The organism is Microcoleus sp. T3_A4 (genome assembly GCF_036700465.1).
Classification (GTDB): Bacteria; Cyanobacteriota; Cyanobacteriia; order Cyanobacteriales; family Microcoleaceae; genus Microcoleus.
This window is the reverse complement of sequence record NZ_JAUBOY010000024.1, coordinates 1-57671: the sequence shown is the minus strand read 5'-3', so window position 1 is coordinate 57671 and position 57671 is coordinate 1. Positions and strand designations below refer to the sequence as shown.

Sequence of the window (57671 nt, the reverse complement as noted above, 5' to 3'; positions counted from 1 at the left end):
CTTGCCAAACAAACTTGTCTGCTTTCCGAGAACGGCTGACCTTGCAGCAAGGAAACTTTGCCGAAGATGATTTCGGCAGCGGTTACGATTTGGTAGTTTCAGGCTTGGCAATCCACCACCTCGACAGCGCAGGTAAACAACAGCTATTTCACAAACTTTTTCACTCCATGAATCTAGGGGGAATCTTGCTAATTCGAGATATTGTGACAGGTGCTACTCCCCGGCTGACTGAGCAATACGAACAGTTGTGGCGGCAGTACATGAAAGCTAACGGAGAAGACGATGCAGCATGGTTTCAAAAATATCGAGAAGAAGATATTCCCTCCTCTGTTGAAGAGCAGACAAAGTGGCTTGCAGAAGCTGGTTTTGCCGACGTAGGATGTCACTGGCGCTATCTAAATTTTGCTGTTTTTGGCGGAGTTATCCCAAGGTAGAAGGCATTCGACAGAATGCAGAGTTTTTTGATAATTATCAAAAGCTCGTGAAAAGTCGCACACTGAAAAGTTTTTCATTCCCGGACGCAGCACCTAATTTTTTAGGTTCTTAAGGGCAACTTTACCACTATAATTCGCGCGTAAAACCATTCATTTTTTGCGATATGAATAAGTTTCAACAAACCTGTAGAGGCGGGTTCACTCAAGCGCTCTCTGGCAGTGCCAACAGATTCAATAAACCCGCCCCCAGCCCACAATATAACCCGCTAGTGACATTTGGCAAAATGTGATTTAAAAGCTCAATAAATAAAGTAAAATCATGAGCGATTCTCGCTTAGTCAAAATTAGCAAATACCTGAGCAGACATCTGCGCCACGCGCCAGGGCGCATCGGCGTTGAACTCGATCCAGGTGGCTGGCTTCCTGTTAGCGAACTCCTCGATGCCTGCCAAAAAAATAAATTTCCTGTTCAGCTTGCAGAACTCAAAAAAGTAGTCGCGGAAAACGACAAGCAGCGCTTTTCATTTGACTCCACAGGCACTCTAATTCGTGCTAGTCAAGGACACAGCGTAGAGGTTGACTTGCGGTTAGAACCCAGTGTTCCCCCGGATATTTTATATCACGGAACAGGTAGCACAGCCGTCGAGTCTATTTTCAGTCAAGGAATTAGGAAAATGTCGCGGCATCATGTTCATTTGTCCGTGAATATCCAGACGGCGCGCCAAGTAGGTGCAAGACATGGCATCCCGGCAGTCTTTACTGTAGATGCCGCAGCAATGCAACGCGACGGTCATACATTTTACTGCTCGGCAAACAAAGTTTGGCTAGTAGATTTTGTGCCGCCCGCTTATCTCAAAATAAGTTGATAATTTTCACTTTTTTTGTAGAATCTGTACCACAAAAAATGTAAAATAAGAGTAAGTAGGAGTTTGGCAAAATGAGTGCGGAAGATATGGGCGATCGCGAAAACAATTTTAATCAAAACAATTCTCCAAATAGAGGTCTGCTAGGCTCTGGTTGGCGACCTTTTTACCGTCAACTGGATTGGGAACACCTGGTACATTTAGCGTCTAGCGATCCCTTAGAACTAGCTCAAAAAACTTTAGGGGTAGCTAGCGACCTTGCCGACGCAATGGGACGACACCAATATACTTGGTGGGCAAATATGTTAAATGTATTTTCGGAAAATACTCGCTACGAAATAGATGATTTTTGGGATTACATTACTCCGCAGCCAGTTTACCCGGATTACCGCTACAAAGACGTTTTAGTTACCGAAACGCCTGTGGTGCAATTGGTCAGCCGCGCTAGCATTCCCATCGACTACGTTCTCAACAAACTCCAAGAGATTACTGTTTTCAAAGTTCTGGATTTGCTAGGGAAACCGGATGCAATTACCCAGTCTTTTATGGAGCGACATTTTTCTTATCCCCCAGAGCGGTTTGTTAGCTGGGAACGCTTGGAAGTTTTGGGTACTGTTTATGCTTCTTGGGCTCGATTCGGCTGCTGGCTACAAATTGACAGCTACGACAGGGGAAGACGCTGCTACACTCTAATTTGCCAAGATATTGCGCCTCTCGTTAGCAAGGCAACTTACAATTTAGCGGTGATTCTGGGCGGGTACAAAAGCCGCGTCGGACAGGTTCACAGCCAGTTCCCAATTCGCACGTTTTCTGCAGAGGTTCAAAGTTTTACCGATACAGTTCAGCAGGCAATTTTGGATCAAAATCAGTTGGCTGTTTTGGTTAGTGGCGAACCGGGCACGGGCAAAACTGCTTGGACGCAAGCGGTAGCAAAGGAAATTTTAGTGCCGCTGGGTTATGTGATTTTTATCTTAGACCACGATGCTGTGGAAAATTTTGTGCCGCCGAGTTATTTAGAGCGGATTTGTATTATTATCAACGAGGCTGATAATTTGGCTCAAGATCGATCGACTGCCGAGGCCCAACGCACTAACAAAACTGAACATATTTTGAGTTTGCTGGATGGAACTTTGTATCAAAGCGTCATCGACGAACACGGCATTCAATTTCAGCAAAAACTCGTAGTTTTGATGACTTGCAACACGACTGAAAGATTAGATCCTGCAATGTTACGGAAAGGGAGAGTGGATTTTACCAGTGAATTTACGCACAAATTTGTTTGAGCGCTCTCTTGCATTCTCAAGCTATCTGGCGATCGCACTGGCTACACGATCTCATACCATGTTCGATGTGGGATTTGCATTTAAAGAATTGGGAATGACTGAGGAAGCTCATGGTTTGGCTCACGGGCCTACAGTTGCATTCTTTTGGGAACTTGTCTAAAATACCCAACAATCACTAGGAAATCTTCTGACTCTCAAAGTGTGGGGGAAAATTTCTTGAGTACCTATAGACCCATTGGTGTCACCAATCGTCTAAAACCCTTTGCCTCTCTCGTTTTTTGCCTAGTGTCGCTGCCATGTTGCGCCCCGGAATAGTCGGGGCAGGCAAGAGATATCTCCAGTCCCCTCCGACTATTCCGGGGGCGCCGACGTGATCTATGCCTAATGGTCAAACACCAGCAGGGCACTAGCTTTAGCCTTAAGTTGATAGCAATGCCTATAGACATATCCCCATCAAAAATGATATCAATGATGGGTGATACCCTCTAAGGGTATTGTCCGAGAGAGCAAATCAGGGGAAAACAGCATTTTTGGTCTCAAACAGAGTTTTTCAAACTTGACAGCTATGGAGGAAATCCCAAACCGTGCAAACTAAGCCAGTTCAGCAAAAAAGTCAGGGACTGGGAAGGTACGTTGACGGGAATGTCCCTATCGCCCAACAACCCGCAGAGGCAGCAGTGTCGGAGAGTAAAGAGCGATTTCGGCGGTTTGTGGAGCGCTCCGCCGAAGCCGTGGCAATGGTAGATTGTGAAATGCGCTATCTGTCGGTTTCCCGTCGCTGGGAAACAGATTGCGGGTGGGGCGACGGCGAGGCGATCGGCCGCTCTCATTGGGAACTGTTCCCGAATCTCCCGGAATATTGGGAGCAAAATGCCCAGGCTTGTTTGACGGGAGTTTTGGAATATAGCGAGTTTGTGGCAGGGCGATCGATCGCATCTGTATCAGGAAAAACCGCAAGCGGCTCTGTCAGCGAGTCGGTAAGATGGGTATTTCAGCCTTGGAAAAATAACGAAGGTGCGATCGGCGGTTTGATTTTGTTTGCATCTAAGATAGGTGAGGCTCCCGCTCAAACCAATTGCTCTAATAAATTTCAGTCCGAGGTCAAATGCAAGCAGTTAGAAACAATACCACAACTAACTCAAATTGCCCTCGAAAATGCTGCTGATACAATCTTTTTTAGTACCTCAGACGGTCAAATTTGCTACGCGAACAAAGCCGCTTGCCATCTTTTTGGCTACTCGGAATCGGAACTGCTAAACATGAGGGTTAGCGACATCGATTCGCAGTTGCCAGCATCGGATTGGCGAGAACACTGGGATCAACTCAAGCAGCAAACCAACCTCACTTTTGAAACCAGTTACAAAACCAAAGACGGCGCCCGTTTTTCCGTCGAAGTTAAAGTCAATTATTTAGAATACGGCGGCTGCGAATACCGCTGCGCGATCGCCCGCGACATTTCCGCTCGCCTCGCAGCAGAATCAGCGCTCGTAGAGGCAAAAGAGCAACTTCAAGCCGTTTTGGACGCGGTGCCGGGATTAGTTTCTTGGGTAAGTTCCGATTTGCGCTACTTGGGAGTAAACCGACATTTAGCTAGCGCTTACAAAATGCCAGCCGAACTATTTTTCGGTCAAAAAGTAGGTTTTTTAGATACAAGTCCCAAATTTAACGATTTAGTATACGATTTCTTTGCTAACCATAAAAAGAAAACATCTCAAGAAGTAACAGCGAGCATCAGAGGAGAAAATAAAACTTATCTAATTGTCGCTCAAAAATACCATAACAATACGGCGGCGGTATTTGTGGGATTGGATATTACAGAAAGCAAACAGTCTCTTTTAGCTTTGCAAGAATCCGAAGAACGCCTGCGACAACAAGCGGCTAAATTAGAGCAGACGCTGTTAATTTTGCAGCGAACTCAAACTCAACTGATTCAAACAGAAAAGATGTCCTCTCTGGGGCAGTTGGTAGCAGGAATAGCGCACGAAATCAACAATCCAGTTAGTTTTATTTCCGGTAATGTCAGCCATGCTACTGGCTACATTCAAGAACTGCTGCGAACGATAGACTTTTACCAAAAGTATTATCCGCATCCCGTGCCGGAAATTCAAGATTTGATGGAAGAATTAGACTTAGACTTCATCAAAAAAGACTTGCCAAAACTGCTAAATTCAATGAAAGTCGGTTCTGAAAGGATTCGCGATGTGGTGCGATCGCTCCGCTTGTTCTCGCGTACCGACGAAGCTCAAATGAAGCCTGCTGATATCCACGAAGGTTTGGACAGCACTTTGCTGATCTTGCAAAATCGCCTGCAAGCTAAAGGGGGACGGCCGGGGATTTCTCTAGTTAAAGAGTACGGGGATTTGCCGCGAGTTCACTGCTATGCGGGACACTTAAACCAAGTGTTCATGCACTTGTTGACAAATGCGATCGACGCTTTGGAAGAAGGGGGGAGAAATGCCGAAAAGTATGGTAAAATTCAAAATCAGTCTTACTTGTCTTCAGGCAGGTCGAGAGCTGAAGTATTCAATCCCGAAATTCGGATTCGGACTTCTGTGGTAGGGGAAAACGAAGTTGCGATCGCCATTAGTGACAACGGCCCTGGCATGACTGAAGAAGTCCTCGACTGCATCTTTGACCCTTTGTTTACTACTAAATGTCCAGACACGAGCACTGGTTTGGGTCTAGCCATATCCCAGCATTTAGTAGTAGAAAAGCACGGCGGTAAGTTGCACTGTGTTTCGCGTCCGGGAGAGGGAACTGAGTTGATAATTAAAATTGCTATCGGCAACGATTAATTAGCTCTTTACAAATAGGAAATAATATGGTAATTGAGTGGCTCAAATTTAAAGTACCTCAAGAAAAGTGGGAGCAGTTTATTCAGCGAGATCAGGAAGTTTGGACTGAGGGACTAAAAAATTGGGACGGTTTTTTAGGCAAAGAAATTTGGGTAGATCCGGTGGAAAATGAGGTGGTGATGTTGATTCGCTGGGAAACTAGGGAGAAGTGGAAGTCGGTTCCGCAAAGCACAATAGATGAGTTGGATGCCCAAATGGGCGATTTGCAAATTGCGATCGCCGAAAGTCGCGAATATCAAGTTCGCAAGTTTTTGCATTAGTTAGTCAGCAGTCATCAGTCATCAGCCATTAGTCATCAGCCATTAGTCAGCATTTAGGAGCTTAAGGATTGTGGGATTCTCTACCGGCAGTTCCAGAGTCAATGTGCTTGTTTTTTCACCGACTTTTGGAGTGCTTATCAGAGAGTGTTTCCAAAAAAGAGACACCAATCAGTAGTCAAGGAAAGTGGGCAAACTTCCTATATAGAAAGATTTAACAATAAGATGAGACAAAGAATATCTCGTTTAGTCAAAAAAACTCTTTCCTTTTATAAAAAAATCTCCAATCATATTGGAGCAATCTGGTCTTTTATTCATGAGTATAACGCCTGTTTATTTATAGAGTGAAAGCCTTGTTTTTCATGACTATGCAGGACTACCCACTTCCGAACTATAAAAACAAGTTATCTCATTGTTGGCGACAGAAAACCAACCTGTCAACTGCGCCAAATTGCTACAAAACGGACAACTATTATCATCAGATTTGCTAAACGCATTGCAATCTCTATGGCGGTGCTTGATAGAAAAACAGGAAAGTCTTTACACTTTGCCACCTGTACTGAAGCAGTATATCAAAGGATTGTAACTGATATCTTGGACGATTCTCAATCAGTCTTTTACGGGCGGGCAGGATGCCCACCCACAAAAAAATTAATTATTTGTGGGTGGGCATCTTGCCTGTTTTTGAGAATAGTACAAGATGTGAGTTGTAACCCAAATCCCAAATCCCAAATCCCAAATCCAACTGTGCTATCATAGAATACAAAACTTATTGAGTCGAATTATATGACCACAATAACTACAGTCACAACAGCCTCAAAACTCGCTGATTACTACATCTGGTTCGCGAATGACGTAGGTTCCTATCTCAGCAACCACAAGCTACAAAAACTATTGTACTACGCCCAAGCATGGTATTTAGCTTTTGAAGATAAACCGCTTTTTGATGAAGATTTTGAAGCTTGGGTGCACGGGCCGACTATCCCGGCTTTATTTTATGAATACAAAAAACAATTTGACTGGAAGCCAATTCTCAAAGAAGTCGAAAAACCCGAGTTTCCAGAAGAAGTACAAGAGTTTTTAGACGAGTTATCCGATGATTACTTCTTTCGGGATGCCTATGAGTTAGAATTGATGGTGCGACGCGAAGATCCTTGGATTAATGCTAGAGGTGAGTTGCCAAGAGATGAACCTTCTCATGCTACTATTACGAAGGAATCAATGAGAAAGTTTTACAAAACCCGTGTCATCGAAGAAGCATAAAAAAAGACAAGATACAGAGATTCGCAGTCAACCATCTTCGGCAAGGAGAGAGGTTGTCAATATCCAAATCCCAGAAGGAATTAGTTTTTCCTTCCGGTACTATCAGGATGATAAAGAGAAATTCTCCATTGGTGGTAGAGATGCTAAGTATCTAGCGTCTTTACTGAGAAGGCTGCGCGATTTGTCACAATTGAAAGCTCAAGAAATTATTAATAGCCAGAGTAAAAGCCTGCGCTGTCATGGAATAGTATGGCTAGATACAACTGAGCCTAATGGCTTCGGGATTCCCAATGAAGCTGCGCTAGTAAATGTTCCCTACCAGTTCCAAATATCTGCTAATGAATACGGCAGGGTGCATGGATTTTTTAGTGAAAATGTTTTTTATATTGTCTGGTTAGACCCAGACCACAATCTTTATAGTTGAAATTATAGCCGAAGGAAGAACGAAGAAGGAAGAAGGAGAATGCAATCCAAACAAATGATCTCGTGCTTAAGATTCGAGATTTCTTCAAGAAGTTGGGAATTTCAAACAGTCTGGGACTCACTCCGACTAAAGAAACCGGGTTGTTTACCGATTATGCGGACTGCGACGAACTATTATCTTAAAAAAAACGGTTTCTCCAACCTATGCGTCTAGGACTAATTTTAAGAAAATTTTGCATAGAGAGCTGAAAGAAAATTAACGCTTAAAAAGCCTACTGCGAGTACGAGAATGATAAAGATTGCGATACTGAAAATAGACTTTAGCCGATCGCCCATTCCGGGTTTTTCTGAGTTCATTGGTCAATTTTGGCAGTAAACTTGATCCGGGCAATTGAGAAAGAGTAAATTATACCAATGCGCGAACAAAAAGGCAACTCCAGACAAGCTCCAAATCCCGAGCTCCATCCGTAGGTCGCATTTTTTTAACTTTTAATCTCAAATCTAAAATCTAAAATCGTCTTAGGCATTGTTCGGTTAGCCTGGGCAGCTATTGTCGATCGCCCGAACCCGATGACCCTAACTCCTGTAAAATAGAGGGCGCGTTGGGGCGAACCTTTTAACAGCCGGAATTGGGCGCGATCGCCACAGGCTCCCAAATACATAATAATATGGCAGTCATCCTTAACTTACTCACAAAGGTAAAAATAGAAGAGTGCCAAGAAATAATCTAAAACATATAACTGAAAAAAGGATAGAAATCGATGCTCCACCCAATCTCGCAACCTTACCAACAACGAGTAAATACTATGACCCAAAGAGCCGTGCGGAAGCCAAAACCCTCTGTTGCAAACCACTTGAGACCAAGTTTTCCTCAAAGACACTGGCTGGAGATGGCAGAGTACGCCTCTCTGGCGGCCTCTGGTGTGGGTTCCCTGGCGGTGGCAGTGTCGGGTCAAGCTTTTTACGGGGTGGCTCCCCTAACTTTGGCTTTGTCGCTGAATGTTGCTAACCGGTATCGGTTCGAGCAGCAAGTGCGGGTGCATCAAAATTCGGAAATGGCCCAAGTCCAAAAGTCTGTTAATAAAGTCGAAAAAACGGCGGTGACGGTAATTGTTAAATTACGCAAGCAGTTGTCTGCAGATATTGCAGCGCTGCGCCAGCAAATGGCTGCCATGCCTAGGGCTGAGGGCTTTGAGGAGTCAATGGACATCCACCGGCAGTTGGTGAGTTTAGGAGAGTCTGTAGCTTCTTTGCAAGAAATCGTGGCCTCTGCTGTGCTCGATGTCCGCCAGCAGGTGAGCGCACAACTGCAAGATTTATCGGTTGGCCAACGGGCGAATCTCCAAGCTGTGGAACAGGCTATAGAGCAACTGCAAAGTGCGACGCAAGGCTTGGCAGAAACTTCTATCACCAGAGACGACTGGGAAGTAGTAAATACTCGATTTTTGGAAATCCAGAAAGTCATGGCCAATTTGCAAAGCCAACTGCAAGCTCCCGCACAGCAATCGACTGCGGATTTGTCTATTGTCCAAGCTCAAATCCACCGTTTGGAACACGAGCAGCAAGAAGTTGTCAAACCTCACCTCAAGCGCTTAATCTCAGTTGTCAAGGAGTTGCAGCACACACCAGAGAATCGTCAGTAGTCATTAGTCAGCAGTCATTAGTCATCAGTCAGAAGGAAGATTTTTAGACTCAGACATTCTGCGACTCACGCCCGATCGAGTCCAAATTTTTCGACAATTGTGTTACAAAATGAAAAGCTAATCTGTCTAGTTCACCTGTTTTCAACCTGTTACAAGAAAAATCAATGACTGCAACCGTAACTATTGCTGATAACCCGTTACTAATCGGTCAAGGATTGCCTCCATTTGACGCGATCAAACCAGAACACGTAGTCCCCGCTGTTACCCAACTGCTGACCGAACTAGAAGCCTCGCTAGCTGACTTAGAATCGTCTGTAGAACCGACTTGGAGCGGCTTAGTAGAACCATTGCAGCGACTCGGAGAGCGTTTAAATTGGAGCTGGAGCATTGTCGGACATTTGATGGGTGTGAAAAATAGCCCGGAACTGCGATTGGCTCACGAAACAGTGCAGCCGGAAGTAGTAAAATTTTGGAGCAAGCTCAGTCAAAGCAAACCGCTTTATGAAGCTTTTAAAGCACTGCGGGCTAGTGAAAATTGGGACAGCTTAGAGTCAGCTCAAAAGCGAATTGTCGAAGCCGCTCTCCGAGACGCCCAACTCTCCGGCGTCGGTTTAGAAGGCGAGCAAAAAGAGCGTTTTAATGCCATTCAATTAGAATTGGCCGAAATTACTACCCAATTTTCTAATCACGTCCTCGACGCTACCAAAGCATTCAGCATCACCCTCACAAACAAAGACGAAATTGACGGTTTGCCGCCGAGTTTGTTGAGTTTAGCAGCTCAAGCCGCTCGCAGCGCTGGCGAAGAAAATGCGGATGCCGAAAACGGCCCTTGGCGGATTACTTTAGACTTTCCGAGTTACGGCCCTTTCATGCAGCACAGCACCCGCGGCGACTTGCGCGAAAAGTTGTACAAAGCTTTTATCGGCAGAGCAAGTAGCGGAGAATTGAATAACTGGCCGTTGACCGATCGCATTTTAGCTTTGCGCCAGGAAAAAGCTGCTTTGCTCGGGTTTAGCAGTTATGCCGAATTGAGCTTGGCGAGCAAAATGGCTCCCGACGTGACAGCAGTGGAAGCTTTGTTAGAAGAATTGCGTCAGGCTAGTTATGATGCTGCTGTCAAAGATTTAGAAGAATTGAAAGCTTTTGCTGCCGAAAAAGGCGCGGCGGAAGCTGGGGATTTGAAGCACTGGGATGTGGGTTTTTGGTCGGAACGGCGCAGGGAAGAAAAGTTTGCTTTTAGTGCCGAAGAATTGCGCCCTTACTTTGCTTTGCCACAGGTATTAGAGGGGTTATTTGGATTAGTCAAGCGGCTGTTCGGCGTGACAGTAACTGCGGCGGACGGTCAAACTCCTGTGTGGCACAAAGATGTGCGCTATTTCCAAATAAATGACGAAGAAGGAAATACGATCGCCAATTTCTATTTAGACCCCTACAGCCGCCCCGAGGAAAAGCGCGGCGGTGCTTGGATGGACGAGTGCGTGGTGCGCGCTAAATTTGTGGAAGCGGGAAAAACAACCACGCGGTTGCCGGTGGCTTATTTGGTGTGCAACCAAAGTCCTCCTGTTGACGGCAAACCGAGTTTAATGACTTTCTTGGAAGTCGAAACTTTGTTTCACGAATTCGGTCACGGTTTGCAGCATATGCTGACAACGGTAGACTATCCGGGGGCTTCGGGCATCAATAATGTTGAGTGGGATGCAGTGGAATTGCCCAGTCAATTTATGGAAAATTGGTGTTACGATCGCGCGACTTTGTTCGGGATGGCAAAGCATTACGAAACCGGGGAAACTTTGCCGGAACACTACTACCAAAAACTGTTAGCAGCGCGCCACTACATGAGTGGCACCGTCATGCTCAGGCAAGTACATTTTAGCAGCGTTGACATTGAATTGCACCACCGCTATCGATCGGGCGGCAGCGAAACTGTGGCAGATGTCCGCAACCGCATCGCTAAAACTACCACTGTTTTGCCTCCTCTGGAAGAAGACGCATTTTTGTGCGCTTTCGGACACATTTTTGCGGGTGGCTATGCGGCGGGGTATTACAGTTATAAATGGGCGGAAGTGCTCAGCGCTGATGCTTTTGCGGCGTTTGAGGAAGCGGGTTTGGAAGATGAAAGTGCGATCGCATCTACAGGCAAGCGCTTCCGAGATACAGTGTTAGGATTGGGCGGCAGTTTGCACCCGATGGAAGTGTTTAAAACTTTCCGGGGACGCGAACCGAGCACTAAAGCTTTGTTGAGACACAGCGGTTTAGTTGCAGCTTAATTTAAGTGTGGAATAACTGGGGATTAATGCGGGTGAATTTATCGGCATTAATCCCTATTTTTTGTTGAATAATATTTATACATCTCCTGTATGTGTAGGGTGCGGTGTGGATGAAGTCTTACCGCTATAATTTATATCAAATCAGGTAGCATCGGAATTATTTATCTCTCCGTTCTCTGACTCTGTGTCCTCTGCGGTTTAATCATTCCAATTCAACCGGAATTCATCTCATGGTAAAACCCCTTTCTGCCTAACTTTTGCTGAATTCAAAATGTTTGTAGTAAAAACTAAAGTGCTCAGATTTTTATACTAATTCCCACAATTATTGCTACATATAATCCTGCGACCATCTGTAGGGAAACGGCAGTGCCGTTTCCGGCGCGAGACTCTGCAAGTTTTCAGATTTGTTATAAAATTGATAATTGTAGCCACACTTTTTTATTGGTATTAATAAAACTCAAATTTTCACTACAAACCCATTTTATTGTAGAACATCATGCAATAAAAATCTGTAGTTTGGCACATCATCCCCCATCTTTTGGTAAAAAATCGGGCAAAAAGTGCGTTTGCGAAGCCCTCGAAGAGGATCGCCAGCGGCTTTTAGTTGAGCTTGGAAAGCTCATAAAACCAGCATTTGCGAATATTTACTGTTATTGATCACTGATTATACTTAAGTTTCCCTCTCCCGGAAATAAAGTTTATATTTCGCAACATTTATCGGCTTTGGTCTTGATACAGGTAATGCTTTTATTAGCAACTAAAAATCGAGGAGTTTACCGAATCTTTAAGATAGAGCGGCAACAGCGAGTCTTTTTTAAATTTTTGATAAAGAACCGGGGACTCGGCGTCAAAAGGGTAAAAATTTTAGGTAGAAACTAAAAAACTTAGTTGGGATTAATTTGAGGATTGTCATAAAAAATCTTTGTATATTATATGATCAAAAGTAAGGATTGATAGTTAGCCGTTCACCCATAGATTAAGATTTTCATGGATATTCAATTAATTAATATCGGTTTTGGTAACATTGTGTCTGCTAATCGAGTGATTGCCATTGTCAGTCCAGAGTCAGCGCCAATTAAGCGGATTATTACTGATGCGCGGGAGCGGGGACAACTGGTTGACGCAACTTACGGCCGTCGCACGAGAGCAGTAATTATTACAGATTCGAGTCACGTCATCCTCTCGGCGATTCAGCCGGAAACGGTTGCTAATCGTTTTGTGGTGAGCAAAGACGGTCAAGGTCGGGATGATTGAGGTTTGTCAGTTGCAATTTGAGCGTTTACAGTCTAAAGTAAGCAGAAACTTAAATTGTTACACGTTTCTATTCTAAAGATGAAATCTGGTAAATTAATTGTTCTGACGGGGCCTAGCGGTGTGGGGAAAGGCACCTTAGTACGATCGCTCCTCAATCGCCATTCCGAATTGTATCTTTCGGTATCCGTGACAACTCGTGAGCCCCGTGAGGGAGAAATTGAGGGACAGCACTACTATTTTGTCAGCCGCAGCCACTTTGAAAAAATGGTTGAGGCTGGAGAGTTGGCGGAATGGGCCCAGTTTGCCGGTAATTTTTACGGTACTCCTTATTTTGGTCTCAAGCAAGGAATTGGTGAGGGAAAATGGGTAATCCTGGAAATTGAGTTGGAAGGGGCTAGGCAAATTAGGAATAATTTTCCAGAGGCGCTGCGAATTTTTATTTTACCTCCTTCTTGGGAAGAATTGGAGCGGCGGCTGCGGAGTCGGGGTCAAGATTCCGAAACTGCGATCGCCCGTCGGTTGGTGCGGGCTAAAGAGGAAATTGAAGCGGCGGGGGAATTTGATTTCCAAGTTGTTAATGATGATTTGGAAGTTGCTTTGAAAAAGCTAGAATCAATACTTAATGTGGTTGAGCTTTCAGGTAACTAATGACTAATTACCCATTTCTCCGTCCTGGCTAAAACTTCGCTACTTTGTTTGATAGCAACACAAACTTTTAAATTCAATTCCAGAATATTTAAGGAAGGCGGGAATTTCCGTATCGGTTCGATTTCGCGAGGAGAACAGCCCAACATTTCCATATAAGCTAGCGTCCAGCCAATAGCTGCAATGTCCCCTACATTGCCTTCTCCGGCGCAAAGGTAACAGCCCAATTCGCCCTCCGGCCCACACTCAGGACAAACCCAATTGCCCAGTTGTGAATGGGGCAGATTGGTGCGGGAGGCGGACGCAATTGTTAATGCTTTAATATGATTTTGAACTACTTGTTGAAAACCTCGGTTTTGGTTGCTGTGGGGGTCGGAATTACCGTGCGATCGCCCGATTGCTACTGCTTGCTGTTGTGGCGAAGCAAGAGAGGCTGTTTGGTTGTCCCTGGTTACTCTAGATTCGCCTAGGTTCGCAGTTAGCTGAATACCATAGTCTTTAGACTCTTCAGTCTGAGAGTGGTTGAGTGCGCTGGAGGAATCGGGTTCGGAAGTTGTGAAGGATTGTTCTATGCGATCGGCAAAATCTTGCATTGAGAGGTGATGTTCGATCGCCAAAGACCAAGTTCTTTTATGTCGGAGGTCGCCATATTTTCTGGCTTCTTCCTCAGTAATGCCGATCGCCGCAGCCTCTTGGCGCAGCACATTCATCGAAGTCATTGTATCTGATATCATTAGTTTGTTTGCAGTTAAAATTACGATCGCCCGCTCAGCCTACAAATAAATTACCTTAGATATACTACAATAGTCCGGACTATTTTGAGATCCTAGTGGGAAACCCTTGATTTTCCGTTATGAAAGAGATTGTACAATCGCCCTGACACCCTTATTTTACGCTTGGCAATCACACACTGTCCGAAGCATTGATAGTAGCCTAAATCTAAAATCTACAATCTAAAATCTAAAATTGGATGACTTCAATTCTTCCCGATACAGCTTTATCTGTGGCCGGACTAACATCATACCTGCAAGAGTTGTTGGAGGGCGATCGCAACCTGCAATCAGTTTGGCTGACAGGCGAGGTGTCGAACGTTTCGCACCACCCCAGCGGCTGCTTTTTCACTCTGTGCGACACCGACAAAAGCGCTGCTATTCGCTGCGTGGTGTGGAATTCTCAGCGGCAAAAATTGGTGCAAATCCCGGAAAAAGGAGAACAGTTGCTGGTTTTGGGAAGCATCCGGGTTTACAAAAATCGCGGCGAGTACCAGTTGACTGTGGTGCAATCGCTACCGGCTGGGGAAGGATTGCAGGCTTTGCGGTTGCAGCAATTGCGATCGCGCTTGGATGCTGAGGGTTTCTTCGATCCCGCCAGAAAGCGCCCGATTCCCGCCCACCCGCAAATTGTGGCCGTGGTGACATCCGATACTGGCGCTGCTTGGGGAGACATTCAGCGGACTCTAGCCCAAAGATATCCGGGTTTGCGGGTGTTGCTGTCGCCGACAGGAGTGCAAGGAGAATTGGCTGCTGCTGCGATCGCCCGCGCGATCGCCCGTGTAGAATTGGACGGTAGGGCGGATGTGATCATTTTAGGGCGGGGCGGCGGTTCTGCGGAAGATTTGGCTTGTTTTAATGATGAGAGAGTTGTCAGGGCGATCGCGAATTGTGCGATTCCAATTATCACTGGTATCGGGCATGAAAGAGACGAATCTCTCGCCGATTTAGTAGCAGATAAACGAGCCCATACTCCGACTGCGGCGGCCGCTCAAGCTGTACCAATTTTGGCAGATATTTACTTTGAACACAAGCAAAGAATGGTCAATTTAGCAAGTGCTGTGCGGGGAAGATTTCAGACAGAAGAAGAGCATTTGCAACTGTTACAAAATCGATTAAAACGTTTGCCTGCGACCTCCCGAACTTTGCGGCAAGCAACTGGTAAACTGGAGGTATTGCAAGAAAAGTTATCCGCACTGAATCCGGCAGCGGTTTTGCAAAGGGGTTATGCGGCGGTAATCCAAAGTGACGGTACGATCGTCCGCACAACTGACGGTTTGGAATTGGGAGAGGAATTGACTGTGAGGTTGAGTCGGGGCCTGCTGAAAGTTAAGATTGTAGAAGTATTGGATGCAGAAGAAAAGTTATGATTGATTCGCAGTTGCGCCAGTCTGACTGGAATTATGAGGAAACGGTCGATCGAATTGAAGCGATTATCGATCGGGTGGAATCGGGAGAGTTGCCTCTAGAAGAGGTTTTCGAGCAGTTTGGGGTGGCTGTGGAGTGTTTGCAAGAGTGCGAAAGATTTTTGGCGCGGGGGAAGGAACAGATGGATTTGTCGATCGAGCTTTTGGCTGCGGAACCCGATTTTTAAGCGCAGGTGAACGGGGATTAAGGCGGATAAATGTAGGTGAAATAGCAGGTGAAACCGAAAGTCCGACAGGGAATTAATTCCCTGTCTCATAGCGAAAGTCCTCGCTATGAGGACTGTTAAATTCATTAGTCCTCTTTAGAGGACTTGCGCTATGAGGCGGGGATTTCAATCCTCGCCGGAATGTGTGTCAGACGTGTTTGTTAACACCATCAAACACCACAAATCAATGCAAACCCTGACAAATAAATCCCGACCAATAACTCAAATCATCAAAAGGATTTGACAGAGTGTAAATATTTTCTTTCAAACTTTCATATCCTTTCTTCTGTTTCTGAATCTGATTCTCCCGCTTCGTTATTTTCTTCAACTCCGCCCCCAAATTATTAAACTTATCCGTCTCCTTGTGGTAGGATTTCTGCCGCAATTTTAACTTGTGTTTTTCCTTTTGAACCACAGCCAATTTTGCCTTTAAATCCCCAATAATTCTCTGAAGCAACGGATCGATTTGCGGGTGATAAAGCTCTTTCAACTCCGCACCAGAAATTGTCCGCAACCGCACCTGCGCCCGCCGCAAAGCCTCTGGACGGCTCAAACCTTCTCGACGATACTGATAGTAAAAAATCGCAAACAGCGAAGTAGCAAAATCATCCACAGCCCACAAAGTGCTGACCACACTGCGCGCCCCCGCACACAAAAACCCCGTACCCAAACTAAGCAGATTATCGGTAATTTCCGTCCCTCCTAAATTAGTTTCGCAGCAGGACATAAACACATCGGATAACTGCGGCAAGCGCCAACCAGGTGTCATCAATTCCCCTAATGTGATACTCCCGTCTCCTAAAAACAAGCGCGATTCTAAAGGATTGTCCAAACGCGAGACAGCGTGGTGACTGGAGTGGATTACATTCACATTTTGGGCGAGGTTTCGATAGGCTGCGACTGTTGCTTCTTGACTTCCTTTTAAGCGCTCAGGTTTGGTCACAATTTCGGCAATTTGTTCGCACTCAAAAGGAGTGAAGTACAAGTCATCAGTGGCATTTTCCACAATCCCGTATTTCGGCGATTCGATGGTTGGGCGTTGATGGCAATACTCCAAGATTCGGCAACTGGGCACGTAACGAATTAGGAATTTGTCACCAAGGAACACCCTTCGTAGGGGCGGTGCCCCCGTGCCCGCCCTCGGTTGGGGAGGTTCTACCGGCAATGCCGCCAGCGGAATCTGATGCAAAAACAAATGCGGAATCACAATCAATTCCTCAATTCCCTCCAAACAATTACCAATCAACTCATCAACTTTCAACCGCTGCGACAACTGAGACAAAAACTCACCCATCCCCTGTTGCCAAATTTTCCGATCCTGCAAATAAGGCGACAACCAACTCTGACCAATCCAATTCTGAAAAGTTGCCAAACCCTCTCCCTGACAAGTGTGAATCTGCGGCGCTTTATCCTTGTAAATCACAAAAATATGAGTGTCATCATCCGTCGTGTAAAAACAGAGAATCGCCGTCTGCGAATTGTCAATGAGTTGCTGCATCTTCGCAAACTCCATCGGATCGACTTGAACTTGTCCAGCTAAAACTGGATCTAAACTGCGAATGTTTTCCCAGATTTGCTGTTTCTCCCGTTCCAATTCTTGAATCTTCTCCGTGTAAGCAGACAAATCTGCCCGACTGCGCGACTGACTCCCCACACCGACTAATTCTTTATTGCCTTCAGAAGGTTTGCGGAGTTGTTCAACTTCTGCGTCAATTTCCCGCTGCTTCGCTTCAAATTCCTGCAAATATTTTTGCACTGCGGGCGGAATTTCGCTGCTAGCATACAAATCATTGCTGTGCATTAAATCGACTAACCGCTGAGCACGGGTTCTGTCGCAGTATTCTATGGCTTTTTCCAGTTGATTGCTGTTGACGCAAGCTTGAATTGCCTTTTCGTAAACACCTATAGATTCCGCTAAAATCTGCTGGCGGATATCGTCGGAAGTTGCCCAACTTCTGCTTTTTTCTACTGCTTGAATTGCTTTCTCGAATCCTTCCAGGGCGATATCCCAGAAACCAGCAGTGAAAGCGGTATTGCCGAGGCTTCTTCCGGTTGTGAGACAGTTTAAAGGAAAAGCAGCAGCAGTGCGAATTTCTAATGCTAAGCGAAAACAGGCGATCGCCTCTTCTATATTCGCCGCCCTGACTCCTTCTCTTCTCTCACTATAGGCATTCCCCAAATTATTTTGAGTCCCTGCCCAATCTTCGGGATAATTCTCAGGGGTATACACTTTTAAAGCTTCCCGAAAACAGGCGATCGCCTCTTCTATATTCGCCGCCCTGACTCCTTCTCTTCTCTCACCATAGGCAGTACCCAAATTGTTTTGAGTCAATGCCCATTTTTCGGGATAATCCTCGCGGGTATAGACATCTAAAGCTAGCCGATAACAAGCGATCGCCTCTTCTATATTCGCCGCCCTGGCTCCTTCTCTTCTCTCACTATAGGCAGCCCCCAAATTGTTTTGAGTCGCTGCCCATTGTTCGGGATAATTCTCGGGGGTACGGACTTTTAATGCTTCCCGATAACAGGCGATCGCATCTTCTATATTCTTTGCCCTGACTCCTTCTTTGTCACCATAGGCAGTACCCAAGTTGTTTTGAGTCAATGCCCATTTTTCTGGATAATCCTCGCGGGTATAGACATCTAAAGCTAGCCGATAACAGGCGATCGCCTCTTCTATATTCGCCGCCCTGACTCCTTCTATTCTGTCACTATAGGCAATCCCCAAATTGTTTTGAGTCATTGCCCAATCTTCGGGATAATCCTCGCGGGTATAGACATCTAAAGCTAGCCGATAACAGGCGATCGCCTCTTCTATATTCTTTGCCCTGACTCCTTCTATTCTGTCACTATAGGCAATCCCCAAATTGTTTTGAGTCATTGCCCAATCTTCGGGATAATTCTCGCGGGTATAGACATCTAAAGCTAGCAGATAACAGGCAATCGCCTCTTCAATATTCTCTGCCCTGACTCCTTCTATTCTGTCACGATAGGCAATCCCCAAATTGTTTTGAAGCATTGCCCAATCTTCGAGATAATCATCGGGGGTACGTACTTTTAATGCTTCCCGATAACAGGCGATCGCCTCTTCAATATTCGTCGCCCTGACTCCTTCTATTCTGTCCCTATAGGCATTGCCCAAATTGTTTTGAACCGTTGCCCATAGTTCGGGATAATTCTCGCGGGTATAGACTTTTGATGCTGCGCTATAACAAGCAATACCTATTTCTAAATTCCATGTCCGCCGCCCCAGGGGAAACTGCTGAATTAAGTTGCCCAACTCGCCAATAACTGCTGCGATGGATGCAGCTTGTTCTGAGGCAACTTCTGTGAATTTTGATGTAGTCCAAGCTTGTAATATTTGAGCAAATTGCAAATCCAATTTATCGAAATTTTGTTGTAAAATAGGATAGACAAATTGAGGATTCCCACCAGTTTTTATCATTGCCAGCAACACCTCCATCAAGAAAGAAAAATACTCTTCAGGAGTTGCTGTACTGCCGACAAAGTTTGCCAATTGTGCCGCTAGATTCTGCAACCAAGCTGCCTTGGAGTTGTCCTCTGCTGCCATCTTCTCCGCTTCCGCTGCCATGACTTGCACAAAATTGGCATCAACTAAGTCTCGATTGGCGTTGATAATATCATTTACTGTACCGCTAGGGCACTCAACCAGGGCTTGAATTAGTTGGATATAGGCGGCGAGGCGTTGTTCGTCCATTAGAGTTTCCCTTTATTCTGTATATATATTGATCGGCAATTTGGGGGAGAATTATGCAGATTCATGAAAAATTATAGATATTTGTCTTGGGAATGTTGTAGATACCCCTTGACAGGTCAAGACAGTATCTACAAGTCATGGAAATTTATCCAAATTTCTGGGACATGGTAGATTTAGGACAAGGCAAAATCATCACCATCTCCCCAAATTTCAGCTAACTTCTCCAACAAATCTTCAGCAATCAGATTCAGTTCCGCTTTCACATCCTCCTCAATATCTGAAGCTTTCTCAACAGGTGAAGATTTATCACCAGAGAAAGATATATCTCTATTTCCCAAACCTCCACTGCTAGAACCACTTCCCGCTAAAGCCTTCCCTCCTTCATATCCCCAGTCAGATTTCTCACTACTGTGCAAAACTTTATTCAAAATTGCCACAATTTCAGAAATAGATTTGTTTTGCAATTTCTCCCGAACTTGTGCTTGTACGGGGTCATCTTCTCCCAAATCAGATAGCAACTCTTCAATTTCATTTTGCAACAGCGGAATTGCCAACTCAATCCGATCCAAATAATCCCACAATTCCTCAACTGGTTTGAGATTAGTTAGAGAAATCTCTTGAATTTCATCATGAATTTCCACAGCCGGAATAAAGCCCAAAAGTTTCACCTTATCGAAAGGTTCGGCAAACTGAACGACGATATATGCAATGCGGTTTCCTCGCACTTCCGGCAGAGAAATCGCCGATTCTCCAAGCTGAACCGGACAGCATTCTATCTTGCCAATCCCCGGCAAAACCAAATCGCCGACATCCAAAACCGCCCGCATTGCTGGATTCCAACTATCACCACCATCAATATCAGTTTCCATTTCCATCCATTCCAAAAAATAGTTAACCGCCCAAACCGCCAGGGTATTGAAATAAACCCGCTTGCCTTTTTGCGGATTAGCTTGCTCTGAAGCAAATTGCAGAGCAAAATTGCGGGCACTTTGCTCCAGAGGAATTTGTAACAAATAAGTATCCATGCTATTCACCATTATTCCTCCGGTTGATATCCACATTCTTTAGCAATTCTATTGCCAATCTCTTTAACGAGTTCAAAACCTGTTCTTTTCCAGTGAGAGTTGAGAGTTTGATAGTCAATATTTAACTCTCTGGCAATTACCGATAATTTATCAGGAGGGTCTTTCAGCAGCAATCGCACTGCCAGTATGTGACAATTGGCATCCGGTCGAGGGCGACGATTTTCGGGAGTGTTTGGCTGAGTCTTATCTATTTTTTCATTGGGATAACTGTTTCGCAGTTCTCCCGTCGGATCGTCTTCAATACACTGCCATAGTTTGCGGCCGATGCGCTGCTTATTGTGAGCTTGTTCTCTCTCGATGAGTTGCTCAATCCCATTTTTTGTGGTATCGTCTATCGGTTGTTGAGCCTCAAATTCTTCACCGGGGTTGCTCGTAATCGGAGTATCAAAACTAACAGTAAAAATCTGTTGCTGCATCCGGCGATATTGGTCATAGACTTTGTTCTTGAGAGTTTTATTGAACCGCTGAACCACTCGGGTTCGCAAAACATCAGCAGCGAGATTGTCGAGGTCAATTCCCCGCAAAAATGCCGAAAGCGTTTTGATAAAACCGCAAGAAGCTTCCTGCATCATTTCCTCTAAATCAATATTAGGATAAGGATGCTTGCGAATTCCGGGCAAATGGGGAATGAGTTGGCACAATTGATTTTTGAGTCTTTCTTTTTCCTTACTACCCTCTTGCGAGTCTTTCAAGAGTTGTAGAAGTTGGCGTAACTGTTCGTCGGTGTTCACAGGCACGTTCGGATGACATCGAGATAATTCGATTATCCCAGGGAAAATAGCGCTGTAACGTGCCAGCAATAACAAACTCAAGGAAATCGGTTTGAGTTCCCAACCCGTGGGTGGAAGCAACAAGTTGAAACTTGCCGCTACAGGAACTAAACCTGCTAAGGCTTCGACGGGGGTATCATGTCTCGTCATAGTCCAGTTTTTGCGTGTTGATACTCTGATATCGCAGGTTTTGGCGGCTTTATGCAGAATAGAGCAAAAATTTTTCGTAAAGGCAATGCGATAAGGAGTTCAGTCCTTACTACGAAATTAATCCGGTGTAAAATTAACAATTATAGGGACTTCTCCATTGCGCTTTTGAAGAGATATCGCAGGAGTCACTCAGTTTATGCACATTCCAAAAATAAATCATATCAAACCCTATTGATAGCAAAGGATTTGATATGAAGCGAATTCTATTAGCCAGGATTGGGTATAGCGCGGTTTCTACAATTTGTCGATCGACCTTTTCGCTTTATCTGCCAGATTTTTCACGGCATTTTTAGCATCTTCTGCTGCGTGGCGGGCGGCAGCTTCGGCTTGTTTGGCTTTGCCTTCAACCTGGTCTTTTCTGTTGCCCGTAATATTACCGAAAATTTCCTGAGCTTTGCCTTCTAAATTTTTGCCGATCGCCTTCGCTCTGTCTTCTGTACTCATGATAAGCTCCGTTTGGCAAGTTGCTATACTAAAATTGTAAAATCAACTCGCCTGCAATTACCTTTAACTTCATATTAATTTATATTCTGCTTGACCTCGGTCTTCTGCTGATGATTTACTTGCGGCAAACTCGTCACTAAAAAAGCCAAGGATTTTTTTTGACAACTGTATAAGTCGGCAAAATTCGTCCTAAAAAACTATTTCAAACTCGCCGCAGCAACCTTAATCGGTTCCAGTAATTCTAACGGCAAATGCAGCATATTCAATTGGGTGCTATCTGCTGCTTTCCTTTCAGGATCTGGGCCGTGATAATCGCTGCCACCAGTTGCCAGCAAACCGTAATGAAGACACAAATCTTTCAACTTTTGGATTTGGCTGGAACTGTGGCTGGGATGGTATACTTCAACTCCCATTAAACCCGCATCTACTAATTCTTTTAAGACTTCCTCAACAGCGCCACCGCGAAATAAATAAGGGTGAGCCCAAACTGGTACTGCGCCGCAACTTTTCAGTAAATCAATGCCTTCGACGATCGAGAATTTCTCGTAATGAACATAAGCCGGGCCGTCATCTCCCAGCCAGCGATCGAATGCTTCCCGCGATGATTTCGCGTGACCGGCTTTTACAAGTGCAGAGGCAATGTGAGGCCGTCCCGGTGCCATTCCTGGGGATGTTTTTGGCAGTTCGATCGCGTATCCCATTGCTGCTAATTTTTCGACCATTTCCTGCGATCGGCGAAACCTTCCTTCCAGGCGATCGTTCAAAGGAACGCGCAACTTATTTGCATCGGGATAAAAACCTAAAATATGCAGGGAACGGGCGTTGTGAACTGTACTGAGTTCGAGTCCGGGGACTATTTCGATATCGTACAAAGCAGCGGCGGCGAAGGCTTCATCCCACCCCGACATCGTATCGTGATCCGTGACGGCCAAAGCGCGAACCCCCGAAGACGCGGCGGCGGCTACGAGTTCGGCAGGGGTGAGAGTGCCGTCGGAATAAGTGGTGTGACAGTGGAGCTCTAGCATTTTTTCTGGTTAGTTAAAGTCTGCGAAATCTGCAATTATTCCCCTCACTCACGCGACATATATCGTCATACTATTTTAGATTTTAGATTTTAGATTTTAGATTGGGAATGAGTGATGATATAAGGGTTGAGAGTTTGTCTACTGTTGCATTTTTTTTCAGAACTGGTTTCACGGCCAGCAACATTTTTTTTATTTTTATCGTTATTTGTAATAAATAGTTGCGCCTTTAATTTGTACACTTATGCTTATTCAAATTCTGGATGACATGGGTATTCAGCCCGCCTTTTCCGTTGAATTTGGATGGAGAACAGCTTAGCTATTTCTTGATTTCTCGCATTGGGTAAAGGACACCCTCTGGCAATTTGGGAGGAACCGGCGATATTTCAATACTTTGTATGTTGTGAACTGGGATAACTACCAGTTTATCTGCCAATTCGAGAATTATCGGGTCTGCCGTCAACATTTTGTGCAGGCGAGTGCCTAAAGTGGCTTGCTCTCCTACTGTTCCCTCTGGCGCAATGAACTGGAAGTGTTGCTGTTTGCCGTTGGTATAGTGGATTGTCAGATTGATAATTCCTTCTTGGTTGGTTGCTTCCATAATTTTTTTCCCCTAATAGTCGATCGGGACTTGGCAAAATTAACAATAAATCAAAACTGGCGATCGCACCACGTTTGGAAAGCTCGTGGCAAAGCTTTTGACCAAACCGGGCTGTCGGTATGAAAGTTCGCTTGCTGCTAATTTTATCACAAAAACTGTACGGAAACTCGCCAACTTACCCAGTATACAATTGGCAGTCGCGCTGTCTTTGCTCCTCAATGCGCGAGAGCCTTCGCCAACAATATTTGGTCGATCGGGCTTTCTTCTATGCCAGTTGGCAAAGTGGCTCAATTTAGCCTCTGTAGCGACTTGACTCAAAGCGGTCTCAAGTCTTACAGCAGAGGCATTTGAGCGCTTGGGGTGTCAAAGTTTTTCGAGGTGGGAACTGTGGAGGTTGAGATAGCGGCATTCTGCTGTCACCGCCGTAGAGGATTTTTTTATAAATTAATAACATAACATTCAGGTACAGCTTATGAAATCCACACTTTGTTTTCCCGAAACTTCTCTTCACTCTAACGCAGTCACTGTTAATAATAATGCTATTGACTCTTGTATCCTTACAGCTTGGATTGACTTAGTAGGAGGAGATTTTGAGAGCTTGGGAGGAGATGATTGGCTGCCCTTGTGCGGCGACATTGATGACGGCGAAATTTACCGGGAATGGTTTTTGTGGCAAGACAGCGAAGTAACTCAAGAATGGGAAGCTTACGATCCCATTACTAATTATCGAGTTGTGGCACCTAGCCGAGAAATGATGATTTCTCAAATCGACCAAATAGAAGATGCCAGAAAAATTTAGTCGATCGGGAGAAGCTTAAATCTTGATTTTCACCTTTAATAAAAATTTTGTAAACAAACCCGGTTTCTCCCAACCACACTCAAGAAACCGGGTTTTTCCGACCAAAACTCTAGGTTTGGGTTGAGTTACACTGGCCCAACATAATAATTTATGTCGCTACTGCTTTTTGTTTTTCTCGTTCTAATTTGCGCTGCTTCAAGGCTGCCAGATTTTGTTTAATCGTGTCGATCGCAAATCCAGCCCCCTGCTGTTGGTATAATTCGCTGGCACGGATCAAGTCTGCAACGGCCTCCTCATCCGATCGCAAATTTGCAAAAGCCAATGCACGATTGTGGTAAGCTTCTGCTAAAGTTGAAACTTGTTCTACAGCGCAGGTAAATTTATCTTTTGCTTTGCGGTACTTTCCTGACTGATAAGCCTCAATTCCTTGTTGAAAATAAACGGAAGCTTTACTGCCGCTGTCGGTATCTGGAAATTCTGGGTAAGTTAAAATTGGTTCTTTAAAGAGTACAGAAATGCTGCCATTGCCGAAGTAAGCCCAAGTCATTGTTCCAAACCCAATCCCCAGCACGAGGGCAATAATGACAGACAGAGCAATAAAATTGGTGAGTTCCATAGAGCAATATTTGTTGTATTATAATATGATAAGTTAATTCCTAACTTCTGCAACAATGGCTGCACGGATTTACCTTAACTGGAAATGGTTTTTCCGGTCGCTAGCTTTAGTATTGTCGATCTGCTTAATTACTGCAACTGCAAGTTCTGACGCAGCAACCAACGCGCAAACTCAAGCAGGGTGGCAATTGTTGCAGCGGGATGAGACGGGGTTGGTGGTAGCAATGCGACACGCGATCGCCCCAGGTACGGGAGATCCTGCTAACTTTAAGTTAGGCGACTGTTCCACCCAGCGCAATTTATCAGCACAAGGAAGAACCCAAGCCCAGCAAATTGGAGCCGAATTTCGCAATCGCAACATCAAAGTTGCCAGAGTTTTATCGAGTCAGTGGTGTCGGTGTTTGGAAACAGCAAAACTGATAAATATAGGCCAAGTCGAACCGTTCCCAGCACTGAACTCGTTCTTTAGCGACAGCAGCAAAGAAGCCAGACAAACAGCCATACTCCGCAAATTAATTGTTGACAATCGAAACACGAAAGGCGCGATTGTTATGGTAACTCATCAAGTAAATATTACCGCGATTACTGATATTGTACCGCAAAGCGGCGAAGCTGTGATTCTCAAAGGATCTCCACAAGGTAAAATCCAAATAGTCGGACGAATTGAAGGATTTTAAATAGATAGAAAGTTATAATATTATCAATATCCCGTTACCAATTACCAATTACCAATTTATATGAGTTTCCAATACAGCGCCGCCCTAGTGACTTTAGCAGACCTTGATAAGGAAGTTCTCGTTAAATTTTACACAAAATTTCTCGACATAGAACCAAACTCTTACATTCCCAATACTTATGCTGAATTTCAACTCCCCGGCTTAAGACTCGGCATATTCAAACCCAAAGATTCCCACAAATCGGAATTTGCAAATCGAGCAAAAACAGGCATGAGTCTGTGTTTGGAAGTCAGCGATATCGAAACTGCGATCGCCCGAATTTGGGCTTTAGGATATCCGCCCGCAGGAGAAATTATCAAAGCTTCTCACGGTCTAGAAATCTATGCCTTCGATCCTGCCGGGAACCGCATAATTTTGCATCAATCCCATTAGAATGTAGGATGATGGCTAATAATTTGTGAACTCTCGATCTTCTCTTCTCTTCCTTCGCGTCCTAGCGCTTACGCGCGGCTTCGCCTAACACGTCTTCACGGTTCGTTCAAAAAAACATCCAGTTCACAACCCGCTAATGACATTGTAAAACCCGCCTCTACAAATCCCAACTCCCTTAACTATCTAATCAGTTCAGCAAAACTATAAAAACTGATAATTAATAACAGCAAGGCTGTCAGGTGAGTTAGCTGAAATTGAGGCCGCGGGCCGAGGTATTCCCGCACCAAAATTGAAAAAGACGAACCAATTATATAACTCAAAGACAGCGTTAAATATTGCCACTGCAATGTTACACTCCACAGCCCGAGCAAAATCATCGCCAAAGTCAACATCACCAACTCAACAAAGCGAGGCGGATTGTGCTGAGTAGACAGAATCAAAGTGTCCAACCAATATTGCCAAGGTCTCATGTTTTAGCGATCGAGCTTTTGGATTTAGCCTTCTAGCTTAACCTACGATCGCCATTCAGTTTGTTGCTGCAAACACCTTAAGGCCTCCGCCGTCTCAACCTGCGGAAATTGCCCATAAAAGCGACTGACACTGTAAAAAGGGTGAGGAGTCTCCAAAACGATCAACTTATCGGCCATCGGGGCCAAAAATCCCATCAAATCTGCCGGAGCGACAGGCGCGCAAATCCACAAAGCCAGCGGTTGCTGCGACTCCAAAGCCTTAGCGGCCACAGCCATCGTCATCCCCGTAGCAATGCCGTCATCTACCAAAATCGCCAAAGCCCCAGCCGCGCTGATATTTGGGCGTCCAGGAGACAAATCTGCCAGCAGAGATTGAGCATTATTTTGAGCCAGGGGCAATGCTGATTTTTGCAAGCGTAAATTGTGCTGCTTTTGCTTTTCCCAGAGGACGTGACCATCAGCAGTTGCAGCCCCGATCGCCAATTCTAAATTATCTGGGCGAGTAATTTTCTTGGCAACAACCACATCCAAAGGACAGCCCAAGCGACGCGCAATCGGCACAGCAACGGGCAAACCCCCGCGTGGCAAGGCGTAAACAATCGGTTTCAGCGCCTTCTGTGTCATTAAACTCAACTTGCCGAACTCGTCCACAACTGCCTCGGCCAGTTTTTCGCCAGCATCGGCGCGATCGTCAAAAAACGGGTTAGAGAACATATTTTTGCCTGTACGAGCTCAACCAAACAATTGGAGATTGTGCCAGTGTTAATTGGAGATTGTACGCGCGAGTGTAGCTATCCCGTAGGGAATCGACAGCATCGCACACAAGCTTTTAGCCAATCTCAAATCACCAAACCCGATCTAAACTATAAACTCTAGACTCGAAAATATCTCCCTAATTGTAAAATTTATGTCCAGCGACTTGCAACTCAGCCTTTTTGACAACAATCAAAGTGCCACTTTCCAAACAGACTCAATACCAGCAAATGCCAAAATTCCCATTCCTCCCGGCACTTATCAAAATATGGAACAAATCGGCGAGCACTGCAACCGCTGTCACCGCTGCGAATTAGGCAATACGCGCACTCACGCCGTCATCGGGCGCGGCAATCCTCAAGCCTCAATTTTGATTGTGGGAGAAGCGCCCGGACAAAACGAAGATGAAACCGGATTGCCCTTCGTCGGGCGATCGGGCAAACTGTTAGATAAGATTTTAGAATCCGTGGGATTGAGTGCAGAAACCGACGTATTCATTGCCAACGTCATCAAATGTCGCCCTCCCAACAACCGCCCTCCGACAGCAAAAGAAATCGAAGCTTGCAAACCTTACTTGCTCGAACAAATCCGCATCTTAGACCCCAAAATTATTTTATTAACCGGTGCAACAGCCCTCAAAGGTTTGCTAAGCGACAAGCGGCCGATAAGTAAAATCCGAGGTCAATGGATTGAATGGGAAAATCGTTTGTGTATGCCGATTTTTCACCCATCATACTTGTTGCGAAATCCCTCCCGTGAACCGGAAACTCCGAAATGGTTTATGTGGCAAGATATGCAACTAATCAAGGCTAAATTAGACGAATTCAACGAGCAATTATAATATTTTTTGTTTGTGCTTTGTATGGGCGGGTTTCACCAACAATAATTGCCTAAAACAGATAATCTCTCTCGTAAACCCGCCCCCCACGGTAAATCCCTCAACCGAAAATTCGTGGATTTTCTGATACCTCTTTCAGGAACAGGCATTTTGCCTGTTCCACAATAAAATTATTTTCTGTCAGGAACAGGCATCTTGCCTGTTCCACAATAAAAATTATTTCATGTGGGGAGTAGGGGTTGGGCGTCTCACCCGCCCGCAAGATGGGGAGCGTGTCATTTTTGCGATGAGTATAAATACTGGTTAACCCCACCATGACTTTTTTGCCGATCATCAGTATCAATAGTCGGGACAGTTTTTATATGGCCCAATGGCTTATGCTCGCTTGACTTTGAGCCACTGTGGATAATTAAATCAATGTCAGCTCCACCCCTGACTTACATTTAATTCGACTTTTTTACGATCCTTGCCCCGCGTAAGCTTGTAGTATCGTTCCAAGAACTGTCCGGAGTATTGCAGTATTATAGGGAATAATTATCATCTCTTCCCACTTGATATATAATCATGAAAAACTTTATTGAAGCTATTGGTGGACTAATAGGAATCCTAGCTTTTGTGAAAGGCATTCTTGAGTTCGTAGAGCTCAATAGGATAAGTAGATATGAGAAGTTTCATGAGATGAGCAAAAGATTCGATGAGAACGAGTCAATCCAGAAAGTCTGTGAGCTTTTGCATGATAGCTCTAGCAGCATATCAGTCACAAAACAGGAAAAAGAGGTATTTATCTGCTTTTTGGAAGAGATTTACTTTATGATTATGTCTGGTATAATGAAAAAGGAAATTGCACTGTACACATTTGGCTATTATGCAAGAGAAGCAATGCACAGCCAAAGATTTTGGCACGATCTTGATAGGGGGGAAGAGTATTACACAGTATTCCATAAATTCTGTCGAATGGTCTCTATCTTTGAGCCAAGCAAACTCGGAGTCAAGAAAACGCTGAAATACTGAGCACCATGAAGATAAATTCTTAGGTCACAATGTACTTTTGAGGGGTTATCCTTTGATTTAGAATTGAGTATTTCCTAATTGAGAAGGTCAAACATCTTCGGAATTTCCAACTTATCTATTTCCACCTCGTGATTTATTAATAGCGGAAATTATACTAGATTTTATAAAAAAAGGTGTTATTAAAAAAAGAGGTACCAGTAATGACACAGGTATAAGTCGTACAACCATCGGCACTCCAACCCAAGGGCTAGAACTAACAAAAGACATGAAGCCGCTCCAATCCAGACTGTTAATTAGACCCCAACCCACAACCAACCGCAAGATGCCTGTTCCACAATAAAATTATTTTCTGTCCGGAACGGGCAAGATGCCTGTTCTACAATAAAAATTATTTCATGTGGGGTGGGCATCTCGCCCACACAAAAATATAATTTAGTTGCCGGACAACTTATTTTTTGCATGACAATCGCGCAACCACAAACGAATAGCCTCAGCAATTTCGCTGGCACTATCTTGACTTAATAAAGGACGAATATTCGCCGCAGTACCAAACCGAGAAACGATTTTTGCCAACTCCCAGCCGTTCTCCGTTTTAGCGAAAAATAACCAATGATATTGCTGAATTTCAACTCGTTGTCCCCCGCGATACTGCCGTTCCAAAGTAGTAATGAAAACTTGACTGGCATTTTCAGGAAGCGCATCTTCCAAATTTAAAGGTAGCGGTTCAAACTCCGGGCGACCCGCTAAAATTATTTGAGGCAGCGCGTAACCGGACGGTGTGTTTTTGTTAGAAGAAAAGTGCGATCGCACAATAACGCGATTAGCATAACTCGGCAAATCTTGCAACAGGCGATCGACCAAAGTTTCTAAATCAGCCGGACAGGGCGATCGCACTAACAAATCATACCGACTGGCATTGATACTGTTAGTATGATTTGTCATAAAAATAACTGCAAAAGTCGGAGTGGCAACCGCAGATATCAGCAGATAAACACAGATGAACACAGATAAAATTTTATTGGCGTTCATCGGCGTTTATAGGCGGTAAAAAACACATTCCTATTTTTATCCCAACTCTTCACAAATCCGCGCAAAAGCCGCCGCCGGATCATCCGCAGCAGTAATCGGGCGCCCAATCACCAGATAATCCGCACCAGCTTTCAAAGCAGCCTTTGGAGTCATCGATCGCTTTTGATCGCCTCCATCGGCCCATTTCGGACGCACACCGGGACAAACTAACAGAAAATCATCCCCGCAACTCATTCTTAACTGTTCCACTTCTTGGGGAGAACAAACAGCACCAGCTAAACCCGTTTCCTTAGCCAACAATGCCATGTGCAAAGCATATTCCGGCAACTCCAAAGGTATTTTCAACTCAAAAGCCAACTGTCGCGAATTCAAACTCGTTAATAGAGTAATTGCAATCAACTTAGGACTCGGTTTATCCACAGCCGCCGCCCCTTCAGTCACAGCCAACTGTGCCGCTTTCAAAGCATCTTTACCACAAGTAGAATGGATAGTCAATAAATCCACATTGTACTTAGCAGCAGCCCGACAAGCACCAGCCACAGTATTCGGGATATCGTGAAACTTCAAATCGAGAAAAATCCGCTTTTCCCGCTGTTTTAAAATTTCCAAAATCCCCGGCCCGGAACTCACAAACAGTTCCAAACCCACTTTCCAGAAAGATACTTGCGGCAGTTTGTCCAGAAGTGCGATCGCCTCTTCTTGACTCGAAACATCCAAAGCAACAATAATTCGGTTATCAGCGTTCATCAGCGTTCATCTTCAGTATTCATCTGCGGTTAAAAAAGAGATTCAAGACACCAATCGCACAAACTTATTCTTCCCAACCTGCAAAACCTTACCGCATAAATCAGCAGGTGATTCAAAAGTAAGATTAACATCAGAAACCCGATCGCCCTCCAACTTCACCCCACCGCCCTGCATCAACTTCCGCGCATCACCGCTGCTTTTACAAAGCCCGCTAGCACTCAGAATATAAAACAACTTAGCCGGAAACTGCACACTTGCCAAAGAAAACTCCGCCACAGCATCAGCTTGTCCCGCAGCACCTTTAACCAGGGCAATTGCATCTTGTTGTGCGCGTTCCGCCACTTCCGAACCGCGATACTGGCGCACCACATCCACAGCCAAAAGTTTCTGTTTTTCTCGCGGATTTTCGGGCAATTCATCAAGTGGCAAATCTGTCAATAGTTCAAAATATTGGGCGATCGAAGTATCGGCAATTTTCTCCAACTTAGAATACATCGTCAGCGGATCTTCCGACAAACCCACATAATTATTCAAAGACTTCGACATCTTCTGCACGCCGTCAGTCCCGATTAAAATCGGCATCAGCAAACCAAACTGCGGTTTCATCCCAAAATGCCGCTGCAAATCTCTTCCCACCGCAATATTAAACTTTTGGTCGGTTCCGCCCAACTCCACATCAGCTTGCAAGACTACTGAATCGTAACCCTGCATGACTGGATACAGAAACTCGTGCAGGAAAATCGCATTTTCCTGCTGCATCCTGTTATCAAATCCCTCTTTAGCGAGCATCTGCTGCACCGTCATCGTGCCTAGCAGTTCCAAAATCTTCGCCATGTCCAATTTTGACAACCACTCGGAGTTATAGCGAATTTCCAAACGTCCGGGCGTGTCAAAATCTAGAATCGGACGCACTTGGTCTAAATAAGTCTTGGCATTTTCCGCCACTTGTTCGGCCGTCAACTGGCTTCGCATCTCGGACTTTCCTGTCGGATCGCCAATTCTCGCGGTAAAATCTCCGATGACCAGTACCGCTGTGTGACCGGCATCTTGAAAAGCCCGCAGCTTGCGGAAGCAAATGCTGTGTCCCAAGTGAATGTCCGCCCCTGTGGCGTCAATTCCCAGTTTGACGCGCAAAGGTCGATCGACTTTTGCCAGCAGTTGGGCTAAATTTTCGTCAGGGTTGCTAGAATCAGGTCGATCTGGAAAAATCTCGCTGACGCCGCGGTAAAGCGCTGAAAGGTTAGGAGTTATCATCGGGGAGCGATCGTCCATCATATTATTTTGCCAAAGTGCAGCAGAATTAGTTACACTCACTGGTTGACGCATAAAAACATAACTATCAAGCTACTATAATCCCAAAGCTGACCGGCTTTCATTAGCTGACCCCGCCCAAAAACGGATACCAGCCCCCGACAACAGTCGTGGAGATCCCCAAATTTTAGACTCTTGTTCAAACTCCCAGATTCATCTGTGGAATCAATCTAAAATCTAAAATCTAAAATCTAGAATCGACTGACAGTCTCTAGGGTTCGCATCTAAAATTAAAAGTCTTAAACCCCAAATCGAGTGAGGAAGTGAAATCCACGTGTCAACCAACGCAGTCCGCAATAACACGGAAAACTCAGCCCCCGTATTTGAGTTTGTTCAGTCAGTCAGTAAAGTGACCGCCGGAACCATACTCAGCATGACAATGCTTGCCAGTTCCGTAGTCGCTGGTGGACTGGTTGGCTTAGCGATCAGCTTCCGCAATTTGCCAGATGTTCGGATCTTGCAAACCTACTCTCCCACAGAAACTACCCACATTTACGACATCAACGGCAAGCCGCTAGCCAGCATCCACGACGAAGCCAACCGGGATGTCGTACCCCTTGACCAAATCTCGCCGAACCTGAAACGAGCTGTTCTGGCGATCGAAGATAGCAACTTCTTCACCCACAAAGGCATCAACCCCGGCGGTATAGCCCGAGCTCTCCTAGTAAACCTAGAGAAAGGTAGAACCGTGGAAGGGGGTTCAACTATGACTATGCAGCTAGTCAAGAACCTGTTTCTTTCTCCCCAGTCAAAATTTAGTCGCAAGGTAGCTGAAGCGGTAATGTCTATCCGCTTGGAGCAAATTCTCAACAAAGACCAAATTCTGCAACTATACCTGAATCAAATCTACTTAGGTCACAACTTGTATGGCGTAGAGACAGCCTCTCGAAGCTATTTCAACAAATCAGCAAGTAATTTGACTCTTTCAGAAGCCGCGATGCTGGCCGGCTTAATTTCTGCTCCCGAAGAATACAGTCCTTTCGTCAATTACAAGTTGGCAAAAGAGCGGCAAACCCTCGTTTTAGGCCGCATGAAGGATCTTAAATGGATTACGCCGGCCCAAGAGACTGCTGCCCGCCAGGAAAAAATTAAGCTAGGCAAAATTACCTCTTTTGGTGGCTCTCAAGTTCCTTACGTAACACAAGCCGTAGTCCAGGAACTGACGAGGCGTTTTGGGCGAGATGCCGTGGTTAAGGGAGGAATGCGCGTTCAAACGACGATCGACCTCAAAATGCAGCGCATAGCCGAAGAAACAGTCAAAGCGTGGCACAATCGGCTTTACTACCAAGGCCTGTTTTACGATCGCGAGGAAGGTCAAATTGCCCTAGCCGCCGTCGATCCCCGCACCCACTTCGTCAAAGCAATGGTGGGCGGCGTCGATTACGAAAAGAGCCAGTTCAACCGCGCCATTCAAGCACGCCGCCAGCCCGGATCTTCTTTTAAGCCTTTTATCTACTACGCTGCCTTTGCTAGTGGCAAATACAGCCCCGATTCAGTTGTATACGACTCCCCTGTCGGCTACCGCGACGGCGACGGCTACTACTACCCTCAAAACTACGGTGGCGGCTTCTCCGGTGCCGTCAGCATCCGCAGAGCTTTGGAAGTATCTCTCAACATTCCCGCCGTCAAGCTTGGCCAAGAAGTCGGATTGAATAAAGTGATTGAGATTTGCCGCGTGCTAGGCATCAGAAGTCCGATGGAACCGGTGATTTCTTTGCCCTTGGGTGCCGTTGACCTCACTCCTTTAGAAATGGCCGGAGCTTTTGCTACCTTCGCTAACAACGGCTGGCATTCTGACACCACGTTTATCGTGCAAGTTACTGACAGCAGCGGCAACGTCTTGCTCGACAATACCCCCAAACCCAAATTAGTTCTCAATTCCTGGGCGGCCGCATCTGTCAACAGCGCTCTGCAAGGGGTAATTAGCAGCGGAACGGCAAGGGCTGCTCAACTTGGGCGACCGGCTGCTGGGAAAACTGGTACAACTTCCTCAGAACGGGATATCTGGTTTGTGGGTTACGTGCCGCAGTTGTCGGTGGCTGTTTGGATGGGCAACGACAATTACAGACCGATGAGCTACGGTGCTACTGGTGGTACTATTGTCGCCCCTGTTTGGCGTGATTTTATGAGCCAAGCTTTGCAGGGAGTTCCCGCAGAAAGTTTCAAACCTGCTTCATCTTTTGAGCGGCCTTAACTATCAGTCATTAGTCATTAATCATTAGGGATTAGGCATGGGGCATGGGGCAGGGAGAATACTTTCTTTTTCTTCCTTCTTCCTTCTTCCTTCTTCCGACTTCCATCGGACTGACATCCGTTACATCCGTTACATCCGTCGAGCGAATCCGTTGCCGAACTTCCTTCTTCCTTCTTCCTTCTTCCTTCTTCCGACTTCCATCGGACTGACATCCGTTACATCCGTTACATCCGTCGAGCGAATCCGTTGCCGAACTTCCTTCTTCCTTCTTCCTTCTGACACTAGGATTGTTTTTCCAGCTCAGATTTCATCCGCTCCAGCGTTGAGTTCATTTGCTCAAACATCTGCTGGGGCGTGATACCAAATTGATTGAGCTGTGTTTTTAACTGCTCTACAGTCATCTGAGCCATGAAGTCCTCAGACAGCTCAAAGCGCTTCATAAAAATACGGTAGCGCTCCATCATTGATTCCATCTGAGCGATGAACATTTTCTTGCCTTCGCGATCGAATTTTCCGTAATTGCCGCCTAGTTTGATGAGAGATTGATAGTCTTCAAACAACAGTTTGGCTTCTTGCTGAACAATTTCTGAATCAAAAAATCCCATAGCTTTCCTAATTTTTTAATATTCTACTAATTTTGCTCTAAGCGAGAAATCCCGCTGCTTTTTCTACTATTTTATCAGTTGCCGGAGGAAGTCCCTACCCCTCAAGGTACAAGAATAAGTAGAAATTTCCGTACAGGAGAGGCATCGGGCATCGGACATCGGGCTTGCGATGACAACAGTCAACAGTCAACAGTCAACTGTCAACTGTCAACTGACTTCAAACTTCCCCGATTCGTTCTAGAGGCCAAAACCGCACTACAGCGCGGCCGATGATATTCTGCTTAGGTAAAAATCCCCACCTGCTGGAGTCGTTGCTGTTGTTGCGGTTGTCTCCCATCACAAAGTATTCATTTTCTGGAACGCGATAAGGCCCCCACTGGTATTTAGGAGGTTCGGCAATATATTTTTCGACGAGGGGTTTGTCGTTGAGATAAACTAAACCTTTTTTAACGGCGACGGTTTGACCCGGTAAGCCAATTACCCGCTTGATAAATGCTTGGTCTTGGGTAAAGCCTTGTTCTTGCAACTTTTCGGGCGGGGCAAATACTACGATGTCCCCAGTTTTGGGCGGTTCGAGGTAGTAGGAGATTTTTTCGACTACGACGCGATCGCCCACGTGCAAAGTGGGTACCATAGAATCTGAGGGTATGTAGCGCGGTTCGGCGACAAAGGCTCGAATCACTATTGCTAAGCTCAAAGCAATAATCACTATCTGAAGATTTTCTCGCTGCGACTTCCACGCTTTTTGCCACCAGCTTTCAGGCGGATTGTCTGCTACTTCTGTACCCAAATTCTTTTTTTCAGATGTCATGAAAGTCCTCGCTATATAGTTGCCACTAATTATCTGATTAAGCTCGCTCAGCATTTAAATTGCATCTCAAGAAATAATCAAACCCTGAGCGAGCTGGGCACACGATCCCGCCCAAAATATACAATTTAAATGCTGTCCAGCTTACCATTGAAGTATGTCGCTGTTAATTACTAGACGTGAAGTGCAGGCATTCGCAAACAATCTTGAAAAGCATCTGCGGTTTCCCTATCAATCAAAGATTTATGCCATAACTCTCCTCTTGAGATTAACTCATAAAAAAGGCAGAGAATTTAAATTCTCTACCTTTTTTATTTGAGGATTTTGAGTTGTTTGCGATTACGTGATTGGTTATTTCCAAACTTAACTCGTGATCGCACACAACTCAAACTTACTCAGCGCCTTGGGGCAGCAATTCCCGCTTTTGACCTTGCAGCACCTTAACAATCCCGTCCTCGCCCACATCCACAACAGCGGTGTCACCGTCTTTGATGCGGCCAGAAAGGATTTCCTCAGCCAAGCTGTCTTCCAGCAAACGCATGATGGCGCGGCGCAGGGGTCGGGCTCCGTAGCTGGGGTTGTAGCCTTCTTCTACCAGCCGTTCTTTGAATTTTTCGGTCACTTCCAGGGTGATGCCCTGTTCTGTCAAACGACCGAACACTTCTTTGAGCATGATGACCGCAATTTCCTTGACTTCTTCCTTGTTCAACTGGCGGAAGACGATAATTTCGTCGAGTCGGTTGAGGAATTCGGGGCGGAAGTAGTTTTTGAGTTCTTCGTTAACCAAAGAACGAATGCGGTTGTAATTAGCATCGGCTTGGTTGTCGCTGAACTCGAAACCGAGACCGCCGCCGCCTTTTTCAATCACCTTAGAACCGATGTTTGAGGTCATAATTAGCAGCGTGTTTTTGAAGTCCACGGTGCGACCTTTGGCATCGGTTAAGCGGCCGTCTTCCAATATTTGCAAAAGCATATTGAAGACATCGGGGTGGGCTTTTTCGATTTCGTCGAACAGCACGACGGTGTAAGGACGGCGGCGGACTGCTTCTGTGAGTTGGCCGCCTTCGTTGTAGCCGACGTACCCAGGCGGAGAACCGATGAGTTTGGAGACGGTGTGCCGTTCCATGTATTCGGACATATCCAGCCGAATCATCGCGTCTTCGGAACCGAAGAAGTAGCCGGCTAAAGCTTTCGTCAGTTCGGTTTTACCGACGCCTGTGGGGCCAGAGAAGATGAAACTGGCGATCGGGCGATTCGGATTTTTCAAACCAACGCGAGCGCGACGGATGGCGCGGGAAACGGCTTTCACTGCTTCTTCCTGGCCGATCAAGCGCTGGTGCAAGGTATCTTCCATGTGCAGCAGCTTTTCGGATTCGGATTCGGTCAGTTTGTTTACCGGGACTCCCGTCCAGCTTGCCACGATTTGAGCAATGTCTTCTTCGGTGACTACTGGCGATGGGTCGGTTTCGCCGGTGCGGGCCGAGTCGGTTTTTTTGGCTTGGGAAATAGCCCGAATTTCGGCTTTGATCGTCATTTCTCGATCGCGCAATTCCCCTGCTTTATCAAAGTCTTGAGAACGCACCGCTTCGTCTTTATCTTTGAGGACTTGGCGGAGTTCTTTGTCAAGTTCTTTGGCTGCGGGGGGCAGTTGGGAGTTGATCAAGCGAACTCTAGAACCAGCTTCGTCTACCAAGTCAATTGCTTTGTCTGGGAGGAAGCGATCGGAGATGTATCGGTGAGAGAGTTTGGCTGCAGCTTCTAGGGCTGTATCCAAGATTTTCAGCTTGTGGTGCTGTTCGTAGCGTTCTCGCAGACCGAAGAGAATTTCGATCGTCTCGTCAACGGTGGGTTCGCCGACCATGACGGGCTGGAAGCGCCGTTCTAGGGCTGCGTCGCGCTCGATGTGCTTGCGGTACTCGTCTAGGGTGGTAGCACCGATACACTGGAGCTCGCCTCTTGCCAAGGCTGGCTTGAGAATGTTGGCTGCGTCGATCGCCCCTTCCGCCGCACCTGCACCGATCAAAGTATGCACTTCGTCAATCACCAAAATCACGTTACCCGCAGTGCGGATTTCGTCCATGATTTTTTTGAGGCGTTCTTCAAATTCGCCCCGGTATTTCGTACCGGCAACCAGCAAGCCGATGTCGAGGGTGACGACGCGCTTGTCTTCGAGGATATCTGGGATGTCGTTGTTAGCGATGCGCTGGGCCAGGCCTTCGGCGATAGCTGTTTTACCGACTCCGGGTTCGCCGATGAGCACCGGGTTATTTTTGGTGCGGCGACCGAGGATTTGGATTACCCGTTCGATTTCTTTTTGGCGTCCGACTACTGGGTCTAGTTTCCCATCCACCGCCATTTGAGTCAGGTTGGCACCGAATTCATCCAGGGTTGGGGTTTTGGTGCGAGCGCCGCCGCCAGTGGCTGCGACTTCTGCGGTTTCTCCCAGCATCCGAATCACTTGGGTGCGGACTTTCGACAAGTCTACTCCCAGGTTTTCTAAGACTCTGGCCGCTACTCCTTCACCTTCGCGGATCAGGCCCAGCAGCAGGTGTTCAGTACCTATATAGTTGTGTCCGAGTTGGCGAGCTTCTTCTAGGGATAGTTCTAGAACCCGCTTGGCGCGGGGGGTGAACGGTATTTCTACTGCTACGAAGCCGGAACCGCGCCCGATGATTTTTTCCACTTCAATCCGAGCGTCTTTGAGGTTGACCCCCATTGATTTGAGGACTTTAGCTGCAACCCCGGTTCCTTCACCAATCAGACCCAGGAGGATCTGTTCTGTCCCTACGAAGTTGTGACCCAGGCGGCGAGCTTCTTCCTGGGCCAACATGATTACTTTTATTGCTTTTTCTGTGAAGCGTTCAAACATGATTTATTCCCATCACCTGCTGCTATGTGCCCGTTTCGAGGTCACGCTCGCACAACGAGCGTTTGTGTTCGAGTGTTAACTCGTACTGCTTATTCTAGCGCGACACTCCCAACCTATCTGCCGCACTCGGCTGCGGTTGCAGATTCCAGGCTCATGTTGCAGGGTGGCTTTCAACTGGGAAGACCCAAATGGTGGCTGACCTACAACCTCCCCTAGACTGCAAGAAGATTGCTCTTCTCGGCCCGTGCCCAACCTACGACTGCGTATTGATGGATTCTAGCATAATCTTTTTGGCTGTCATGCAGGTGCAAAAGTGATAATTCTCGAAGTACAGGGCGGGTTTTGTACAAAAGTTATTGGTTAGATGGGCGATCGATCCCCTAAACTCATCCTTAAGCTGCTGTCCCTCTCAAGAATCTTTGGGTTTGCGAGGGAAAGAGTGAGCTGGGCTTTTTTTATCTAAAATTTTGTCTCAGATCCTTTGAAGATTTGGGTGTTCTTCATGTTGTCAGTTGTGCGCTCGCTCCCGATCAATTAGTAAGTGTTGCTACACTCCGAGGGGTTTGGCTCAGACTATACTCTGCACGGTTCAAACGAGCGCGAAGCAAAGCGGTAAGTATGATCGTGCAGGCAGAGGTTTCTTCCCATGCTGAAGTTGATTGCCTATGAGGATTTTGAACTAAATTTATATCGAGTAACCCATTATTTCTCAATGCAAGTTAAAGACTCAATAAATTACATTTAAAACTCAAAACTATCGATCGCCCAATGCCAATTTTTCTGATGCAGCCGATCGCACATCTGCACTTTCTCAACCGCCAAATATTGCTGAAATTCCGGTTTTTCCAGACCGCTGCGCCACATTACCAGAGCATCTTCTCCTGTGTCTTCGTAGTATCGCTTGCGCCGTCCAGCCTCTTTAAAACCAAACTTTTTGTACAGGTAAACTGCCGCTAAATTAGAATCCCGCACTTCTAAAGTTGCGCGCTCTAATTGTCTGTCACAAGCCGATTTTAGCAAAGCCAAAAGCAGAGCTTGTCCCAAACCATGACGTTGAAACTGAGGATGAATTGCCAGCATTATAATGTGAGCTTCTTCTAAAATCGCCCACAAACAACCGATACCAATGAGAGTTGGCGGAATCTGTAGGGGCGGTGCCCCCGTGCCCGCCGGAATCTGTAGGGGCGGTGTCCCCGTGCCCGCCCGGTTTGGATCTGATTCACAGTCCTCAGTTTCCCACGTCCACAAACCTAATAAATCGCTGTTAGGACTCTCTAACTCGCGCTTGTAGCCTTCTAAAGTCCACAGTCCCCCAAAACAAAGTCGATCGAGCTCTACCGCGCTAGGCAGGTGTTCTGGGGCGAGATGTTTAATTTCTATAAAACGCACAGGGGATTTTAGATTTTAGATTTTAGATTTTAAAATTACTCAAAAGCATCAATCTGGGCCCTTATGACCCAATTGCTTGCGGTCAATTGTACACTGAGAAAGACCGTAAGGATAGTTATTGCGAGATGGTATCAACTCAATCGATCGGGGTAGAATCGGGACTTAAGTATCTGTCTGAGTCTCAACAAGCCCTGCAAAATCGATCGCCCAATCAAGAACTTTTACCGCTGACAGCCAGTGTTAACAGTCGCGATCGGTTGGAAATCGGAGGCTGCGAGGTGACAGCTTTGGTGGAGCAATTTGGCTCGCCACTGTACATTTTAGATGAAGAAACGCTGCGGGCCACAAGCAGCCAGTACCGAGATGCTTTTAAACGGTACTATCCGGGCGAATCTCAAGTGCTATATGCTTCTAAAGCTTGGAGTTGTTTGGCAGTTTGCGCGATCGCCGCTTCGGAAGGTTTAGGGATAGATGTGGTATCTGCAGGAGAAATCCACACAGCACTACAAGCTGGTGTGAATCCCGACAAAATCTACTTCCACGGGAACAACAAATCCCGCGAGGAAATCCAGCTCGCTGTCGAAAGCGGCTGCGTTACCGTAGCCGACAATTGGCTTGATTTGGAGACTCTAGCAGAGTTGGGAAAATTGGGTGTCAGCAGCAAGACAGGCGGGCCGACACGAGTTATGGTGCGGTTTACTCCTGGAATTGAGTGTCACACCCACGAGTACATTCAAACGGGTCAAATCGACAGTAAATTTGGCTTCGATCCCAATTCCCTCGATCGAGTTTTTGAATTCATCAGCCAACAATCGTCGTTATTTTGCGTGGGAGTACACGCTCACATCGGCTCTCAGATTTTTGAACTGCAACCCCATGACGATTTAGCTGAAGTCATAATTCAGGCCTTGACAAAAGCACAGAGTTATGGTTTACCAGCGACAGAAATTAATATTGGCGGCGGGTTGGGCATTCGCTATACTGAAGCGGACGATCCTCCCAGCATAGAAGATTGGGCTCGTACAATTTGCTCCGCAGTGGTAGCAGCTTGCGAGCGGCAGCAATTGCCATTACCAAAATTGCTTTGCGAACCGGGTCGATCGCTCGTCGGTACAGCCTGTGTCACTGCTTATACTGTTGGCTCTCAAAAAGTCATTCCGGAAATGCGGACGTATCTAGCTGTGGATGGAGGTATGTCGGACAATCCGCGTCCCATTACCTACCAATCAGTTTATCGAGTTCTCGCAGCCAACCAAATGTCTGCTCCCTTAACGGAAACAGTGACAGTTGCTGGCAAACACTGCGAATCAGGCGATATTCTGATTAAAGATGCTAAGTTGCCAGAGTGTAAGCCTAGAGATGTCCTCGTGGTGACGGCTACGGGAGCATACAATTACAGCATGGCTTCTAACTATAACCGAGTACCCAGACCGGCAGCGGTTTTAGTGAGAAATGGGGAAGTTAACACGATTATACAGCGGGAAACTTACCAGGATTTGCTAAGGCTTGACCGCCTTCCTGAACGACTCGGAGCTCAAAAGTAAAAACTTAGAAGTTAAAAGTTAAAAGTTAAAAGAAAGATAATCCATGTTTACTTAGTGATGATTGCCTTTTCACTTTTAACTTTTGCCTTGTTCAGTCACACGATTGGATTGACACTCCCCGGTCTAAAAACACGGGGATTTTCAGCGTATTCCTTATAACAACTGTTCATGGTTCACGGGTTCGAGTGCATCACGGTTCGCGGTTCACAGGCGGTAGCGTTCGATGAACCATGAACAATCAACAATTTGGCTTTGACTTGGCCCTGGTTCAGTCCTTATTGATTCAAGGGATCGATATTGGACTGGTTTTTGCCCTTGCGTATTTGGTGCTCGTCATTGTTGGCGAGCGCAGAACGCTGTGGATGGTACGGGGATTTATTATTTTGATGCTGGCGGCGGCGGTGAGCAACTGGGCTGGATTGAGGCTGTTGCACGTTGCCCTCAACAGCTTGGTGACGGGTTCTGCTGTGGCAATGGCGGTAATATTGCAGTCGGAGTTTCGCCGATTTCTGGAACAATTGGGTCGGGGGGAATTTCGGCAACTGTTTGGACGCGATCGCCGACCCAATCCCGAACCGGACAGCGTAATAGATGAAATTGTGGACGCAGTAAAAGAACTTTCGCAAAACCGCACGGGCGCTTTACTAATTATAGAAACAGATTCTCCGATCGACGATCGAGATTTTTCTGTGCCGGGATTAAAGCTAAATGCTGAAGTTTCTAAAGAATTGTTGCAGACTATCTTTCAGCCGCAAACTTTGCTGCATGACGGAGCTGTTTTGATTCGAGGTTCGCGGATCGTGTCGGCGGGGGTAATTTTGCCTTTGTCCGATCGCACTGCGTCGCGGCAGTTGGGAACCCGCCACCGGGCGGCAATGGGGATTACGGAACGGGTGCAAGCTTGCCTGTGCGTGGTGGTGTCCGAGGAAACGGGTTCTATTTCTTTAGCCCAGATGGGACTTTTAAATCGACCTTTGACTAGCAACAAACTTAAGGAATTGCTGGAAGCAAAGCTGTTTCCGTCCGAGGGAGAAAGAGCTGTGGCTCCAATTCCGATCGGCAATCTCGGACGCCAGATAGGATTGAAGGGAGTGACGCTATTAAAACGGATACTGCGCCGTTAGTCGGGTAATCGGGAGAAACCATGAGTCAAGGAATTTGCTTGGAAAAGTTGCCGGAGGATCTGCAACAGGAACTACTGCCTAAGCACATAGCAGTGATTATGGACGGGAACGGGCGCTGGGCTCAGAAGAAGGGGTTGCCGCGGATTGCGGGGCACCGCCGAGGAGCTAGCACTCTGAAGGAACTGCTGCGCTGCTGCAAAGATTGGGGGATTCCAGCTTTAACGGCCTATGCTTTTTCGACGGAGAATTGGGGGCGGCCGGCCGGGGAAGTGGATTTTTTAATGAGTTTGTTTGAGGGTAAGCTGCGGCAAGAATTGCGGGAGATGGTGGACGAGGACGTGCAAATTCAATTTATGGGGAATTTGCAGGCTTTGCCGAAGTCTTTGCAGGCGCAAATCGAGCGTTCTGTGACGGCAACTCAGCACAATCAGGGGATTTTGTTTACTGTGGCGACGAATTACGGGGGGCGTCAGGAGATTGTACAAGCTTGTCGGGCGATCGCCACTCAGGTGCAAGAGGGCAAGTTGCAGCCGGAGGAGATTGATGAGGTTTTATTTAAACGCTATTTGTATACTGCTGATGTTTGTGACCCGGATTTACTAATCCGGACGAGTGGGGAAATGCGGTTGAGCAACTTTTTACTATGGCAAATGGCTTATTCGGAAATTTACATTACTGAGACGCTGTGGCCGGATTTTGATCGATCGGAGTTTCACCGCGCTTTGTCTGATTATCAGAAGCGCAGCCGCCGATTTGGCAAAGTGTAACGATTTTGGATTTTGGATTTTAGATTTTAGATTTTTTGGTTGATTTTTCAGTTTCCAAGTAGGTGTGGATTCTGAGGGAGCATCTCCATAAAAGTAAAAAACGTTTTTACGCCACCTGCGAGCGTCCTGCACAGCACAATAGAGCGACCGGGACGATCGCAATCCCATGTAAATGCTTGCACGGTTGATGCTTTTTACCTGGATTCCCCATCTAAAATCTCATACCAATTTCACTCATCTCCTGCTCCACATAACGATTTTAGATGTGAGATTGGAGGACAAATCTAAAATCTAAAATCTAAAATCTAAAATCTAAAATCAAATTAGGGGCCGGAGAAAACGGCCGCTTCAATGTCCTGACGTGAGAGCGAGTATTTGAATGCTCGCTGAATATCTTGGCCGTCGGCTCCAGCATCGATGTAGCGGACGGTGAGTTGGTCGATATCGAGGGAGAGTTCTGCTTTCCATGTAAGTTGCTCGATCTGCCAGCAGTGGAGTTCTCGCCGATCTTGCTGGCAGCCACGGCTTTTTAGCCACTGCTCGATTTCCGGGAGTGGATGGTTGTACAAAGGAGTGTCAGCGGAAGGAAGAGTCATGGGATTTTAGATTTGAGATTTTAGATTGGGGATTTCGGATTGAGGATTTCCGATTTGAGATTAGAGATTTGGGATTTGAGGCTTTAATTGCCACGAATTAAGCCGATCGCGATCGCCAGTACCAAACATCCGATTAAGCTAGCTCCCATGATAAACAGAGCGAACATTTCTCCGGGGGAAAGGGGTCGATCCGTGGGATCTAGGTAAGCGGAGTTGGAAGTTTTTTTGCCCGATCCCGAAACCGGAGTATTGAAGCCTGGGGGCGACTGAATCACGTTCAGACGAGAATAGCCTATTTTGAGGTCGTAGGCGAGGCGACGTTCTGGGTTGCTGAGGGTGGCGTAGGCGTTATTTAGCTGCTGAAATTTGGCTGTGGCGACGGAGGGCGGCAGCTCGGTGGTATCGGGATGGTAGAGTTTGCTCAGTTCCCGGTACGATCGCCGAATTTCGATCGGCGATGCGGAAGGATGCAGCCCTAACAAGCTGTAGTAACTAGAACCCAAGGGGGTTTTGCCGGGTATTTTCTGACTTTTGCTGTTTGCCGTTCCCTCGTTAGGAGTCACCTCAGCGCCTCTGGGCTTGTTGTTTATAATTTTTGATTATTTTAGAGCAGATTTGAGGGTAGCGCCACTGTCTGCGATGTCGAGGGGTTGAGGTTGGGCGATCGGCTCAAGGTACGATCGCCGACTTTAAACTATGAATTGGTCGAGCGCAAATTCTGCACATCCTCAACGCTAAGCCCCGTAACTTGACCGATCGTGGCATTATCTAGCTGTGAGAGTAATTGTCGGGCGATCGCCAGCTTTTCTTCTCGCTTTCTTTCCTCTCTTGCTTCCTGTATTCCTGCCTGTCTTGCTTCTTCAAAAGCTTTAATAATTGCCCCCTGTTGGTCGTGAATAAACTGTTCCCTGCGTTCCAAAACTTCTACTTCTTCCCGACTTAACCGGGCTTGATTGGCAAGATCGAATGCTTTGTGGATTTCCGGTACGCTATCGATTGTTTCGGGAACTTCTGAGAGAATTCTGGCATATTTCATGAAATATATCCATTTATCTGTCAAAGTTTCTAGTTGACTTGCTTCTTTATGGAATTTAGGTAATTCTATAAACACTAAATTCATGGCATCTTCGGGATAGTTTAAATTGCTTTTAACTTCTTTATACACAAATCTCGAAATTAAGTTAGGGCTGTTGCGAAACATTTCAAAATCTGTAATGGTTAAAGCTATTAATGGCTTGAGCATTCGATAGCCTTCTCCTCTTTGCAATTGAAATGCGTAGGTTGTGGCTGCATTGTACAACACCCGATTGCCAGAATATTGAACGTTGAGAACTAGAATTTCAATAATGACTAAGGTGCCATCGTCTAGTTTGGCTGTGACATCGAGGTAAGTATCTTTTAAACTTTCAAGTTGCCTCGGCAGATTCTGGTTGATAATTTCTAAGTCTTGGATGGTGGGATTGCCTTCATAAATTAGAGCGTTGAGAAAGCTAATTAGAATATCTTTGCTTTCTGAGGAACCGAAGATTTTTTTAAAGGCGTAATCGGTTTTCGGGTTGATAAATATCATGGTTGTCAGATTTAGCTTTAAGGCGATCGGTTTGCTGGCGAAACAACGGGATTTGAGAGCAGTCAAACTGCTGATTTTGTTTCAGGTAATGGTTTGACATTTTCCGGCAAATGTGCATTGGCGATCGCCAGCACAGGCTCATCGTCCCTGTGTTCGCCCTCGGTGGGGAGTTGGCAAGAAATCAGTTCTGTGACGATGCGATCGCCCAGAACATCTTCCCAATCTTGCAACTGTTCTCTAGCTTTGATCGGTGTATTGAGAGCCACGTCTACGCCCATTTGCTGAAGGTTGAGGCTGTGGGCTGTCGATCGGCGGTTTACCCACTCCACCAGCCAAACGCTCAATCCGACTGCTGCCATCAAAGGCAAGACAATCCGATAATCGCGGGTTAATTCAAACATCAATAGGATGGCTGTCAGCGGTGCTCTGGCGCTGCCGGCGAGGACGGCGGCCATTCCCACCATTGCGTAGGCGGCAGGGCCAGCGACTCGATCGCTCATTGCGGGCAGCATTTCCAAAAAGAGGCCGTAAGCCGAACCCAGGGAAGCTCCCAAAAACATCGCCGGAGCGAAGATACCGCCCACTAAACCGCTGCCGAGGCTGATTGCTGTCATCGCCAGTTTGACAAACAGCAGCAGCAGCAGCAAAGGCAAGGAAAATTTAACATCTTGGAGCATTGCTTGGACTGTTTCGTAGCCGACACCCAAAATTTGAGGCAATTGTAGGGCGACTAAGCCGACTCCGGCCCCGCCGATGATCGGGTGAAGCGGCCGGGGCAGTCGTCCGAGCCAAGCAAATCCTCGGACTTTTCCTTGAAAACAGCCCTCGGCTAATTGAATTGCTTCTGTGTAGGCTAGAGACACTCCGCTCGCCAAAAGTCCCAATCCCATATACAGAGGCAGTTCCAGGGGGCTGCGGACATCGTAGATCGGCAAAGAAAAAGCCGGCTGAGCTCCCAAGCAGATTTGAGCGATGAGCGCGGAAACTACGGCGGAGAGCAAGACAACGCTGACTGAGGAAGTGGCGAAGGTGCTGCCGAGCACGACTTCTAAAGCAAAGAACACTCCCGCGATGGGAGAGTTAAACCCGGCGGATAAACCAGCAGCAGCTCCGGCGCCGAGGAGCAAGCGCTGCCGTTCTGGGGAAAGCTGCAAAACTTGAGCCAGCAGCATTCCGAAGTTAGCGCCGATTTCGACGCTGGGGGCTTCCGGGCCGAGGGAGGCGCCGGTGCCGAGGGAAACTGAGGCTGCCACCATTTTGGTGATGGGTTTGAGGGGGGAGAGTTCTTGCAGGCCGCGGGTGGCTGCAATTAAGGAAGACATATTCGGGCCAAAGTCCCGAAATCGCCACCGCATCAGCCCGATGATGACTCCGCCGATGGTGGGAATGCAGGCTAGAGTCCAAGAGCCTTTCGACGCGATCGCCCCCATGAAGTCTTCCAGCATCAGGCTGTGGATGAAGTGGATGAGATAGTGAAATGTGACGACGCCTGCACCCGTAACTCCCCCGATGACTAGGGAGAGGATGAGCAAGAGGGTTTCTGGGCTGGGGTGCAGGCGGTTGAATACCGGGCTTAGTCGGGAGGCTTGGGGAGTTGCTGCGGTTGGCCCAGGTGGCGGCAGATCCACAGGAGGGATGGCTCTCATTTAGCGGTTAATTCTTCGGTGAGAAGTTATATAATATTACAATTTATTTCTTATTTTCATTTTGAGTGATTTTAGGGGAATTGACAACTTAATTAAGGCGTATTTTAGGGTAATTTTTTGGGGCTGGCTGCTGGGCTGGAATGACTGATTCTGAGGAGCGGCGGATTTGGCGTGATTGTATGCTCAGTTACATTCAAACTTAGATATACTCTGGCGATAATGCTAATTAACTATATTTACCGTGTGGGTGGTTATGCCGATCGCATCTGTGAAATCGCAATATCATATAACTCAGTAAAAAACAACTTTCCAATTAAAGAATTGGCGATTGGAGATTTTACCTTACAACCACAAATCTCAAATCTCCAATTTTAAATCTCCAATTTTAAATCCCTCGCTCGCGCATACTATCACATTGGTTGTTGACTGGGCGGGATTCTTGGTCTGGGTTTGGCGATCGACATTAGCGGATCGCCGATGGTGGCGACTTTCCAGGGTGGGGATTCTAGCTGGCGTGCTGCGATTAAAAAGGGTGCTCCTCGCTTTAGGCGATCGACCATTAATTTAGGTGGAATAAATGCAGATAAAAGAGGTTCGTTGACGCTGCCAATATATGCGTAAGCACCATTCTCTAGCCACCTTCCGGCAACGGTGTTTGTGTCATCTGGCGCTGCTGCTGACCAACTGTGGATCATGTGGATTGCTGCGGGGAATTGGAGTTTTGGTAGGTCTTCAACTGAAGCGTCGCCGTTGCCGACTTGGAAGGATTTTGGATAGCCTTTGGAGTTCATTAATATTAAGTCAAATGTCCACGGTTTTGAAGCTAAACTCCGCCACTTTTCCAGGCTAGATTCTGGTTTCTGCACTAATTCAACATTCAAACCTATGGTTTTTAGTCCGCTAGCTGCTTCCTCCATTTCATATTTTCCCCAATTTCCTTCCTTGGGGTAACTGTCATAAAGCATGGCTGTTTGGCTGTCGAGAAATATGGCACACATGGCTTGATAGATCGATCGCACTTCCGAGCCGTAAATCCAGCCGACAGCCGCCCAGCGTTCGCCGTTGGGGTGTCTTCCCAAACCGTCGGTAACAGCTAGTTGTTCGTCGGGTTTTTCAGGAGATTGATATTTGACTGCTAGTTGGCGTACAATGGTTATTGTGTCGATCGGGTCTGCGAGTTGAGAATAAAAATATCCGGTTGATTCGACGGCTTTTGTAACTGCTAGTTGCAGAGTTTTCCACTGTGTGTTATTGAGGGTATCGTTGGGTTTTCCCAAGTTGCCTTCTAGAAATACTAAAGGTTGACCGTGAGCGGCTGCTAAGGCAACTGCTGCTGAGCGTGCGGGGTCGTTTTCTGATGTGATTACTACTCCTGGGGGTTCCCAGCCGAGTTGCTTCCATTTTGCTTTTAAGGTTTGAGTATCGGTGGCATTCCAAGCTGCTGCTGCGCTGTTGAGCATTAATTGTTGGAGTTTTTGATTTTGTGGCAGTTGCTGTTTGATGCTTGGCAAACGGACTATTTCTTCGGGTTGAAAGCGCTGCAAAAACATGGGCGCATATTTTTTGTCTTCGATGAGAATAGGCCAGTTTCCTTTGAGGTTCCATTTTTGGATTGCTGCTAAGAAGGTGGCTTCGTCTGGTACTAAAACTACGCGGTTGACTGTTGGTATGTTGTCGCGGACGATGGCTGTTCGGAGGCCTGTTTGAATGGGCCAGGGTTCTTGTTTGGCTGAGGCGGGAAGTTGAAAGGGTTTTTTGAAAAGGCGATCGCATCCGACACCGATTATTGCTAAGCTTACAATAAGTGCGATCGTCAGGAATTTAAATTTTAACTTTTTTTTCATAAGGGGAAGGGGAAGGAAGGAACTAGGTTATAAATACGAACAATTATCGAAAAATTTTTAGGGGCTGCAAGCGGATGTTTCGAGGCGCGGGACAAAGGAAGATTGTAAGTGCGATCGGGCTGGCAACTTTTAGTATTATTGCCTTAGCAACTACAGGTTTAATAATTTTCGCAGCGAACCGTTCGTCAGTCAAGCATCAAGTCGGGCAATTGCTGACAGCGAGGGAATGTCAAGGTTGCAATCTTTCCGGGGCGAATTTGAGCGAAGTTTTTCTAGAAGGCGTCAATTTAGAAAAAGCCAACCTGAAAGATGCCAATTTGTGGAGCGCACATTTGGTAAACGCTAACTTGAAACAGGCAAATTTGGCTGGGGTTTACCTGATAAGCAGCAATTTGGTAGGGGCGAATTTGGAAGCAAGCAATTTAGAAAATGCGTTTTTAGAGGATGCTTATTTGGGAGGGAGTAATTTAAAAAAGGCTAACTTAAAAGGTGCTTTTATGAAAGGTAGTTTTCTGGTAAATGCTGACTTGGAGGGGGCTAATTTGGAGGGTGCTAATCTGTGGATGGCTAATCTGGAAAGTGCTAATTTGAAGGGTGCTAATCTGAGAAATGCTTGGCTGTTGGATAGTAATTTAGAAGGGGCGGATTTAAAGGGTGCGGTGATGCCTGATGGTACGCGGCATGAATGAAAGTCAGTTGATAGTTGTCAGTTGATAGTTGTCAGTTGTCATTAATCAGAGCAGAGGGCGATCGCACCTGCAACCTTCATTTCTGGTTATTTGGTGAGGAGATGAAGGGGTGAGGTGCGATCGCTACTCTAATAGCGAGTGGCTATCGGGCTGATGGAGCAAATAAGGTCGTTGAGAGAGATGAGAGGTTAAAAATACAGAGTTTCGAGCATTAGCAACAACAAATTTTACCATCACGTCGGCTGCTTTCATCATCCATCTAACTCAACTTGATTTACATACGTTCTGCAAATCTTTGAACAGCTTTTGGCGCGAAAGCAGCAACTAAAAAAGCAGTTGTAATGTATTTGCCCTCAGAATCATTGCTAGTTATTGTTATTGCACCAAACACAATCGCTGCAATCAGCGCAATAAAACTCATGGCTCGCATTGTCGAGTATTTTCCATTATCCTCTTGCAAAACTTGTGCAAAATCTTTTCCGCGATCGGCATCGTTTGCTTGAGTCTCAACCATAGAAGAATTTGTCATTTGATTAACCTCATAAATATACATAGAAATGGTAAGTAACCATCGGGCAGGCAGAATGCCTACTTGTTGAATTTTTAGGTGGAAGTTCCCCCACGGAGGGGGCAACTTCTGTTTAGGCTATGGCGTTGAAATAAGACTGGGCGAACTCCGCGATGAGGTCGGCTTTGTCCAGTCGATTCACTATTTTTCGGGCGTTATAGAAATCGCGATCGGCGCCAACAATAAAATTACTCAAACCTACACCCGTAAAGCTACCATCGCGCATTCCCCGAACTATAATCATCGCAGCAATTTCAGGAAGAGCCGCTTTTTCAGGATTATCTACCAAATTAATTCCCAGTTTTTCACTCCAGCTTTCATAGTTGCGACGACCTGTAATTTGGACAAAACCTCTGCCTTTAAAGCGAGGGCCATCACCGGGTTCAGTATTTCCTAAATCTTCGCGACCTTCATAATCCGACCCATCAGCTAATTCCATCATGAACCGTCCCAAAAGGGATTCATGTTGGGCCGTTGCAAAAACATAGGCAATTTGCCCTAGATCGACAACTCCATCGTTGAGACATCGATCGAGAATAAGAGGCAAATTTTTCTTAGCAAAGGGACGAATTTCCGACGGGGATTGAGCGATATCTAAAATACGATCGACGCCAGGAAAGCCACCGGGCATATCCCACATCTTAGCTGTGCGACTAACTATTGCGATTTCTTCTGGCTTCACCTTCAGCAACTCGGCCCAGGTATTGCGATCGACTTTTCCAGTAACTTGTAGTCCGCCGGGGACAAATTGGCTTTTATTAGCAGGGCGCATCCGTTGAAATTGTTCGACTGCTGCTTTTGTGACAGACCCAAAAAGTCCGTCAATTTTGGCATCTTTGGGTAATAATCCCCAATCTTTCAAGCGCCTTTGCAGGATTTCTACCTCGTCAATCAGGTGAGGGCTATCAATAATCCCGTCATTGATTTGTAACTCGACTTTTTTAATGGTCATATTCAGTTCTCCAAGTAGTAATGATGTTTGTAGTAAGCACTTCAGTCTTTTGTTGCAGGTTTGGGAAAAACGCGGACTAAAGTCCTCACTACAAACTTTTTTTATTCAGGGGCTTTACCGGACGCAATTTTAATTGCAAACGCAGTAAGTTTTTCGGCTATTTAGAAATTCGATGCAGCCACATTGTTGCAGTAGATTCGATCGTGCTACTGTCCCAATTGTCATAAAAAGATAAAGCTTCACGCAAACTAGAGGCATTGCCCGCGGAGGATATCAATTTACCGCTGTATAACTTGTTTTCGCCCTTGTTATCTGGTGAAAATCGGGAATTTTTCCGATAGCCTGAGTGGAACCATTCTCCTGCTGGGTCATTCACAAAAAAGTCACCACTGGCGTTATAACCGCGAATAACTAGAATGTGACCTGAATTCGTCCAAAAACCGTGCAATATACAGATCTCGCCAGAATCGAGAGAGCGAGTGATGTCTGAAAGACTTCCCTTTAATGTCAACTTATCTCTCAACCCTAAACCCTCTAACAATCTTTTGATGCCATCGGGAGAACCGTGATCTATTCCCAGCCGATCGAAACGTTTTTTAACATCATCCTCGTACTGTGCAAAGGGGCCTAAATCTGCAGCTTGAAAGTATTTCAGACACATTGCCGAACTTGTAGCACCGCAAGTGCGCCAGGGTTCAATCTCGTTATCTTCTTGACTGAAATACGGAACGTTATGATTAATAGACATAATTTAACTCAAGGTAAGTGTTGTAAATGATTGATTTGGCTTCAGCTCGTTTGTTTTAGCTGATATTTATACAGTAGCGAGTTGTTATTGTACGGTCTATATAGATAACCTAAGTTGTTAAAGTTCAATACAAAAATAAAAATAATGAGGCAAGCTGAGTTTAAATAAGTAAACCTCAGTAAACTTCAGGTTATACTCAAGATCCAATTAAAATTTTTTAACCTTATGAATTTTGAAGAAGCGCTGAAACTCGCAGATACAGCCGTATTTACCAAAACAAACAGACACTTAAAAGATATAGAAGTAATAATTCTGACAGGATCTTGGAACGGTCATGAGTATCATAAGATTGCAGAGACTTACGGATATGCTGCCGAATACCTGATGCAAGATGTGGGCCCCAAGTTATGGAAGCTGCTTTCTGAAGCTTTGGGGGAAAGGGTCAGTAAAAAAAACTTTCAAGCGGCATTGGAAAGGCGATCGCTCTTGCAGTCAGAGACAGTCGCACAGCCAATTGCAGTTACAAGCACTCCTTTATGCCAAGATTGGGGTGAAGCGCCGGATGCCTCATTTTTTTTCGGTCGCAGTCTAGAACTAAACACTCTCAGTCAATGGATACTCCACGATCGCTGTCGCTTGGTGGCGCTGTTGGGTATGGGAGGTATTGGTAAAACGGCTCTGACTGCTAAACTGGGAGAACAAATTCAGGGTGGTTTTGAATACCTAATTTGGCGCAGTCTCCGCCATGCACCTCCCTTACTCACAATCTTGACTGAGTTGAATTCATTTGCAAGCAGTTCCCAAGACACGCAACTTCCAACCACTGTAGACGAGCAAATTTCTTCCCTGCTCAAGAGTTTGCGCGATCGCCGTTGTTTGCTAATCCTAGATGATTGGGAAATGATTTTGCGAAGTGGAGACATTGCTGGGTACTACCGAGACGGTTATCAAGGGTACGGTCAACTACTGCGGCGAATCGGAGAAGAGCGGCATCAAAGCTGCTTGTTACTCCTATCGCGAGAAAAACCTGTAGAGATATCCTCTTTAGCAGGCGAAACCTTACCTGTGCGTACATTACAAGTTAAAGGCTTAAAACAAACAGAGGCAAAAATGCTTTTGGCGGCCATTGGGTTTTCTGCCTCAGAAAACGGCTTAGATGAACTGATACAAATATACCGAGGTCATCCTGCTGCACTGAAATTTACTGGTACCACAATTCAAGAGTTGTTTAATGGCAATATTAGTCAATTTATCGCTCAAAGCTCCTTAGTTATTGGCGATATTTTTGGCAATCTACTTAACGAACATTTTCAGCGGTTATCAGATGTAGGAAAAGCTGTGATGTACTGGCTGGTAATTGAACAGCAGCCGATTTCCTTGAACCAATTGAAAGCAAAATTATCAGCCGACGTTTCTAGTTCAGAATTACTAACAGTATTAGAATCCTTGGTAAGACGTTCCTTAATCGAAAAAGAGCTTTCCCCTTCGAGTGCTGAATCCAAATTCACTCTCGAACCTGTGATGATGAAATATGTTACTCATAAACTTGCTGAACAAATATGTCAAAATCTTCGAGAAGCAATGCAAGCGGAATCTCTCGAACACCTAGGTTTAATCGGAAGTCATGGTTTAGATGAAAACCCGGAAATAGACGGTGCTAAAACTACTCAGCAAAACCCGATGTTCAATATAATTAGAGAGCGTTTGAACTTGACACTGGGGAGTCCTTTTCAAAAGCCGCTAGAAGAACTTTTATTAAAATTGCGTAAATCTCCTTCTCAAGCTGGTAACTACGCTGAAAAAAATATTTTAAAACTGCTGGGAGAAACAGAAAGATGACTTCAAGTAGCTTAATTTATCCAGGGTTTTTACTTCAAGGTCGCTATCAAGTGATCGATCGCATTGGCGGCGGTGGCTTTGGCGATATTTTTGAAGTAGATGATGGTGGTATTATCAAAGTATTAAAAGTTTTGAATTTGGATAACTTTAATAACCCAGATATTAAGCAAAAAGCCACCATTTTATTTCAGCGAGAAGCAGAGTTCTTAATGAGCCAAAGGCATCCTGGCATTCCTCGTGTAGAAACAGACGGCTATTTTACTTGGCCTGAAGGTAGTAGCAAACCGTTACCATGTCTGGTAATGGAGAAAATACCAGGCCAAAATTTACAAGAGTGGATGTTAGCAAGAGCTAATCAACCAATAACTACAGAAACAGCCATTGAGTGGTTAACTCAACTAACAAAAATTCTCAATTTACTGCACGACCAGCAGTATTTTCACCGAGATATTAAACCGTCCAATATCATGTTAAAACCCGATGGAGACTTGGTATTAGTAGATTTTGGTGCGGTGCGAGAAGTAACAGAAACTTACCTGCGACAGCAAAAAGAAAATTATACTGGAACTGCGATTATTTCCGCTGGTTATACGCCCAGCGAACAAGCAGAGGGTCATGCAGTACCGCAATCTGATTTCTTTGCTCTAGGACGTACTTTTGTTTATTTACTGACAGGAAAAGTGCCCATCGATTTACCTAAAAATCCTGACAATGGTGAATTGATATGGCGAGATAAAGCAACGCAAGTTTCACCGCATCTGGCAGATTCGCTCGACCGAATGATGGCGATTTTTCCCGGAAAGCGACCGCAAACTTGCCAGGAAATATTGCAAATTTTGGCAGGGGTAAACTCGCGATCGCCCTTGGAGAGCTTGGCGCAACCAGTGCCAGAAATTAATCATTCGATAGAACCCAGTAAAACGCATCCTATCAAGGAGTGGCTAAATTTTAACTGGGTAAGTAAACTAGCTCTAGGTAGCTTATTTTTCCTAGGCGGTTTGTGGACGCTATCACCCCAAATAGTATTTTATCTTAACAAAGAAGGTTTTTTAACTTACAAAGACAAACGTTTAAATACTGCGGAGTTATATTATAAAACCGCTCTCTTATTTCAACCTAATTACGGCAAGACTAACTATAATTTAGGCGTGCTTTATGAAGACAAACACGAGTATGGAAAGGCTCGCGCTGCCTATCAAATTGCTGTAAATGCTGGATTTAATCAAGCTTTGAATAATTTGGCACGGTTAGAAATTTTAGACAAACAATATGCAAAAGCTCTACCGCTGTTAGAAAAAGCTTTGCCACTTGCTAAAGATGACAAAATTAAGTATGCCGTCTACAAAAATTTAGGTTGGGCGCAGTTGGAGTTAGGGCGATATGAAGAGGCTAACAATAATCTGAAGAAAGCGATTAATATTTCTAGCGATCGCTCTGTTGCTTACTGTCTGGAAGCTGTTCTTTTAGAACGTCAAGGAAATCAACAAAAATCTCGATTTAATTGGAAAAAATGCTATAATAATTTGTCCTCTGAATTTCCTGAAGAACAGAGATGGGTGCTGCAAGAATTTAGCAAAAATTTTGAAAAATTACAGTTATAGCGTATCCCCGATAGTCCGGCAGGGGTTTAAACCCCTGCCTCAAAGCACAAGTCCTCTAAAAGAGGACTAATAAACACTTTCACAGTCTATTCGATTGTGAAGCGGGCGCCAACAATGACAAATAAAGGAAATATCAAACCCGGATTTTATACCAGTCCTCTTTTAGAGGACTTTGGCTATTAGCCAGGAGTTTAAACCCCAGGCCGTATTTGAGGCCCGATCGATATTCCCGATCGAGTTAACACGACGAAAGGCACTGCCTAAGTCCCTATAGGGATATATCGCTCCGGGATGTACTTGATAAATGTGGAATGTGCTGTAACTCCTGTTATAGATAATTTAGGTAATGAAAAATAATCCTCCATCCAAGTTGACACTAATCAGTCTCAAAAGCAAAACATTTACTTACTTTGTTATTTTTGGGCTAACACCTTTAATTTCGATCGCAACAGCCTCAAAGGTTTATCCTGTAATTAATAGATTGACTCCCCAAGTTTCCGATCTCTCTCAACAAGAAATGCTAGCGATCGACTGTGACGATTATACTGCCGATCCTCGCGGGCCTCTGGATGTCTTAATTCCTTATATTATCAGTCCTCGGCGCACTTTATTGCTGAACGATCGACCGAAATTGCGTTGGAATAAAGTTCCCGGTGTTAATAATTATATTGTTAGTTTAGTGAAGGGCGATCGGGCAATTTGGGAAACAAAAGTTAATGGAAATGAAGTAGTGTATCCGGGAACACCACAACTGGAACCGGGATTTGTGTATTTACTGGTGGTAAAAGCTGAGAACGGCAGGACATCGGACGAGGAAAAACTGCCCGATCGCAGCTTCCGAATGCTACCAACGACCCAAAAGCAACTGGTGAAAGGGGCGATCGAGCAAATTAACAGTCAAAAAATTGCCGAGAAAACCAAAGCTTTGCAACGTGCTTATTTTTACATCGGTTCCGATTTGAAATCTGAGGCGATCGAGACATTGGAAGCATTGGTAGCAACGGGTTTTCAAGAAGCTATTGCCTATCGCAAGCTCGGCGATTTATTCTGGGAAGAAGGGGTGACATTGCTGGCAGAGAGCAATTATCTAAAAGCACAGGAATTAGCTAGTGCAGCCAAAGACATCGGGGAGCAAGCGCAGTTAGAGGAGGCTTTGGGGGAGTTGTACGGGGCGATCGGTGAGAAGCAAGAAGCACTTCGCTGGTTGACGCAAGCCATAAACAGTCACAAAGCTTTAGGAAATACGGCAAGAGTCAAGGAAATTGAAACGCAGATTGCCAAACTCAAGGTAAGTTTGGCAAAACCGCAACGCTTTGCCGGAGGATTGGGGAGTTAATTTAGAGAAAATTTTGATTTTTTCCGGAGAACTGTTTTTAGAGGGAGTATGAAATTGGAAATCATGAGGTGAGAGGCAAGAACGAAAATGAGTAATGAAAAATCTGCGAGTCAGGTAGCTGAGGAATTAGTTTCTGTACCAAACGGGTTGAGGCCTGGTGCTGGAGAAACTATTTTAATTTCTGGTGTAGCAGCTAGCACTCCGGACACACCACCAATGAAAGATCCTCCTAGTGTCAGACCAGACCACCCAGGTAATATAGCCGCTCGTAAGCTGTTACGCATTTAAATTGGAAAATCGGGACAGGCTAGAAGCCCGTTCCACAAGAGTTTTATTGATTTTTGACACACAGTTTAAATATAGAACAGCTTACAGGTTAGGAATTTCTTGTTCTTAAGGCAAATGACCTATTGAGGTAAACTTGTTTGGGGTTAGCTAAAAGTGAGGGAATTATCTTTGATATCAACTTTTATTTTTTGCTACCTGCTTTTGCTCGGCTCCCCCCTGTTACAAAGATCGAATGCTTTAGCGCTGGAAGTGCCAGAACAAGCACAAAATGCCCAAAATACTAAAACTGAAGCAGATAGACTGTTTCAACAGGGGAACGAGCAATTAAATAGCGGCGAGCTACAAAAATCACTGGAAACCTACCAACAAGTTTTGGAGATTAGGAGAAAAATCGGCGATCGCCCAGGTGAGGGGGAAGTTCTTCACAAAATAGGCGTTGTTTACCACTATCTCAATCAATATCATCAAGCAGTAGAGTTTTATCAAAAAGCATTAGAACAATACTCCGGACAGTTTTTAAAGAGGAATGCGATCGCAATAAAATAGAGAAGTGAAAAAAGTGAGTGCAATCTC

Annotated in this window: 57 protein-coding genes and 1 pseudogene (1 of these 58 running past the window's edge); 30 read left to right on the top strand and 28 right to left on the bottom strand. The window is 45.6% G+C overall.

What is annotated here, in order from left to right:
• The 13 genes and pseudogenes from QUA07_RS15150 to gmk all read left to right on the top strand — a co-directional run.
• Window positions 1-434: the 3' portion of a methyltransferase domain-containing protein gene (locus tag QUA07_RS15150; RefSeq protein ID WP_333326428.1), read on the top strand. Its footprint begins 250 nt before the window's first position; 434 of the gene's 684 nt are visible here — the last part of the coding sequence; the start codon falls outside the window, past its left edge; its stop codon occupies window positions 432-434.
• A gap of 319 nt (window positions 435-753) precedes the next feature.
• Window positions 754-1299, top strand: coding sequence for an RNA 2'-phosphotransferase (locus QUA07_RS15145; RefSeq protein WP_333326426.1), 546 nt, complete (start codon window positions 754-756; stop codon window positions 1297-1299).
• Between the two features lie 71 nt (window positions 1300-1370).
• Window positions 1371-2579 carry an AAA family ATPase gene (locus QUA07_RS15140; protein WP_333326424.1) on the top strand — a complete coding sequence of 403 codons (1209 nt, stop codon included), beginning with the start codon at window positions 1371-1373 and terminating at the stop codon, window positions 2577-2579.
• The gene (locus tag QUA07_RS15135) at window positions 2554-2739 is read left to right on the top strand and encodes a hypothetical protein (protein WP_333326422.1); all 186 of its coding nucleotides are present in this window, start codon (window positions 2554-2556) and stop codon (window positions 2737-2739) included. The genes QUA07_RS15140 and QUA07_RS15135 overlap by 26 nt, the downstream gene beginning before the upstream one ends.
• A gap of 424 nt (window positions 2740-3163) precedes the next feature.
• Entirely contained in the window at window positions 3164-5374 is a 2211-nt protein-coding gene (locus QUA07_RS15130) for a PAS domain S-box protein (protein WP_333326420.1), read from the top strand.
• A 26-nt stretch (window positions 5375-5400) separates the two neighbouring features.
• The gene (locus QUA07_RS15125; protein ID WP_333326418.1) at window positions 5401-5694 is read left to right on the top strand and encodes a TIGR03792 family protein; all 294 of its coding nucleotides are present in this window, start codon (window positions 5401-5403) and stop codon (window positions 5692-5694) included.
• Between the two features lie 68 nt (window positions 5695-5762).
• Window positions 5763-6039: pseudogene (locus QUA07_RS15120) on the top strand (IS1 family transposase); the annotation flags it as partial.
• Between the two features lie 438 nt (window positions 6040-6477).
• On the top strand, window positions 6478-6954 hold the full coding sequence (locus tag QUA07_RS15115; protein ID WP_333326416.1) for a type II toxin-antitoxin system antitoxin SocA domain-containing protein: 477 nt from the start codon (window positions 6478-6480) through the stop codon (window positions 6952-6954).
• The gene (locus tag QUA07_RS15110; protein WP_333326414.1) at window positions 6935-7378 is read left to right on the top strand and encodes a hypothetical protein; all 444 of its coding nucleotides are present in this window, start codon (window positions 6935-6937) and stop codon (window positions 7376-7378) included. Before QUA07_RS15115 ends, QUA07_RS15110 begins: the two co-directional genes overlap by 20 nt.
• Window positions 7379-8183: 805 nt before the next feature.
• Window positions 8184-9020 carry a hypothetical protein gene (locus QUA07_RS15105; RefSeq protein WP_333326412.1) on the top strand — a complete coding sequence of 279 codons (837 nt, stop codon included), beginning with the start codon at window positions 8184-8186 and terminating at the stop codon, window positions 9018-9020.
• 164 nt (window positions 9021-9184) lie between these two features.
• Window positions 9185-11287: a M3 family metallopeptidase gene (locus QUA07_RS15100; RefSeq protein ID WP_333326411.1), complete on the top strand. Its 2103-nt coding sequence runs from the start codon at window positions 9185-9187 to the stop codon at window positions 11285-11287.
• A 987-nt stretch (window positions 11288-12274) separates the two neighbouring features.
• Entirely contained in the window at window positions 12275-12541 is a 267-nt protein-coding gene (remA, locus tag QUA07_RS15095) for an extracellular matrix/biofilm regulator RemA (protein WP_333046047.1), read from the top strand.
• A 78-nt stretch (window positions 12542-12619) separates the two neighbouring features.
• Window positions 12620-13189 carry a guanylate kinase gene (gmk, locus tag QUA07_RS15090; RefSeq protein ID WP_333326409.1) on the top strand — a complete coding sequence of 190 codons (570 nt, stop codon included), beginning with the start codon at window positions 12620-12622 and terminating at the stop codon, window positions 13187-13189.
• On the opposite strand, the gene QUA07_RS15085 is transcribed toward gmk, so the two are convergent.
• The gene (locus tag QUA07_RS15085) at window positions 13186-13920 is read right to left on the bottom strand and encodes a hypothetical protein (protein ID WP_333326407.1); all 735 of its coding nucleotides are present in this window, start codon (window positions 13918-13920) and stop codon (window positions 13186-13188) included. The genes gmk and QUA07_RS15085 overlap by 4 nt on opposite strands.
• 236 nt (window positions 13921-14156) lie before the next feature.
• Between QUA07_RS15085 and xseA the strand changes: the two genes are divergently transcribed.
• Together xseA and xseB are read left to right on the top strand one after the other, a co-directional pair.
• Window positions 14157-15326, top strand: a complete 1170-nt coding sequence (gene xseA / locus QUA07_RS15080) for an exodeoxyribonuclease VII large subunit (RefSeq protein WP_333326405.1) — start codon at window positions 14157-14159, stop codon at window positions 15324-15326.
• The gene (gene xseB / locus QUA07_RS15075) at window positions 15323-15550 is read left to right on the top strand and encodes an exodeoxyribonuclease VII small subunit (protein ID WP_333326403.1); all 228 of its coding nucleotides are present in this window, start codon (window positions 15323-15325) and stop codon (window positions 15548-15550) included. Before xseA ends, xseB begins: the two co-directional genes overlap by 4 nt.
• A 223-nt stretch (window positions 15551-15773) precedes the next feature.
• Here the strand turns inward: xseB and QUA07_RS15070 are convergent, their stop codons facing one another.
• The 7 genes from QUA07_RS15070 to QUA07_RS15040 all read right to left on the bottom strand — a co-directional run bounded on the left by QUA07_RS15070 (window position 15774) and on the right by QUA07_RS15040 (window position 23757).
• Window positions 15774-19307 (bottom strand): CHAT domain-containing tetratricopeptide repeat protein, encoded by a 3534-nt coding sequence (locus tag QUA07_RS15070; protein ID WP_333326401.1) that lies wholly within the window; start codon window positions 19305-19307, stop codon window positions 15774-15776.
• Between the two features lie 173 nt (window positions 19308-19480).
• Window positions 19481-20344: a DUF1822 family protein gene (locus QUA07_RS15065; protein WP_333326399.1), complete on the bottom strand. Its 864-nt coding sequence runs from the start codon at window positions 20342-20344 to the stop codon at window positions 19481-19483.
• A complete protein-coding gene (locus QUA07_RS15060; protein WP_333326397.1) occupies window positions 20344-21312 on the bottom strand; it encodes a hypothetical protein in 969 nt (322 codons plus the stop codon). Before QUA07_RS15060 ends, QUA07_RS15065 begins: the two co-directional genes overlap by 1 nt.
• A gap of 294 nt (window positions 21313-21606) precedes the next feature.
• Window positions 21607-21816 carry a CsbD family protein gene (locus QUA07_RS15055; protein WP_006632574.1) on the bottom strand — a complete coding sequence of 70 codons (210 nt, stop codon included), beginning with the start codon at window positions 21814-21816 and terminating at the stop codon, window positions 21607-21609.
• Window positions 21817-22013: 197 nt separating this feature from the next.
• Complete coding sequence (locus tag QUA07_RS15050; protein WP_333326395.1) at window positions 22014-22841, bottom strand: PHP domain-containing protein; 828 nt, start codon at window positions 22839-22841, stop codon at window positions 22014-22016.
• Between the two features lie 316 nt (window positions 22842-23157).
• The gene (locus QUA07_RS15045; protein WP_333326393.1) at window positions 23158-23439 is read right to left on the bottom strand and encodes a hypothetical protein; all 282 of its coding nucleotides are present in this window, start codon (window positions 23437-23439) and stop codon (window positions 23158-23160) included.
• A gap of 39 nt (window positions 23440-23478) precedes the next feature.
• Entirely contained in the window at window positions 23479-23757 is a 279-nt protein-coding gene (locus QUA07_RS15040; RefSeq protein WP_333326391.1) for a hypothetical protein, read from the bottom strand.
• Window positions 23758-23911: 154 nt separating this feature from the next.
• Here QUA07_RS15040 and QUA07_RS15035 point away from each other — a divergent pair, with 154 nt between their 5' ends.
• On the top strand, window positions 23912-24238 hold the full coding sequence (locus QUA07_RS15035) for a hypothetical protein (protein WP_333326389.1): 327 nt from the start codon (window positions 23912-23914) through the stop codon (window positions 24236-24238).
• Between the two features lie 148 nt (window positions 24239-24386).
• Here the strand turns inward: QUA07_RS15035 and QUA07_RS15030 are convergent, their stop codons facing one another.
• Complete coding sequence (locus tag QUA07_RS15030; protein WP_333326388.1) at window positions 24387-24854, bottom strand: hypothetical protein; 468 nt, start codon at window positions 24852-24854, stop codon at window positions 24387-24389.
• Between the two features lie 55 nt (window positions 24855-24909).
• Between QUA07_RS15030 and QUA07_RS15025 the strand changes: the two genes are divergently transcribed.
• On the top strand, window positions 24910-25530 hold the full coding sequence (locus tag QUA07_RS15025) for a histidine phosphatase family protein (protein ID WP_333326386.1): 621 nt from the start codon (window positions 24910-24912) through the stop codon (window positions 25528-25530).
• Window positions 25531-25590: 60 nt separating this feature from the next.
• The gene (locus tag QUA07_RS15020) at window positions 25591-25962 is read left to right on the top strand and encodes a VOC family protein (RefSeq protein WP_333326384.1); all 372 of its coding nucleotides are present in this window, start codon (window positions 25591-25593) and stop codon (window positions 25960-25962) included.
• Window positions 25963-26141: 179 nt separating this feature from the next.
• Here the strand turns inward: QUA07_RS15020 and QUA07_RS15015 are convergent, their stop codons facing one another.
• Together QUA07_RS15015 and QUA07_RS15010 are read right to left on the bottom strand one after the other, a co-directional pair.
• Complete coding sequence (locus QUA07_RS15015; RefSeq protein ID WP_333074037.1) at window positions 26142-26432, bottom strand: hypothetical protein; 291 nt, start codon at window positions 26430-26432, stop codon at window positions 26142-26144.
• 42 nt (window positions 26433-26474) lie between these two features.
• On the bottom strand, window positions 26475-27146 hold the full coding sequence (locus tag QUA07_RS15010; RefSeq protein WP_333326382.1) for a phosphoribosyltransferase family protein: 672 nt from the start codon (window positions 27144-27146) through the stop codon (window positions 26475-26477).
• 193 nt (window positions 27147-27339) lie between these two features.
• Between QUA07_RS15010 and QUA07_RS15005 the strand changes: the two genes are divergently transcribed.
• Complete coding sequence (locus QUA07_RS15005; protein WP_333326380.1) at window positions 27340-28026, top strand: uracil-DNA glycosylase; 687 nt, start codon at window positions 27340-27342, stop codon at window positions 28024-28026.
• Between the two features lie 97 nt (window positions 28027-28123).
• On the opposite strand, the gene QUA07_RS15000 is transcribed toward QUA07_RS15005, so the two are convergent.
• Window positions 28124-28357 (bottom strand): hypothetical protein, encoded by a 234-nt coding sequence (locus QUA07_RS15000; protein ID WP_333326378.1) that lies wholly within the window; start codon window positions 28355-28357, stop codon window positions 28124-28126.
• Between the two features lie 230 nt (window positions 28358-28587).
• Between QUA07_RS15000 and QUA07_RS14995 the strand changes: the two genes are divergently transcribed.
• A complete protein-coding gene (locus QUA07_RS14995) occupies window positions 28588-29034 on the top strand; it encodes a hypothetical protein (protein ID WP_333326376.1) in 447 nt (148 codons plus the stop codon).
• Between the two features lie 432 nt (window positions 29035-29466).
• On the opposite strand, the gene QUA07_RS14990 is transcribed toward QUA07_RS14995, so the two are convergent.
• Genes QUA07_RS14990 through tyrS form a run of 3 tightly spaced genes read right to left on the bottom strand, consistent with a single transcriptional unit; the run spans window position 29467 to window position 32085 of the window.
• Window positions 29467-30063, bottom strand: coding sequence for a hypothetical protein (locus QUA07_RS14990; protein WP_333326374.1), 597 nt, complete (start codon window positions 30061-30063; stop codon window positions 29467-29469).
• A gap of 36 nt (window positions 30064-30099) precedes the next feature.
• Complete coding sequence (gene pyrF / locus QUA07_RS14985; RefSeq protein WP_333326372.1) at window positions 30100-30810, bottom strand: orotidine-5'-phosphate decarboxylase; 711 nt, start codon at window positions 30808-30810, stop codon at window positions 30100-30102.
• 42 nt (window positions 30811-30852) lie between these two features.
• Window positions 30853-32085 carry a tyrosine--tRNA ligase gene (tyrS, locus tag QUA07_RS14980; protein ID WP_333326503.1) on the bottom strand — a complete coding sequence of 411 codons (1233 nt, stop codon included), beginning with the start codon at window positions 32083-32085 and terminating at the stop codon, window positions 30853-30855.
• Window positions 32086-32395: 310 nt separating this feature from the next.
• Here tyrS and QUA07_RS14975 point away from each other — a divergent pair, with 310 nt between their 5' ends.
• On the top strand, window positions 32396-34315 hold the full coding sequence (locus QUA07_RS14975) for a transglycosylase domain-containing protein (RefSeq protein ID WP_333326370.1): 1920 nt from the start codon (window positions 32396-32398) through the stop codon (window positions 34313-34315).
• A 129-nt stretch (window positions 34316-34444) separates the two neighbouring features.
• Here QUA07_RS14975 and QUA07_RS14970 read toward each other — a convergent pair whose 3' ends face one another.
• The 5 genes from QUA07_RS14970 to rimI all read right to left on the bottom strand — a co-directional run bounded on the left by QUA07_RS14970 (window position 34445) and on the right by rimI (window position 39986).
• Window positions 34445-34597 (bottom strand): hypothetical protein, encoded by a 153-nt coding sequence (locus tag QUA07_RS14970; RefSeq protein ID WP_333326369.1) that lies wholly within the window; start codon window positions 34595-34597, stop codon window positions 34445-34447.
• Complete coding sequence (locus QUA07_RS14965) at window positions 34597-34920, bottom strand: DUF1825 family protein (protein ID WP_006632589.1); 324 nt, start codon at window positions 34918-34920, stop codon at window positions 34597-34599. The genes QUA07_RS14970 and QUA07_RS14965 overlap by 1 nt, the downstream gene beginning before the upstream one ends.
• Before the next feature lie 217 nt (window positions 34921-35137).
• Window positions 35138-35731, bottom strand: coding sequence for a signal peptidase I (lepB, locus tag QUA07_RS14960; protein WP_333326366.1), 594 nt, complete (start codon window positions 35729-35731; stop codon window positions 35138-35140).
• 388 nt (window positions 35732-36119) lie between these two features.
• Window positions 36120-38597, bottom strand: coding sequence for an ATP-dependent Clp protease ATP-binding subunit (locus QUA07_RS14955; RefSeq protein ID WP_190733781.1), 2478 nt, complete (start codon window positions 38595-38597; stop codon window positions 36120-36122).
• A 741-nt stretch (window positions 38598-39338) separates the two neighbouring features.
• Window positions 39339-39986, bottom strand: coding sequence for a ribosomal protein S18-alanine N-acetyltransferase (gene rimI, locus QUA07_RS14950; protein ID WP_333326364.1), 648 nt, complete (start codon window positions 39984-39986; stop codon window positions 39339-39341).
• Between the two features lie 125 nt (window positions 39987-40111).
• Here rimI and lysA point away from each other — a divergent pair, with 125 nt between their 5' ends.
• The 3 genes from lysA to QUA07_RS14935 all read left to right on the top strand — a co-directional run bounded on the left by lysA (window position 40112) and on the right by QUA07_RS14935 (window position 43421).
• Window positions 40112-41530 carry a diaminopimelate decarboxylase gene (gene lysA / locus QUA07_RS14945; RefSeq protein ID WP_333326362.1) on the top strand — a complete coding sequence of 473 codons (1419 nt, stop codon included), beginning with the start codon at window positions 40112-40114 and terminating at the stop codon, window positions 41528-41530.
• Window positions 41531-41760: 230 nt separating this feature from the next.
• A complete protein-coding gene (cdaA, locus tag QUA07_RS14940) occupies window positions 41761-42654 on the top strand; it encodes a diadenylate cyclase CdaA (protein ID WP_333084990.1) in 894 nt (297 codons plus the stop codon).
• A 20-nt stretch (window positions 42655-42674) separates the two neighbouring features.
• The gene (locus QUA07_RS14935; protein ID WP_333216554.1) at window positions 42675-43421 is read left to right on the top strand and encodes an isoprenyl transferase; all 747 of its coding nucleotides are present in this window, start codon (window positions 42675-42677) and stop codon (window positions 43419-43421) included.
• A 323-nt stretch (window positions 43422-43744) separates the two neighbouring features.
• Here the strand turns inward: QUA07_RS14935 and QUA07_RS14930 are convergent, their stop codons facing one another.
• From QUA07_RS14930 to QUA07_RS14910, 5 genes are all read right to left on the bottom strand, one after another.
• Complete coding sequence (locus QUA07_RS14930; protein ID WP_333039717.1) at window positions 43745-44017, bottom strand: DUF3143 domain-containing protein; 273 nt, start codon at window positions 44015-44017, stop codon at window positions 43745-43747.
• Window positions 44018-44100: 83 nt separating this feature from the next.
• A complete protein-coding gene (locus QUA07_RS14925; RefSeq protein WP_333084991.1) occupies window positions 44101-44580 on the bottom strand; it encodes a J domain-containing protein in 480 nt (159 codons plus the stop codon).
• 131 nt (window positions 44581-44711) lie between these two features.
• Window positions 44712-45587 carry an Rpn family recombination-promoting nuclease/putative transposase gene (locus QUA07_RS14920; protein WP_333326501.1) on the bottom strand — a complete coding sequence of 292 codons (876 nt, stop codon included), beginning with the start codon at window positions 45585-45587 and terminating at the stop codon, window positions 44712-44714.
• 62 nt (window positions 45588-45649) lie between these two features.
• Window positions 45650-47233 carry a chloride channel protein gene (locus QUA07_RS14915; RefSeq protein WP_333326359.1) on the bottom strand — a complete coding sequence of 528 codons (1584 nt, stop codon included), beginning with the start codon at window positions 47231-47233 and terminating at the stop codon, window positions 45650-45652.
• Window positions 47234-47643: 410 nt separating this feature from the next.
• Window positions 47644-49077, bottom strand: a complete 1434-nt coding sequence (locus QUA07_RS14910) for a hypothetical protein (protein ID WP_333326357.1) — start codon at window positions 49075-49077, stop codon at window positions 47644-47646.
• Window positions 49078-49151: 74 nt separating this feature from the next.
• Between QUA07_RS14910 and QUA07_RS14905 the strand changes: the two genes are divergently transcribed.
• A complete protein-coding gene (locus QUA07_RS14905; protein ID WP_333326355.1) occupies window positions 49152-49766 on the top strand; it encodes a pentapeptide repeat-containing protein in 615 nt (204 codons plus the stop codon).
• 274 nt (window positions 49767-50040) lie between these two features.
• Here QUA07_RS14905 and QUA07_RS14900 read toward each other — a convergent pair whose 3' ends face one another.
• From QUA07_RS14900 to QUA07_RS14890, 3 genes are all read right to left on the bottom strand, one after another.
• On the bottom strand, window positions 50041-50295 hold the full coding sequence (locus tag QUA07_RS14900; RefSeq protein WP_333326354.1) for a hypothetical protein: 255 nt from the start codon (window positions 50293-50295) through the stop codon (window positions 50041-50043).
• A 112-nt stretch (window positions 50296-50407) separates the two neighbouring features.
• Window positions 50408-51286, bottom strand: a complete 879-nt coding sequence (locus QUA07_RS14895; RefSeq protein WP_333326352.1) for a peptidoglycan-binding protein — start codon at window positions 51284-51286, stop codon at window positions 50408-50410.
• 157 nt (window positions 51287-51443) lie between these two features.
• A complete protein-coding gene (locus QUA07_RS14890) occupies window positions 51444-52034 on the bottom strand; it encodes a C39 family peptidase (RefSeq protein ID WP_333326350.1) in 591 nt (196 codons plus the stop codon).
• Between the two features lie 225 nt (window positions 52035-52259).
• Between QUA07_RS14890 and QUA07_RS14885 the strand changes: the two genes are divergently transcribed.
• The 5 genes from QUA07_RS14885 (at window position 52260) to QUA07_RS14865 (ending at window position 57644) form a co-directional block, all read left to right on the top strand.
• The gene (locus QUA07_RS14885; protein ID WP_333326347.1) at window positions 52260-53873 is read left to right on the top strand and encodes an NB-ARC domain-containing protein; all 1614 of its coding nucleotides are present in this window, start codon (window positions 52260-52262) and stop codon (window positions 53871-53873) included.
• On the top strand, window positions 53870-55474 hold the full coding sequence (locus tag QUA07_RS14880; protein ID WP_333326345.1) for a protein kinase domain-containing protein: 1605 nt from the start codon (window positions 53870-53872) through the stop codon (window positions 55472-55474). Before QUA07_RS14885 ends, QUA07_RS14880 begins: the two co-directional genes overlap by 4 nt.
• A gap of 346 nt (window positions 55475-55820) precedes the next feature.
• Window positions 55821-56810, top strand: a complete 990-nt coding sequence (locus tag QUA07_RS14875) for a tetratricopeptide repeat protein (RefSeq protein WP_333326343.1) — start codon at window positions 55821-55823, stop codon at window positions 56808-56810.
• A gap of 87 nt (window positions 56811-56897) precedes the next feature.
• On the top strand, window positions 56898-57098 hold the full coding sequence (locus tag QUA07_RS14870; protein ID WP_333326342.1) for a hypothetical protein: 201 nt from the start codon (window positions 56898-56900) through the stop codon (window positions 57096-57098).
• A gap of 168 nt (window positions 57099-57266) precedes the next feature.
• Window positions 57267-57644, top strand: a complete 378-nt coding sequence (locus QUA07_RS14865) for a tetratricopeptide repeat protein (protein ID WP_333326340.1) — start codon at window positions 57267-57269, stop codon at window positions 57642-57644.
• Window positions 57645-57671: the final 27 nt, after the last annotated feature.

Excerpts from the sequence above, each read along its gene's own strand:
- QUA07_RS15145 (WP_333326426.1), top strand. The coding sequence starts at position 754 with ATGAGCGATTCTCGCTTAGTCAAAATTAGCAAATACCTGAGCAGACAT.
- QUA07_RS15140 (WP_333326424.1), top strand. The coding sequence starts at position 1,371 with ATGAGTGCGGAAGATATGGGCGATCGCGAAAACAATTTTAATCAAAAC.
- QUA07_RS15125 (WP_333326418.1), top strand. The coding sequence starts at position 5,401 with ATGGTAATTGAGTGGCTCAAATTTAAAGTACCTCAAGAAAAGTGGGAG.
- QUA07_RS15115 (WP_333326416.1), top strand. The coding sequence starts at position 6,478 with ATGACCACAATAACTACAGTCACAACAGCCTCAAAACTCGCTGATTAC.
- QUA07_RS15105 (WP_333326412.1), top strand. The coding sequence starts at position 8,184 with ATGACCCAAAGAGCCGTGCGGAAGCCAAAACCCTCTGTTGCAAACCAC.
- QUA07_RS15100 (WP_333326411.1), top strand. The coding sequence starts at position 9,185 with ATGACTGCAACCGTAACTATTGCTGATAACCCGTTACTAATCGGTCAA.
- remA (WP_333046047.1), top strand. The coding sequence starts at position 12,275 with ATGGATATTCAATTAATTAATATCGGTTTTGGTAACATTGTGTCTGCT.
- gmk (WP_333326409.1), top strand. The coding sequence starts at position 12,620 with ATGAAATCTGGTAAATTAATTGTTCTGACGGGGCCTAGCGGTGTGGGG.
- QUA07_RS15085 (WP_333326407.1), bottom strand. The coding sequence starts at position 13,920 with ATGATATCAGATACAATGACTTCGATGAATGTGCTGCGCCAAGAGGCT.
- xseA (WP_333326405.1), top strand. The coding sequence starts at position 14,157 with ATGACTTCAATTCTTCCCGATACAGCTTTATCTGTGGCCGGACTAACA.
- xseB (WP_333326403.1), top strand. The coding sequence starts at position 15,323 with ATGATTGATTCGCAGTTGCGCCAGTCTGACTGGAATTATGAGGAAACG.
- QUA07_RS15070 (WP_333326401.1), bottom strand. The coding sequence starts at position 19,307 with ATGGACGAACAACGCCTCGCCGCCTATATCCAACTAATTCAAGCCCTG.
- QUA07_RS15065 (WP_333326399.1), bottom strand. The coding sequence starts at position 20,344 with ATGGTGAATAGCATGGATACTTATTTGTTACAAATTCCTCTGGAGCAA.
- QUA07_RS15060 (WP_333326397.1), bottom strand. The coding sequence starts at position 21,312 with ATGACGAGACATGATACCCCCGTCGAAGCCTTAGCAGGTTTAGTTCCT.
- QUA07_RS15055 (WP_006632574.1), bottom strand. The coding sequence starts at position 21,816 with ATGAGTACAGAAGACAGAGCGAAGGCGATCGGCAAAAATTTAGAAGGC.
- QUA07_RS15050 (WP_333326395.1), bottom strand. The coding sequence starts at position 22,841 with ATGCTAGAGCTCCACTGTCACACCACTTATTCCGACGGCACTCTCACC.
- QUA07_RS15045 (WP_333326393.1), bottom strand. The coding sequence starts at position 23,439 with ATGGAAGCAACCAACCAAGAAGGAATTATCAATCTGACAATCCACTAT.
- QUA07_RS15035 (WP_333326389.1), top strand. The coding sequence starts at position 23,912 with ATGAAATCCACACTTTGTTTTCCCGAAACTTCTCTTCACTCTAACGCA.
- QUA07_RS15030 (WP_333326388.1), bottom strand. The coding sequence starts at position 24,854 with ATGGAACTCACCAATTTTATTGCTCTGTCTGTCATTATTGCCCTCGTG.
- QUA07_RS15025 (WP_333326386.1), top strand. The coding sequence starts at position 24,910 with ATGGCTGCACGGATTTACCTTAACTGGAAATGGTTTTTCCGGTCGCTA.
- QUA07_RS15020 (WP_333326384.1), top strand. The coding sequence starts at position 25,591 with ATGAGTTTCCAATACAGCGCCGCCCTAGTGACTTTAGCAGACCTTGAT.
- QUA07_RS15015 (WP_333074037.1), bottom strand. The coding sequence starts at position 26,432 with ATGAGACCTTGGCAATATTGGTTGGACACTTTGATTCTGTCTACTCAG.
- QUA07_RS15010 (WP_333326382.1), bottom strand. The coding sequence starts at position 27,146 with ATGTTCTCTAACCCGTTTTTTGACGATCGCGCCGATGCTGGCGAAAAA.
- QUA07_RS15005 (WP_333326380.1), top strand. The coding sequence starts at position 27,340 with ATGTCCAGCGACTTGCAACTCAGCCTTTTTGACAACAATCAAAGTGCC.
- QUA07_RS15000 (WP_333326378.1), bottom strand. The coding sequence starts at position 28,357 with ATGATCGGCAAAAAAGTCATGGTGGGGTTAACCAGTATTTATACTCAT.
- QUA07_RS14995 (WP_333326376.1), top strand. The coding sequence starts at position 28,588 with ATGAAAAACTTTATTGAAGCTATTGGTGGACTAATAGGAATCCTAGCT.
- QUA07_RS14990 (WP_333326374.1), bottom strand. The coding sequence starts at position 30,063 with ATGAACGCCAATAAAATTTTATCTGTGTTCATCTGTGTTTATCTGCTG.
- pyrF (WP_333326372.1), bottom strand. The coding sequence starts at position 30,810 with ATGAACGCTGATAACCGAATTATTGTTGCTTTGGATGTTTCGAGTCAA.
- tyrS (WP_333326503.1), bottom strand. The coding sequence starts at position 32,085 with ATGATGGACGATCGCTCCCCGATGATAACTCCTAACCTTTCAGCGCTT.
- QUA07_RS14965 (WP_006632589.1), bottom strand. The coding sequence starts at position 34,920 with ATGGGATTTTTTGATTCAGAAATTGTTCAGCAAGAAGCCAAACTGTTG.
- lepB (WP_333326366.1), bottom strand. The coding sequence starts at position 35,731 with ATGACATCTGAAAAAAAGAATTTGGGTACAGAAGTAGCAGACAATCCG.
- QUA07_RS14955 (WP_190733781.1), bottom strand. The coding sequence starts at position 38,597 with ATGTTTGAACGCTTCACAGAAAAAGCAATAAAAGTAATCATGTTGGCC.
- lysA (WP_333326362.1), top strand. The coding sequence starts at position 40,112 with ATGGTATCAACTCAATCGATCGGGGTAGAATCGGGACTTAAGTATCTG.
- cdaA (WP_333084990.1), top strand. The coding sequence starts at position 41,761 with ATGAACAATCAACAATTTGGCTTTGACTTGGCCCTGGTTCAGTCCTTA.
- QUA07_RS14935 (WP_333216554.1), top strand. The coding sequence starts at position 42,675 with ATGAGTCAAGGAATTTGCTTGGAAAAGTTGCCGGAGGATCTGCAACAG.
- QUA07_RS14930 (WP_333039717.1), bottom strand. The coding sequence starts at position 44,017 with ATGACTCTTCCTTCCGCTGACACTCCTTTGTACAACCATCCACTCCCG.
- QUA07_RS14920 (WP_333326501.1), bottom strand. The coding sequence starts at position 45,587 with ATGATATTTATCAACCCGAAAACCGATTACGCCTTTAAAAAAATCTTC.
- QUA07_RS14915 (WP_333326359.1), bottom strand. The coding sequence starts at position 47,233 with ATGAGAGCCATCCCTCCTGTGGATCTGCCGCCACCTGGGCCAACCGCA.
- QUA07_RS14910 (WP_333326357.1), bottom strand. The coding sequence starts at position 49,077 with ATGAAAAAAAAGTTAAAATTTAAATTCCTGACGATCGCACTTATTGTA.
- QUA07_RS14905 (WP_333326355.1), top strand. The coding sequence starts at position 49,152 with ATGTTTCGAGGCGCGGGACAAAGGAAGATTGTAAGTGCGATCGGGCTG.
- QUA07_RS14900 (WP_333326354.1), bottom strand. The coding sequence starts at position 50,295 with ATGACAAATTCTTCTATGGTTGAGACTCAAGCAAACGATGCCGATCGC.
- QUA07_RS14895 (WP_333326352.1), bottom strand. The coding sequence starts at position 51,286 with ATGACCATTAAAAAAGTCGAGTTACAAATCAATGACGGGATTATTGAT.
- QUA07_RS14890 (WP_333326350.1), bottom strand. The coding sequence starts at position 52,034 with ATGTCTATTAATCATAACGTTCCGTATTTCAGTCAAGAAGATAACGAG.
- QUA07_RS14885 (WP_333326347.1), top strand. The coding sequence starts at position 52,260 with ATGAATTTTGAAGAAGCGCTGAAACTCGCAGATACAGCCGTATTTACC.
- QUA07_RS14880 (WP_333326345.1), top strand. The coding sequence starts at position 53,870 with ATGACTTCAAGTAGCTTAATTTATCCAGGGTTTTTACTTCAAGGTCGC.
- QUA07_RS14875 (WP_333326343.1), top strand. The coding sequence starts at position 55,821 with ATGAAAAATAATCCTCCATCCAAGTTGACACTAATCAGTCTCAAAAGC.
- QUA07_RS14870 (WP_333326342.1), top strand. The coding sequence starts at position 56,898 with ATGAGTAATGAAAAATCTGCGAGTCAGGTAGCTGAGGAATTAGTTTCT.